The following is a 57,215-nucleotide window of genomic DNA, read 5'->3' as shown; positions in this document are numbered from 1 at the left end:
AAACCTGTGAAATGGCTGGCGGTGGAAAACAACCAAGGGCATGCCTATCTTGGTGCGAGTTATTGGTGGGATGTTGGCGTGCGTCACCTTTACTCAAGTGCGTTGGCAAACAAACAGTTTGATGATGCCTTCCCAAGTATCAAAGCCGAATGGGGACGTCGAGTGGGTGAGGAATTGACACAATCCGCCCGCAATGTCGCCGATAAGTTCACCACCTTTGAAAACAAGTTGGCGGTGGATGTCGGTGGTGGCGAGAAGTTCATCCTGATGGATTTCGGGCCAGGTCATACACCTGCATCAACCAGCGTCTATATCCCAAGTCGCAAACTGTTGTTTACCGGTGACTTAGGCTTTAACGAGCGTATGCCGGTGATGTTCAACTACACCAATAGCTTTGAGTGGACGAAGTCGTTTGAGAACATGATGAAGCAAATTCCACATGATGTGACGGTAGTTCCTGGGCACGGTACGCCAGCGGATATGGCGACGATCAAACGTCAAACCTATGACTACTTCCGTTATGTGCAAAAACAGGTGCAGAAAGTCGTCGATAACGGCGGTAATCAGCAAGATGCTGAAGCTATCGACCAGTCTATGTATAAAGACCGTCCGGTATTCGACCAAGCGGCGAAAAACAATGCCAGACGCATCTATCAGGAAATCACTGGTGGTGATTTCTAAAAGTGATTTCTAGGCGTGATTTCTAGTCGGTTTTTCCGGGCATTAAAAAGGGCGCTATTTGCGCCCTTTTTTGTTTGTAGCTTTATGTTGGTTACCCCAACCTGGCAGATTTTATTACACAGCGGAAATCAATGCCTGCATCATTGCCGATAGGCTGTCTTCCATCATGGCGATGCCAACGCGCTTTTGGTTGCCGACCTGCACATGAATGTAAGCAATGGCCTTGGCTTCTTTGCCTTGGTGCATAGCGTGTTCCGCATAATCCAAGACATCGATTTCATTTTGGGTTTTGTTCTGCCAAGCATTACAAAGCGCGCTTAAAGTCCCGTTGCCCACGCCTTGCCAGGTTTCGCCATTCACTTCTAGGCTAAGGTGTTCCTTGCCGTCTTGTTTGTCCAATTTATAGTGGTTGAGCTGACTATGACTGTCATTCAGACGATAATGCTCAACAAATGCATCAAACAACACTTTATGGCTGACAACGCCATCGGTTGACTCTGCACAGTTTTGAGCGACAGGGGCAAAATCCTGTTGAACCCACTTCGGTAAGTTCAAACCATATTCCTGTTCCAGTACGAATGCCGCACCTGCTTTACCGGACTGACTGTTGACGCGGATAATCGCTTCGTAATCGCGCTGAATGTCTTTCGGGTCTATCGGCAAATAAGCAACATCCCAAGGTTTGTCATCATTTTGTACCGCCAAACATTTACGGATAGCATCCTGATGGCTGCCCGAGTAAGCGGTGTAAACCGCTTGTCCTACCCAAGGATGGCGAATGTGGGTTTCGATTTGTGTGACTTCTTCCACCACCTCAATCCAGTCGTCAGGGTTGCTGAAGTTCAACTCAGGGTTAATCCCTTCGCTGTAAAGGTTCATTGCCAAGGTGACGACATCCATGTTTCCGGTGCGTTCGCCGTTGCCCAATAGAGTGCCTTCCACACGATCTGCCCCTGCCAAGATTGCTAACTCCGCAGCGGCCACCGCACAGCCTCTGTCGTTATGAGTGTGTACGGAAATAATCGCGGATTCACGGTTTTGCATGTGAGTGATGAAATATTCGATCTGGTCGGCAAAGCGGTTAGGAGAGGTGCTTTCCACGGTTGAAGGCAAGTTCAAAATGCACTTGTTCTGTGGTGTTGGTTGCCAGACGTCCATCACCGCTTGGCAAACTTCTACCGCAAAGTCAGTTTCGGTTTGCGAGAAGCTTTCCGGTGAGTATTGGAAAATCCAATGGGTTTCAGGATAACGCTTGGCGTATTCCTGAACCCAAGTGGCGCCATCGACAGCAATCTGTTTGATTTCGTCTTTGGTTTTACAGAAAACCTTGTCACGTTGTACGCGCGAGGTAGTGTTGTAAACATGAATCACCGCCTGCTTTACGCCAGCAAGTGCTTCATAAGTACGTTCGATTAAATGTTCGCGCGCCTGTACCAGAACCTGCACCGTCACATCGTCCGGAATACGGTTTTCTTCAATCAAGCGGCGGGTGAAATCGAACTCTAATTGACTGGCTGACGGAAAACCGATTTCAATAGTCTTGAAACCGATAGAAACCAATTTGTCCCAAAGTTTAAGCTTTTGCTCCACGGTCATGGGTTTTGCCAAAGCTTGGTTGCCGTCTCTTAGATCGACACTCACCCAAATCGGCGCCTTGGTAAGACGACGGTTCGGCCACTGACGATTGGGTAAATCGGGAGTCACCGTTGGGCGATACTTATGAAAGTTCATTGTGTTCATTTATTTTCTCGTTTTTCAGTAAGGTTAATTAGAGTTCGCAGAGTGATCTTTACTCTGAAATAAATTCTAGCAACTTGTCTGTCGGATTAAATTGCAAAGATACGATTAAATCGCTTATATTTAGCATTAAATTCTAATTTAAAGTGTTTTTTTGAAATTAAATTGTTTTTAAAAAACTAATGGTTAAATACTATTGTTCGATTTTCGGATGAGAGGCAGGTTTATGTTGCAGTTGGATAAGTTTGATAAAGCCATTTTGTCGGCATTACAGGAAAACGGCAGGTTGAGCAATCAGGAGTTGGCGGACCAGATTGGTTTGTCGCCCTCGGCTTGTTTGCGTCGGTTCAAGGCACTGGAAACCAGTGGGTTGATTGTGGGGTATCGTGCGTTGTTGGATGCCAAGAAACTCGGTTTGGATTTGATGGCGTTGGTGCATATTTCCGTCGACAAGCATACCAAAGAACGGTTTCAGGGGTTTGAAAGTGCCGTGCAGGCAATTCCCAATGTGTTGGAGTGTTTATTGTTGACGGGGCAGTCTGCCGACTATCAGTTGAAAGTGGTGGTGAAAGATATGGATGCTTACCAAGATTTGTTGCTCAATCACCTCACGCAAATCGACGGAGTGAGCGGCGTGCATACCAGTTTTGTGTTGAGAAAAGTGGTGGATAAAACCGCATTGCCGATTGGCTAAAATCTACCAGGTTGGGGTAAATTAAGTACCCAACCTGGCAATTTTTTAATTAACCGAAAGTCTATCCATAAAGTTAGGCTCATCGTCATAGCCGCCCGGAATGCCTTTGGTGACAATCGCCACCGCATCATGCGGATGCAAGCTTTCCAAGTGGTTGACGCGAATCCAGAAGTCCAAGTATTCGGTTTGTTGGCTGAACTTGTTCTGTAAACGGCGTGCCGCATCTTCGCAGAACATCAGGTTACTGGCGTTCAGGCGCGCGAATTCTTGTTCATCTTCACGTTTGACCGTTGATTGCACAGGCGTTTGCACCGCGTCTTCAATCTGGTTGATTAACGCAGAAATCGACAAAGGTGCGTCTTCAGCAATTTTGACCTTAACCTGAGCATAAGAGCGTTGGCTGTGTGGCGTAGCGCAAATACCTTCAGGTGTGCCTAACCAAGCAAGCACTTCTTGGTAATCGACTTGATCACCGGAGAATTTTTGCTCAAATGCTTCTTGAATCAGTTGGCGAGACAAGGCTGCCGAACAGGGACAAGTGGAAGAGTAAGGCACGCTGATGCTGACTTCGCATTCAAAGGTTCCATCTTTCAGTTCGCCGCGCAAAGTGGTTGGATAATGTTTCCAGCCTGAATTGTCGGATTTCAATGAACGACGTCTTTCATAGTAGTCGAAACGGAATTCAACAAAAGCGTGGTTGCTCAGTCCTTCATGAGAGTCGATAAAGGCTTGCAATAAACCTTTGACGTGTTGCGCGGATAAAGGCGCTTCGGCTCCTTTTTGATCCAATAGCACATACAGGCGAGACATGTGAATGCCTTTGCTAAGCGGATCGTCAAGGCTGACATAGGCTTGGACTTGTGAGGAAAGTTGGGTTGGCGTGCGTTGCTCGTTTTCGACCAGAATCGGCAGTTCAATGCCGGACATTCCGACCCAGTTTAGTTTTCCTTGAGGGTTTTCATATGGCTGACAAGCGATATCGGGCATGTTCTTCGTCATGCAATTTCCTTCGGCTTTTATGAGACCTGATTTGAGTGAGGTCTGTGTTTTTTCAAACAGTTTGTTGTGAGTAAGTCAGCACAAAGGCCATGATGGGCTAAGTTTGAATCGTCTTCATCGTTGAAGTTGAACGATTTTGCTGACAGCAAGCGGTGCATTATATCACTAAAAATAAAATAATTCCTGACTAAAACAGTCGGGTATTAGTTTTGTTAATTTCGGGTGAAAAGACACTCTGATAACCCGCTTTCCAGCGCAGCAATATCCCGCTCGGTTAATGCGTGGCTGAAGATAAGTTCTAGCCGACTGTCTTGACGCCAAGCGATGTCGGAGAGCTGGGTTTGCTGGTCAACAGTGTTGAGGTGCTGCCATTCATTCCCAGTTTTGATCAAGCCTTTTGCTCGCAGGAGGTTTTTGTCGGTGTCGATGATTAAGCTGTTCAACCATGCCAGAAAATGGGTGCGGTGAAATTGCAGTTGTGAATCAAACACCCAGCCGATGGTGCTGGTGTTGCCAATGCGCATTTCTGAGCGGGTACATAAAGGCAATGTCGAGGCAAAAGGTTGCGGGGTGCCAGCAGTTTGCTGAGCATGTTCATCCAGTCCGGCGATGAGGTAAAAGGGTTGCTGGATTTGCTTAAAATCTACCAGGTTGGGGGGCGCTAGTAAAACGCTGTTTCGCAAAGAAGTGACAATACAGTTTTCCTTGGGCGGGTAGGTGTTATCCAAAACCGATTGCGCCGCTGCCAATTCCGTTGGTGTTGCCAGGTCGTTTTTATTGACGATTAATGTGTCGGCAAGCGTGACTATGTCTCGCATGATGGCGGACTTTTGCCAGCGCTCCGGCGAAAGTTGTGTAGCGGTGATGACACCGATAATACCGGAAATCGAAACAAGTTCAGTGAACGGCGGTTGTTTCAATAGGTCGATAATTTTGGCGGGGTGTCCCAGCCCGGTCGGTTCGATAATGATGCGATTGACCTTTTGTGCTAACAGAGTCGATAACGCCTGTTGATAACCATGAAATGCAGTGCAGCATAGACAGCCACCTGACACTTCCATTAAAGGGGTGTTTTCCGGGTTTTGGGGATTTGTCAGTGCAGCGGCATCAATGCCGATTTCACCGAAGTCGTTAATGAGTAGTCCCCAAATCTCATTTTGAGGTTTGGACTCAAGCAGGTGTCGGATAAGGGTGGTTTTGCCGCTTCCCAATAGCCCCGTGACAAGATTGACGGGGTATTTGGTATTGGAAGCTGGTTGGTTAGAGGTCTTCACCGTCTAGTAGGTCGTTAATCAACTGTTCGCGTTTCATTGGAACGCCCAATCGCTCACAAATGATTTTAGCGTCGCGGTAAGCATTACCTAAGCAAGTGGTTGCCCCTGGTGATGGCGTCATGTTGAAGATGATGTGGTCGTCTTCAGGCACAATGCTGGCTTCACCCAATTTAAGCTCTCGGGTAGTCTTGTCGATAACTTGAGGGCGTACCCCACCGTAGCCATCGGCATAGTAAATGTCAGAGGCTTTTAAATCCGGTAGGATTTTTTGTGCGTCTTTGACGAATAGACGCTTGTTGAACCAAGGTACTTCAAACAAGAAGTTTTTCAGAACGTAGTTACGGATTGTGCCATCGCGCATCAAGTCCCAGAAGACTTTCAGTACTTTGCCATCGAGCTTCAAGCTGCGCCAGAAATCCAGATAGGTTCCACCCGTGTAACGTTCCAGTTTTGGCAACATCAAAGCGGTTGGTCCTAGACGAGTTTTGTCTGGTGCGGTCAAATCCGGATCACCATGAATGGCGGCAAACGGCAGTTTGTCGTTTTGCATGGTGTAGACTTTGCCGTTTAGAATTTTTGGTGCGAAGTAGAAGCTACCGGCCATCGGCAGGATGGAAAGATCCATGCCGTGTCCTAACTGATTAGCAAGCAATAGGCTGTGGGCACCGGCTGAAACCACCACAAAGCGTGAGTTGAATGTACCCTGTGCCGTTTGGCATTCGTAATGGTCGTGCTCCACTTCGACAATGCGCTCGACTTCCGTGCTCAAGTAAACTTGTACGTCTTTACCGGCTTTGCGAGCGCTGTCGATAAACGAACGAGACAAGTTGCCGTAATTGACAGCAGAGTATTCGTCGGTACAGCCGCTAGCCATGATTTTTTCAGGGCGTGGCTTGCCATCTTTGTAGGCAACCGCTGGCTCGACTTCTGCAATGCGGTCGAAATCCCAAAGTTCCATGTAAGGGAAGGCGTCTTTGAATTCTTCGTGGCGTTTTACAAGGCGTTCACATTCGTCTTCGCCCACCGCTAAAATCATTTTCGGGAATTTGAAAAGAAAGTCGTTTTTTTCAACTTGTTCGGCATAGTGCACCAGCATATTTGCTGTGTGCTTGACTTGCGTGGCTTTCGCTAGGGTGTAATTGGTTTCAATATCGCCGCAATGCAAAGTTTGGCTGTTGCTGGTTGCATTGGAGTTTAGGGCAGCGATAGCGCCATATTTTTCCAGGATACAGATGCTTTTGACGTCAGTGTATTTCGCTAAGACGTAGCTTAACGCTGTACCGGTGACTCCACCGCCAACAATTACAACATCAAAATTTCGGGTGCGCATAGACTTATCCATTTCGTTGAAAAATTCAGAGCCGGGTATTATAAAACGATTTAATGGAATTAATAAATATTTTCTAATTTTCTTTTTTTAATGGGTCTATTCTACGACTGTTTACAGGGTTTTTCATAGATTACACTGCCTTCCCTTTTTCTCATAAGCTTCAAGAGCCAATAGATCTTGCTGGCAGGATTCGACATTGGCAAGTTGTTCTTTAAGTGTTTCCAGATAGGAAGACGGCAGGTACGACGCCTCTAGTTGATAATGCATCCAGGTTCCTTCACGGTGGGATTTCACCCAACCTGCATTTTTCAGGTAAGCCAAATGTCTTGAGATCAAACTTTGACCAGCTTGCATTACCGCCACAAAATCACAAACACAGAGATCTTCTCGATTGAGTAAAAGAAAGAGAATACGTAGGCGCATCGGCTCACTCAAGGCTTTGAAAAACTGGCTGTAATCTTCAATAGACGTCATGTTTGACTCCGTACTTGAACATAAAGTTTTTGTGACTTCGCGAATATTTATTGAATATATCCGTATAAACGGATATTATGCTTTCATCCTATGTTGACTATCTTAACAGAGATTGAAGATGTTTGAACAAATTGCCAGTTTTCTAGTGTATCGAGTTTTTGCTATGTCAGCCCATACGCAAGCGGCAGAAGCACTGCATTTTTTCGTTATGGACTTGCTGAAGATATTTTTCATGCTGGTGGTGATTATTTATGCCATCGGACTGCTCCGCGCATTTATCTCGACAGAGTGGATCCGCGATAAGGTTCAAGGTAAAGCGAAATGGCTGGCGAGAAGCCTGGCGATAACGCTGGGCAGTGTGACGCCGTTTTGCTCGTGTTCCTCGGTGCCTTTATTTGTCGGGTTTGTGGAAGCGCGAATCCCGATGGGGATCACTTTTGCTTTTCTAATCGCCAGCCCAATGATTAATGAAGTTGCGGTGGTGTTACTATGGAGCATACTTGGTTGGCAGGTGACATTGCTTTACGTCGCGGCAGGCTTGATGGTGGCATACATCGGTTCGGTTGTGTTGGAGTGGTTCAAGCCGGAGCGCTGGGTGGAGTCCTATGTCTGGGAATTGAAAAGTCACGGTTCAGCCGGAAGTGCGATGAACCCGAAAATGTCCTGGCAACAGCGTCACCAGTTTGCGCGTGAAGAAGTTAAAACCATTGTCGGTAGAATCTGGAAATGGGTGGTTGTCGGGATTGCATTAGGTGCGTTATTTCATGGTTATGTGCCGCAGGAATGGGTAACGACTTATTTAAGCGGCAAAAACAATTGGTGGTCGGTACCTGCGGCAGTCTTGCTTGGGGTGCCGTTGTATTCGAATGCGACGGGCGTGGTACCGATTGTCGAGGCGATGTTGAACAAAGGCGTGCCGATTGGTACCAGCTTGGCGCTGATGATGAGTATCGCAGCTTTGTCATTGCCTGAATTGTTGATTTTAAGAAAAGTGATTCGCTGGCCTGCATTGGCGGCATTTGTCGGAGTGCTGACCGTAGCATTCATATTGGTCGGTTATCTGCTTAATTTTTTATTTGGTTAATTTTGTATTGGTCTTGAGAGGGTATAGCAATGAAAAACAATTTGATGGTTCGTATGATGACGTCGATGATTTTATTTTCAATTATCATGGCGCATGTTTTCGGGCAAGTGAATTTATTTGAACCTAACTGGTTGTGGTTGGGAATCTTTGCAGCAGGTATGGGATTGCAAGCAACCTTTACTGGACGGTGTCCAAGTAACGTGGTTGGCAAGTTATTGAAAACCGGTGAGTGCTGCCCAGACGGTAGTTGCGGAACAGCCAAAGAGAAAAAAGTGGAATCTTCATGTTGTTCAGGTGCGGAAGAAACGTCTTGCTGTGGTTCGTCTGCGGAGAGCGTAAAAGATGGCATGGAAATCAAAGTTTTGGGAACAGGCTGCGCCAACTGTGATAACACCATCAAGCGTATTGAGATGGTCGCGAAAGAGATGAACGTTGCGGTGAATGTTATTGCTGTTCATGATGTAGCGAAAATTTTGGAATATGGCGTAATGTCTACGCCAGCCGTTGTTATCGCTGAAATGGTTGTGCATTCAGGAAGTGTACCTTCTAAAGAGAAAATCCAGGAATGGTTTGAGCAAGCGCCACAAGGGTAAAATTTCATCAGACTTTCATATTTTCGTCATTTATTGTTGATGGAATGTAAAGGTTTTTTCTTGTTCCGGAGACCGAGATGTTTAATGTTTTATTTATTTGTACCGCAAATTCAGCGAGAAGCATTATTGCTGAAGCTTTATTGAACAACGCTTCAAACGGGCGCTTTCAAGCCTTCAGTGCTGGGAGTGCACCGTTGGGGCATGTTCACCCTAAGACACTGGAGGTGTTAAAGGGGGCGGGATTAAGCACGGAAGGACTACGTTCAAAAAGCTGGGATGAATTTTCCGGTTCTGACGCGCCGCACATGGACTTGATCATCACCGTATGTGATGCCGCCAAGGGCGAAGTTTGTCCTGTATGGCCTGGACATCCGGTCACGGCACATTGGGGTATTGAAGACCCCTTAAGAAATGGAAATGAGGAAATCAGACCTTTTCGTGAAGCTTTGCGTTATTTGGAAAACCGCATTCGCTTGTTTACTGAGCTGCCGATGGAAAAGCTTGAACACCTCAAATTGCAACAACACATGGATGAAGTCGCCGCTTTGCATCACGAAGCTGCGTTGTCAAAGTAATCATCCAGTTATTAGGAACAGGAATACAACATGCAAAAAATACGCGTAGCGATCAACGGTTTTGGCCGCATGGGGCGGTTGGCGTTAAGAGAAGCTTTTGATTGGCCGCAGGTTGAGTTTGTACATATCAATGAGACTGCGACCGATGTGGTCGGCTCAGCGCACTTGTTACATTTCGATTCGGCGCATGGACGTTGGCATCATGACGTGACGGCCAATTCTGAAGACCAAACCATGGCGATTGAAGAGCAGACAATTTCCTATTCAAGCAATAAAGACATTGCGGACACCGATTGGTCGGCATTGAATGTGGATGTGGTGATTGAAGCTACGGGTAAATTCCGCACCAAAGAGGCACTGCAACCTTATCTTGACCAAGGCGTGAAGCAAATCATTGTTGCCGCGCCTATGAAAGAAGGCATCAAGAATATCGTCATGGGCATTAACGATAATGTCTTTGTTGCCGGGCAAGACCCAATCATCACTTCCGCTTCTTGTACCACTAACTGTATCGCGCCTGTGATAAAAGTTATGCATGAAAAGTTGGGCATCAAGCATGGGATGATTACCACCATGCACGACCGCACCAACACGCAGAAAGTGGTTGACCATGGTCATGCGGATTTGCGTCGTGCCAGAGCTTCGTTTGAATCTTTGATTCCAACGACTACGGGTTCGGCAAAAGCAATCGGAACGATTTTCCCGGAACTCAACGGACGTTTGAACGGTATCGCGGTGCGTGTACCTTTGATGAATGCTTCTTTAACCGATTTGGTGTTGGAAATGGAGCGAGAAACTTCTGTTGAGGAAGTAAATGCTTTGTTGAAAGAAGCTTCTGAAACGTATCTGAAAGGCATTCTTGGCTTTGAAGAGCGTCCATTGGTATCGGTTGATTTTGAAGGTGAGCCTTGTTCTTCAGTGATTGATGCACCATCGACTATGGTGGTGAACGGCACGCAAGTGAAACTGCTGGCATGGTACGACAATGAAATCGGTTATGTATTGAGAATGATGGAACTAGCGGTAAAAGTCGGTCAACTTAACCCTTAAGCAAAACCTTACTTACATGGCATAAAATCTGCCAGGTTGGGAGCGCTTAGTCATCCCCCAACCTGGTAGATTTTGCACTGCGGAAGGCACTATGATGAAACTCTCTTCATTACAGCAATACGGCTTGGTGACTGCCAATTATTGGGCATTTACCTTGACCGATGGTGCCATCCGCATGTTGGTGCTGCTCTATTTCAACCAACTTGGTTATTCTCCTTTCGATATTGCGCTGCTGTTCTTGCTGTATGAATTCTTCGGTGTGGTGACAAATCTGATTGGCGGTTGGCTGGGCGCCAGGCTGGGATTGAATGTCACCATGAACCTCGGCTTGGTGTTGCAGGTCATCGCTCTGATTATGTTGACGGTGGATAGCAGTTATTTGACGGTGGCTTATGTGATGGCTGCACAGGCTTTGTCCGGTATTGCTAAAGACCTCAATAAAATGTCGGCCAAAAGTTCCATCAAGAGTCTGGCATCGGACGCAAGTGGGCAACTCTATTCTTGGGTGGCGTTACTCACCGGGTCGAAAAATGCGTTGAAAGGCGTTGGATTCTTTATCGGTGCGGCGTTGCTGGAAGGCGTGGGCTTCACCAATGCGCTTTATGTATTGGTTGCCATTATTGTTTTGCCATTGGTGTTTTCCATTTTCTTGTTGGATGCGTCACTTGGCAAAGCGAAAACCAAATCCAAATTCAGTGAAATTTTTTCCAAATCTCAAGCCATCAACTGGTTGTCTGCAGCACGATTCTTTTTGTTCGGTGCAAGAGATATTTGGTTTGTGGTGGCGTTGCCGGTGTTTTTGGAGTCCGTGTTGGGCTGGTCGTTTATGGCAGTTGGTACCTTTATGGCGGCTTGGGTGATCGGTTATGGGTTTGTGCAGGCGATCACACCTAAACTGACAGGTATCAAAAAAGGTAAAGCTGTTGAAGAGGGCGCGAAACCGACTTCAATGACGGCGATGAAACTGGCGGTGTTGCTGGCGTTGGTCCCAATTGCGATGGCGCCGTTGTTGTCATGGCATCCGCAAACGGTCATCGTGGTGGGGTTGATGATTTTCGGTATCGTATTTGCTCTAAACTCGGCTGTTCATTCCTATCTGATCGTGTCCTTTGCAGATGAAGATGGCGCATCTAAAGATGTCGGTTTTTATTACATGGCGAACGCAGGTGGGCGTTTGATCGGTACGTTATTGTCCGGTTTGACGTATCAGTTTGCAGGAATGGAAGCGAGTCTGGTGGTCTCTTCAGTGTTTGTTATGTTGGCTGCGGCGTTGGTGTTGAAAGCCAAGCCGCAGACTGAGCTTTAGTTGATATTAGTGATGATGTAAGCTCGAAGGATCGACAATGGAAATCACCAGTAGACCCAGAACCAACAAAGCATAGAAAATTCCCGCTGCCCAAGCTACCCAGTTATGGAAGCCGCCGATTTTTGTCATGGCACTCAATTTCTCTTCTTCGGTTTCATAACGGTTTTCGATTTGCTGCTTGAGCATGGCATAACGTTTGATGATGAAAAACGGTGCAATCCCTCCCAGTACAACCATGCCGACAATCGTGCCGAAAGGAATGAAACTGATAGCGAAGGTGACAAGGAATGTCACTAATGCCGCCAAATAAGCTTTGCGGTAAAGCAGGAAAATCCAACCCCCAAAGAATCCCCACCAACTCCAGTGCCATTGTAGATTGGGTGAGCCTGTCACCATCATTTTTTTCAACGCGTTTTGGTAATAAGTCATTTTGGAAGGTTTTTGCACGAAAGCTTCCAACATGGCTTGTTCATATTGGTCGTTTGTCTCGGATGAATGGATAAATTCTGCTGCCGTTTGGCTTTCATTTGAGGTTTCATTCGACTGCGGTTGATTCGATGTTTCCGTCATAGTAAGTATCCTGATATGATTGTTTTTATAGAGGCAGCTTATCACATTGCATCAAGTGTGCAAATGTCGAAAAGCACGAAATGGTTTTGATAATATTCACCCATTCGTACAAAAACTTATCAATAGAGGGAAGCGCGAAAAATGCTGGGAAAAAAACTGGAAAATGCAATCTTGATTACCGGTGCAGGACAACGCATCGGGCGTTACTTGGTACAGCATTTTTTGGATAAGACGGACTACCCAGTAATCTTTACTTATCGCACTGAACGAGCGGCTGTAGATGAGCTTAAAGCAGCGGGCGCATTTGGATTTCAGGTGGATTTTACGCATCCCCACACCTTGCAGGACTTTTGTACGGTACTGGAAGAAGACGTGCAAAGTTTACGTGCGGTGATTCACAATGCATCTTTGTGGGTGAGTGAACAGAAGATTACCGAAAAGCCGCAACTGATGCAGGCGATGTATGATGTACATGTCAATGCACCTTATCGCTTGAATCAGGTTTGCTTGCCTTTACTTCAAGCTTGCCATAGTGAACAAAAGGATATCATTGCCTTGTCGGACTGCAGCACTTCTCAGGGGCAAGGGGATTATGCTGCCTACCTCAGTAGTAAGGCAGCACTGGAATCTTTAATGCTGTCTCATGCGAGCGCTTTTGCGCCAGAGGTAAAGGTGAACACCATTGCTCCGGGGCTGGTGTGTTTCAATGAAGGTGATTCTGAGGCATATCAACAACAGCGCCTGTCAGAAAGTGCGATTCCAAAACCGGCAGGAATGGAATCCATTTGGCACGCCGTGAATTTTTTGATGAGTAGCCCGACGTCGACCGGTTCTCGTATCGAAATCGGGCACTTAAAAAGTTAATTTCCGCTTTGCATCTTTTCAGCATTGGCTTTGACTTTCTGTCTCTCCAGCGCGTCAGCCGATTGATCCATGCCTTGTCTTTCAGGCCAACCGAGGGTTTGGGTCAGTAGAATGTCGGCTAAAGCATCAGTATGGTCATCTCTGGCATTTAGCGCAGGGATATAGCTGAACTTCTCGCCACCGGCTTCTATGAAATACTCACGGTTTTCCTGATCAATCTCTTCAATTGTCTCCAAACAATCCGCCGAGAAGCCCGGACAAATCACCTGAACATGCTTCACGCCTTCGGCAGGCAATGCTTTCATGGTGGCATCGGTATAGGGTTTGATCCACTCTTCTTTGCCGAACAGCGATTGGAAAGTCACTCTGTATTCGTCAGAGCTTAAACCAAGTTCCTCTGCAACCAACCTTGATGTGACGTGGCATTCGCAATGATAAGGGTCACCACCGTCAAAATAACGTTGCGGAATGCCGTGGTAAGACAAGACCAATAGATCTGGTTTGCCGTGCTCGGCTTGGTGGTCGCGAATCGAGTTTGCCAAAGCTTTGATATAGCCGTGATGACGGTGATATTTAGCGACAAAGCGTAATTCAGGAACCCAGCGCCAAGTCTGTATGGCTGCGGAGACGGCGTCAAAGGTAGAGCCGGTTGTCGCAGCCGCATACTGTGGGTAAAGTGGCAGGACGACCAGTTTGGTACAACCTTTTGCCGCAAGCGACTCCAATGCCGAAGCAATGGAAGGGTTACCATAGCGCATCCCAATTGCGAATTCGACTCGACCGCTGAAGTGTGGACGGACTTTATTGGCGATGGCTTCTAACTGTGCATTGCCGATGTCCAGCAATGGAGAGCCTTCACCATAGTGCCCCCAAACTTCTTGGTAAGCTTCCGCGGATTTTGCGGGGCGTGTATTCAAAATAATGCCGTTTAAAATCAGTTTCCATAGCCATCTTGCTGGCGGCGGCTCAACCACTCGAGTATCGAGCAGGAATTCTTTTAGATAAGGCTTTAGAGCTTCCTTGGTTGGCGCGTCAGGTGTTCCTAAGTTGGTGATTAAAATGCCGACGGCCTGGTCGTCACCATGTTGGAATTGAACTGGGTTGTGGTAAAGCATGCTTTATCGGTTCCTGAATTTGATGTTTAGAGACTATCATAAGAAAAACTAGCGGCCATTGAAAGCACTTAACGGAAGCAATATTTGGTAAAAAAGTTGTTTTACGTTGATTCCTCAACGCTTTTTTGTTAAAAAGCTAAGCGGAACAACTGATTTTTCAAAGTCACTTCTGTCAATACGCCTTTTGGTATTTTGTGTCGGGCATGTTTTGACTGACTGGATGTATTTCCTCAGAACACCTTCGATCGATTAGGAATTCCAAGCAATATCATTAGTTAAGTAAAAGGAAGAAGCATGTCAGACGTAGTTTCAGGCACTGTTAAGTGGTTCAATGACGAAAAGGGATTCGGTTTTATCGAGCAACCAGGTGGGAAAGATGTATTCGTACACTTTTCAGCCATCCAGGGTTCTGGTCGTAAGACACTTGTTGAAGGTCAGGCGGTAACGATGCAAGTTGTTGAAGGAGCAAAAGGTCCTCAAGCGGAAAACGTTGTTCCGGCCTAACTCTCCCAGCTGCAATTTGTAGTTTCAAAGCATCCTGCTTTGTTGATGACCCCGGTTCTTCCGGGGTTTGTCTTTTCTGCAGGATAGAAAATGAATCCTTTATGAATTTTGCCCTTAAAACGCTTTGGTGGCGCTAAAAGCGAAGATAATAAATTTGTTATCGCTTAGAATATTATCAAATGCATGATACAGGTTTTTGATGCGCCCTTAAGTAGTATGCGCTTGTATTGAACTGTGAAGGAATGAATTCGGGATTATTCAGGTACTGAGTCTATGGTGAAGCGATTGAAATTGTGGTTTTTTCTGGCTTTGGTAGCCGCTATCGCCATTGGTGGGTATTTTTGGTTCCAGTACCGTGATTTGCATCCATCCACTTCGGATGCTTACTTGTCAGCAAATACCGTCTACTTAAGTCCTCAGGTAGAGGGACAGGTTGCTAAAGTTTTGGTTCAGTCATACCAAAGTGTCCATAAAGGGCAAGTGCTGGTGCACATTGACTCAAGCAATTTTTCATTGGCATTAGCACAGGCGCAAGCGCAATTGACCTTGGCGAAGACGCAGGCAATTTCAGCAACTGCGGACGAAAAAACTGCACGTGCGCAAGCCAGAGACGCTTTGAATGTTAAGAACTTTCAGGAAATAGATTACAAACGTGTTAAATCGCTTAGTAAGAAAGGTTTGGCCTCACAACAACAGTCTGATGACAGTCTTTACAAATTGAAAGAAGCCGCCGCTAAGTATGATGCCGCCGAGTCGGAAATTAATTCGGCTCAAGCACGTTTGCAACAAGCCGCTGCGCAAATTGAAGCAGCTCAGGTTGCGATTAACAAAGCCAAGTTGAACTTGTCTTATACCGAAATCAAAGCGCCTACTGATGGCTTACTGGGTGAAGTAACGGTGCAGCCGGGACAATATGTCTCAGTTGGCGAGAAACTGTTCCCGATGGTTGAAAATAATGCGTTTTGGGTTGCTGCGAACTTCAAAGAAACGGATTTGCTGCGAATTCATCCGAATCAAAAAGCAGTGTTACAATTGGACATGTATCCTGGACACAGTTTTGAAGGTACGGTCGAGTCGATCAGTCCGGCAAGTGGCGTCGCTTTTTCTTTAATTCCCTCACAGAACGCAACCGGAAACTGGGTAAAAGTGACCCAGCGTTTTCCAGTACGTGTGCACCTGCATACCGAGACGCTGAGTGATGAATGGCTTCAAAAACTTCGTATTGGTGCCAGTGTCGATGTAACCATAGACACAACGCAATAATCACGGACACATCCTTATGAGCAATGCACAGGCTCAAGTCATAGTAGGGGGCGTTGCCAAGCCCGGCGTATCGAAAGGTCTGATTTCGATTACGGTTATGTTGACGACCATTATGGTCATCTTGGATATGACCATCGTCAACGTCACTCTGCCCGATATGATGGGGGCGCTGGGCGCCACCTCCGAACAAATCACTTGGGTACTGACGAGCTATATCGTTATTGAAGCCATTATGATTCCTGTCACTGGGTTTTTCGTCAGGATGTTTGGGCGAAAGCGACTGATGCTGATCAGTATTGTTGGATTCCTGGTGACTTCAGCCTTGTGTGGGCAGGCCGACAGCTTGGCGGAAATGGTCGTGTTCCGATTGCTTCAAGGCTTTTTCGGTGCACCTGTTGTGCCCATGTCTCAATCCATTATGGTCGATACTTTTCCCAAGAAAGAGCGCGGTAAAGCGATGGCTCTCTGGGGAGTAGGGATTATGATCGCGCCAGTCCTTGGCCCGACACTCGGTGGCTTTATTACCGAACACCTGAATTGGCGCTGGGTGTTCTATATGAACCTTCCTGTCGGAATCATTAATGTAATCATGGTGTGGGTGCTGCTTGAGTTCGAACCTGCACATAAAGTGACGGCAGATTGGTTTGGGGCGTTTTTCATGGCGTTGGGAATTGGTTCATTCCAGTTGATGTTGGACAGAGGTAACCAGGAAAACTGGTTTGATTCTTCATTTATTCTTTTGCTGTCAGTCATCAGTTTTCTAGCGATAATCGCCTTTATTTTGCGCTCCTGGGGGCGAGAGAATAGTATCGTCAACTTGGCACTTCTCAAAGACCGGAATCTGGCCACATCCTGTTTTATGATGTTTACCTTCGGTTTGGGATTGTTCGGTACCATTGCCCTGCAACCGCTGATGTTAGAGAACTTATTCGGCTACAACGCACAAACCGCAGGGTTGGTAATGGCGCCGAGAGGCATTGCCTCGGCAGTGGGGATGTTTGCTATTTCGCGTTTTATTCACAAAGTAGATTTGCGCTTGATTATTTTGGCGGGTTTTCTATTTGCCTCCAGCGGTACCTATTTGTTCACCACGGTCAGTTTGAATGCGGCGGAAATTGATTTCATTATTCCGAGTATTGTCCAAGGCTTGGGAATGGGGATGATTTTTGTCCCCTTATCGACACTTGCCTATGAAACGCTACCCAAAGCGGAGACCAGTCAGGCAGCGGGCATCTACAATCTCTCAAGAACACTGGGGAGCTCGGTGGGAATTTCGATTGTGATTACGGTTTTGAACCATGCCGACAGAATGAGTCAACAGGGGTTAAGCGCGCATATCGTACCGGAAAATCCAGAGGTAAGTCGTTGGTTAGCGCTGCAAGGTATGAGCTTATCCAACCTGCAACCGGCAGTACAAAAATTGGCGGATGAATTAAATCGTCAAGCGTTGATGGTCGCCTTTATGGATACTTTTTGGGTGGTGATGATGAGCTTTGTGGTATTGATGCCACTCTTGCTTATCATTCGTCGTAGCAAAGAGGGTGTTCAGTCTAATGGTTAATCAACGTTCAGAAGTTTAGGTTTTAACTGTTTAGCAAGGTTAAGGTTTAAAAGTAATTATGATGGTGGCTAGGGATTCATTTCCAATCCTGGACCTGAATCTTTTATAATAGCTTCGCTTTTACTAAGCGCCCATAGCTCAGCTGGATAGAGCGTTCCCCTCCGGAGGGAAAGGCCGGGAGTTCGAATCTTCTTGGGCGCGCCATTTTCCGCCTAGAATGCCTTTCGGCTTTACTATGCTTTTGGCTCCGCTTCAGGCTTGCCTAAAAGATATCCTTGAGAATAGTCAATTCCCAGTTCTTTGACCGCTTGATAAACCTCCTCGGAATGCACGAATTCTGCAATGGTTTTAATACCATTCTTCTTGGCAAAGCTGACGATGCTTTCAACAATGGCATGTGCTTTTTGGTCTTGAGGAAGATTTTTAATCAGACTGCCGTCAATCTTGATGTAGTCCGGATGCAAGTTTAATAGAAATTCAAAGTTCGAATATCCTGTCCCGAAATCGTCAACAGCCACTTGGCACCCATAAGTACGCATAGTGTTGATGAAGCTTTCAACCATATCAAAGCTTTGGATACTTTCCGACTCGACAATCTCTAAAACCAAACGCGATCCAAATTGTGGTTCCATTTCCAGTTTTTCAATTAAAAACTCCAGAATCTCCGGTGTGTGAATGTCTTCCATACTGAGGTTGATGCTGAAATCTCCTTGATATCTCGCCAAGGTAGCAAATACGTGCTGAATCATGATTTGGGTGGTAGCGGTATACAGTCGCGCCCTTTTGGCGATATCTAGGAACATGAATGGCCCAATGAGCTCTCCTTCGGGTGTTTTGAACCGTACCAAAGATTCATGCTTGTCGATTTGTCCCGTTTTGTTATTGACGATGGGTTGGTAGAACGATTTGATTCGGTTATCCAAGATAGCGGTTTTCAGCTTTTTAACCCATTCAATATTGTTTTGCTGTTCTTGCAGTTGTTTGTGATTCTCTTCAAATATCACCATGGTTTTGTTGCGTCTTTTAGCATTCTTGTGTGCTAGTGCAGCTTCAAACAGCAGGTCTTCATGTTTCTGAGCCACACCGATTGTTAGGTCAATAATGATTTTATGGTCATCAACTGAAATCATTTGGTTATTTGTACCGTACTGCATGACTTTGACGCGGTCTATGAAATCATCAAGTGACTGCTCTTTGGAAAAGCTGACCAGTGCGAACTCATCCCCTTGAAGCCTGTAGACGCTACAGGAACTGTTTTTCACTTGATCGAACAGATATTTTGAAAAAGAGGTGAGTATTCTGTCGCCGATTTCATAACCGTAGAAGTCGTTTAATTCTTTAAAAGCCCGGATATCAAAAATCGCCATGAACTTAGGGTCATCTTTTTTGATGTCATCCAGTAACTTAAAACGGTTATCGAGTTGTGTCAGGGTATCGCTTAGAAGAGATTTCCGTAATTGTCGTTGGCTGTTCACCAATTCGGACACGTCATAGCGCAAAGCGATGTATTCACTGATTTCACCATCTTGAGTCAGGATAGGAACGATCGTGGTGTTTGCATAAAATACACTGCCGTCTTTTCTTTTGTTTTTCAGGAGGCCATGCCATATATGACCTGTAGTGATGATTTGCCACATTTGTCGGAATGTACTTTTAGGTGTGGAAGGTTCTCTTAAAATGCTGTGAGGTTGGCCAATGAGTTCTTCGGACGAGTAGCCTGTCGCTTTACAGAGTTCATCATTTACAAAAGTGATGTTTCCTTCGAGATCCCCTTTGGATACGATGCTTCCTGCATAGACTGCCTTCAAGTATTCATCTTGTACCTTTTGGGACTCGCCGACTTTTTTAAACAAATAGAGGATATGTTTTGCAGATTTATTGAACGCTCGGGCAATGCCGCCTAATTCATCTCGCCGCATCAATAGGTTTTCATTAGCAGAGGTGGTAGGAAGGTGTCGTCCGATATTTTTGGAAAAGCTTTTGACGTCTTCTGAAAGTTCCATGATAGGTGCGATAACATTGCGTTTAATCATCCAAGTCAGTGATAGCAGGATGAGCAAATCAATGAGTGCCATAAAAAGAATTTGAATAATCATAGAACGGCGAGTTTCACCAACAATGGCGGTGATGTGCGACATTTTGTCGCCAACCATGAGGCAGCCGATGACATTGTTATCCAAGTTCTTAATCGGAATAGAGGTTAGGAAAAGGTTGTTGCGAATCATCATCCCGGTTTTTCGGATATCAATGGATTGGAATCCTTTTAGTGCCTTGAGAAGTTCTGGTTCAACCGCAGATTCGTCCATGGCGAGATACCGGTCGCCAATTGCTTTTGAGTGGTGGAAGCGTTTGAAGCTTTTACTGTCCGATGGTGCTGCCAAAACAACAAAATCCAAGCCATAGTCTTGCTGTAGTGAGCGACCGATATTTTCATAGCCGGTTGCAAACTCTATCGAACCTAAATATTTTCCATTGCTCAAAACAGGCGAGATTCCCCTTAGTAGAAGACCTGCTCGGCCAATCTCGCTTACGACGAATGGTTGTTGGTTTTGTTTAACATAGATTAAAGAATCCCTAAAACCACTGAGGTCATCGCCATAATCGTTAGGACGCCAACTGCGAATAAAACTTTTTAAGTTAGCAGTGTGGACATGAATACGGATATTTTTAAACGAGGAATAGTCGCCTAGGCTACTGGAAATGTGTTGAAGCAACTTCAGCGCATCATCTCGTTGGCCGGTTTCTAATGCATGAATGATGATTGGGTTTTGAGAGAGGGAGATGGCATTTGTTAGCGCAACGGATGCTTTGCTTTCGTATGCTCGCTTTAAATAATTTTGGTAGGTCTTACGGATTTCCTGGTATTTAATATCGGTAATATTGGTTAGGGTATAGAACGAGTTGATAATAATGACCAACAAACCAATAAAAATCGTTAGCAAAACGGGCATATAAATCTTGTTTGCTAAACGAGATCGTACAATTTTGGGCAGCAATGTCTGTATCCTCTGTCAAAAAGGTTCAAAATCCGTGAACCATCAGCTTAATTAAGTGCAATTATTTAAGCTCTAAGCATTTCCTGTTGCTTTTTTGTATTGGTGAATATTTTCACTCTTATAAGACAATCCTACTACGAGTTCTTTGGGTTTTCTACCCTGTAGGGAGCAGTGCGTGGATGTTATTTTTTTATAATAAGATAAACCCCAGTTAGGGCAATAATGGCTCTAAACCAGTCTTCGTGTAAAAACGAAGGGAGATCTAAGGTAGGGATAAAAGCTGCTGCGCCAACCAACAATAATCCTATCCAGCGGCGGTGCTCTGCTTTGCGCTGTTTTTCCATTTGTTGTTGTACTTTTTCAAGCTTTTCGGCGGTTTGCTGGAAGTCGGCGTGAGCAAGCTTACTTAAGCTGGCATGCAGTAACCCAGGAAGGGTCGGTGCTTGCTCAATCCAGTAAGGAAGATTGGCTTTGGTGTTTTTGATAAGGCTTTTGAGGCCAACGCGCTCTTGCATCCAGTCTTCCAAGAAAGGTTTAGCGGTGTCCCACAAATCCAGTTCATCATCTAATTGACGACCAAGACCTTCGATATTCAATAGTGTCTTTTGTAGCAATACCAACTGTGGCTGAACTTCCATGCCGAAGCGTCGAGCGGTTTGGAATAGACGCATCAAGAACAAACCGAATGAAATTTCTTTCAAAGGTCTGTCCCAAATCGGTTCGCAGACTGAGCGAATGGCGGACTCAAGTTCATTGACACGAGTATCTCTCGGCACCCATTCAGACTCAATGTGCAGTTCGGAAACGCGAAGGTAATCGCGATTGAAAAATGCCAGGAAGTTCTCGGCTAGATAACGCTGGTCTTCGGGGGTGAGTGTGCCCATGATACCGAAGTCGATAGCCGCATAACGGCCGTCCGGTAACACGAAGATGTTCCCAGGATGCATATCCGCATGGAAGAAGTTGTGTTTGAAAACCTGGGTGAAGAAAATGGTGACGCCTTTTGCGGACAAGTCGGTTAAGTCGACACCTGCTTCAATTAATTTGTCGGTATCGGAAATGCGGATACCGTAGATACGTTCCATGGTCATGACATGATCGTTAGTATGTGACCAGTAGATTTCCGGAACATAAAGTAATTCGGAGTTCTCGAAGTTGCGGCGCAATTGTGCAGCATTTGATGCTTCACGCATCATATCGAGTTCATCAAGTAATGTTTTTTCAAACTCGGCAACCACTTCCGTTGGGTGTAGGCGACGCGATTCCTTAATGGCAGCTTCCAGTAGTTGTGCTAAGGAACGCAAAATCGAGACATCCTGTTCGATAACCGGTTTGATATCAGGGCGTACGACCTTAACAACCACTTCAGTACCATCCATTAACGTGGCGGCATGCACTTGAGCAATAGAGGCGGATGCCATCGGCACTGGGTCAAAGCTTGCATAGGCTTCCGAAATAGAGCGTTTTAACCCTTTTTCGATGATTTCAATAGAGTGTTGTTCATCAAAAGGAGGACAGTCATCTTGTAGTTTTCGCAACTCGACGGAAATATCTTCCGGTAACAGATCCTTACGCGTGGAAAGGGCTTGCCCGAATTTGATGAAAATTGGCCCTAATTCTTCCAAGGCGAGGCGAATGCGTTCGCCTCTGGAGACTTTGGAACGTGAGCGCCAGTTCCAAGGAAGGATGCCGTTGATGAGCGTGAACCATTCGTATTTCGTGTTGGCAAACAGTAAATGATCTATACGGTAATAGGTTAAGACGCGATTGATTTTAATCAGTCTTTTGAACTGCTTGAAAGGTGTTTTGATAAAAGAAAGCATACGAAAAGTTTATTTTGGGGTTGAGTGGGTTAGCGCATCGACTCGTGCGGCCAGGGCATCAACTTCATCGGCAAGATCTTCCACTTCTTGATTGAAGTGAGCTACCTGTAGTTTGGTCGGCAGAAGGTTGATTTCAAATTGTAGGTATTCTTTCAGCGTGACGCCGGCTTTCTGCTTTGCCGCTTTGAAGTTTTGCTTGGTGCTGCGTGCGGTTTGGCTGATATTGAAAGCAATGAAGTCTCCGGTGAAATGGGAAAGTTGCTCTTCCCAGTCAATGTCGATTGTATAAAGAGCAGCTAGGAAAGCGGAGCCAAGAGGGCTTTCGGTTTCAGTGTTGCGGCGTAGCCAGTCGGTCAAGGTTGTTTTGATATGCGTATCAGCACTGCCCATCAAATGAGCCTGCACGGTGAAGTGCCCCAACCTGGTAGATTTTTCATTTTTGGCGGCATCCAGCTGGTAAATGATAAAGAAGGTTAACTTCAAGTCGGTAAAAGTTAGTTGGATAACTTTTTCATCCAGCATTTGAAAGCCGATGCCCTGCATTTCATCCATGGCTACCGATTGATTCAAGATGGTTTCAAAAATTTTGGCAAGTGTGGTTGATGTCCATTGCTGCGTGGTATCGATACCTTGAGTATTGTCCTGCAGATTTTCCGTGCTCATGTGTGTGACCTCTTCAATATTTCCAGCCGCGATGGAGTGCGACAATACCTTCACTCATGTTCAAGTATTCAGCTTTATCGAAGCCGGCATCCAGCATCATTTGTTTTAAGGTTTCCTGATCCGGGTGCATGCGAATGGACTCGGCAAGATATTGGTAACTGGCTTCATCCTTGGCGATCCATTTGCCCATTTTTGGCAGAATGTTGAAGGAATAGAAGTCGTAAGCTTTTGCCATCATCGGTTGTGTGACTTTAGAAAACTCCAACACCATCATTTGTCCGCCGGGCTTTAGCACGCGGTAGATCTCAGCGAGAGCTTTATCTTTGTTGGTGACGTTACGTAGGCCAAAAGCCATAGTGACAAGGTCGAATGTGTTGTCTGGAAAAGTCAAGGATTCAGCATTGGTGATGGCATATTCGACATTGCCGATAATGCCTTCGTTGGTTAGGCGATCACGACCGACACGAACCATGTTTTCGTTGATATCTGCCAGGACAACTTTGCCGGTTTTGCCGACACGTTTTGCGAAGGCTTTGGTGAGGTCACCTGTGCCGCCAGCCAAGTCTAAAACGGTTTGGCCTGGGCGGATGCCACTCAGTTCAATTGTATGTTTTTTCCACAGGCGATGGATGCCGAAAGACATGACATCGTTCATCAAATCATAGTTCTCAGCAACAGAGTCGAACACGCCTTTGACGTGTTTGACCTTTTCCTCAAGAGGCACTTTGCTGAAGCCGAAATCAATGGTGCGTTCCGATTGAGAGCTGTTTGTGTTGTTCATAAGTTTTGCCTCTAAGTGTTTTTAAAGCAAGTCCGCAACATGGGTTTCCATGTCAGGATGCTTATGTCCGTCGGCAAGCAGTTTTTGTAAATAAGCCTGCCAATAACTATTGTGGTTTTTGCCCAGGTCGTAAAGGGTTTCCCAACTGTAGATACCAGTGTCGTGCCCATCGTCAAAATGAAGTTTGACGGCATAATTGCCCACAGGCGTAATGGCGTCGATATTGACGTTTTGCTTGCCGACTTGCAAGACTTCTTGCCCTGGACCATGTCCTGTCACTTCCGCCGACTGCGAATAGACTCGTAAGTATTCACATGGAAGTTCAAACGTCTCGCCTGTGTTGAAGGTGATAACCAACTTGTGAGATTTTTGCTGTAGTTTGATTTCTGTCGGCTGATGCATCGGCGCTACTGATTTCTATTGTGTCGTAATATCGGACATTCTATAGGATATATTGCGACAAGTCTTGGTCTTGTGCCAAGTCGCCCAAACGTGCTTCAACAAAATCTCGGTCAACCATAATTTGCTGACCACTGTTGTCTGGTGCATTAAAGGAAACTTCTTCCAACAAATGCTCCATGACGGTGTGTAAACGACGCGCCCCGATGTTTTCCGTGGTTTCATTCACTTGGAAAGCGATTTCCGCCAAACGTTGAATGCCAGATTCGGAAAACTCGACGTTTACGCCTTCGGTTTCCAGTAAAGCGATCGCCTGTTTTGTAAGTGCTGCTTTTGGTTCCGTCAGGATGCGGACAAAGTCTTCAACCTTCAAAGATTTTAATTCAACACGAATAGGCAAGCGCCCTTGTAGTTCAGGAATCAAATCAGATGGCTTTGATAAATGGAATGCACCGGATGCAATGAAAAGAATATGATCTGTTTTCACCATGCCGTATTTTGTAGAAACGGTTGACCCCTCAATCAAAGGTAGCAGGTCTCTTTGAACCCCTTCGCGAGAGACATCACCCCCCGAGCCACTTTCATGGCGCTTGGCAACTTTATCGATTTCGTCGATGAATACGATTCCTTGTTGTTCAACACTTTCGACCGCTTTGGTCTTAATGTCTTCCAAGTCAATCAGGTGAGAAGCGGCTTCTTCGGTAAGGATGCGCATGGCTTGTTTAATTGGGAGTTTGCGCTTTTGCTTCTTACCTCGGTTCATGCCTTCGAGCATGTCCTGAAGTTGACTGGTCATTTCTTCCATACCCGGCGCGCCCATGATTTCTACATGAGGAGAACGCGCTTCCAGGTCGATTTCTATTTCTTTGTCATTCAGCTCGCCTTCGCGCAAACGCTTGCGGAATTTTTGACGGGTTTCCGCCATGTTGTCATAGCTTTCAGATTCGTGTCCGCGAGCAGGCGGCAATAAGGTATCCAGAATTTGGTTCTCGGCAATATCTGCGGCTTGGCTTTGCACGCGAACCATTTCCTGTTCGCGAACCATTTTGACCGCGCTTTCCACCAAGTCTTTGATGATGGAATCCACTTCACGACCAACATAACCGACTTCCGTGTATTTGGTTGCTTCGACCTTGATAAAAGGGGCATTAGCCAGTTTCGCAAGGCGACGCGCGATTTCGGTTTTACCAACACCGGTCGGTCCAATCATCAGGATGTTTTTCGGTGTTACTTCCTGACGAAGTTCTTCCGACAGCTGCGAGCGCCGCCAACGATTACGCAATGCGATTGCGACGGATTTCTTGGCATCATTCTGTCCGATAATGTGGTGATCTAACTCATGGACGATTTCTTTTGGGGTCATCATTTTGCTTGAAGCTTCCTTCATTCATTATCTCGTGGTTGATTTATGCTAGGCCATCGTTGGCAACTGACATTTGTAGACTTGGCGTTATTATAAAGGAAATTAACGGCAAACGGACAGTTGCTGTGATGGTCGAATTTATTCGTGACGTAGCGCATCGATTGGGTTCAGTCTTGCTGCATTTCTTGCCGGAAAATAACCGAAAACCACTCCCACCATTGCGGAAAACGCAAAGGCGATACCCATCATGTCGAAATCGAGTATGTAGGGCACCGACATGACATGACTTAGTCCGGCGGATGCGAGAATGGCGAGGATGATGCCGATAATACCCCCCAGCGAGGAGAGCACTACGGCTTCGACCAAAAACTGCAACAACACCTCTCTTTCCAGTGCGCCGATTGCCATACGAATGCCGATTTCCCGAGTACGTTCCGTCACCGAGACGAGCATGATGTTCATGATGCCGATTCCACCCACAACCAAGCTAACAGCAGCTACTGCACCCAACAGCATGGTCATGACTTTGGTACTGCCGGTCAAGGCCTTGGTGATTTCACGGGTATCGAGTACTGAGAAGTCGTTCTTTTCACGATCACTTAGATGACGCCGATCTCTCAGCAGGAGCGTGATTGCACGATTGACCACATCGGTATCAATATTTGGTTTGACCGAGATGCGAATCATTTTGACATCCTGGTCGCCGACCAAACGTCGTTGCACGGTTTTGATGGGCATGATAATCGTGTCGTCCTGATCGTTCCCCATCATGGATTGACCTTTGGAATCAAGCACGCCGATGATATGGCAGGAAAAGGTTTTTAAACGGATATTCTGACCCACAACCGAGTCGGGTGAACGAAGCTCAGGAAACAATTGTTTGATAATGGTTTGTCCAATAATACAGCTAGTTTTGCCGGCTTTGAGTTCTGCGTTGGAGAAAAAACGACCGTCTGACAGTGTCCAGTTACCGGTGGTGAAGTAGTCGTTGTCACTGCCTACGACCGTTGTCGTCCAGTTATTGTTGCCGAAAACGGCGGTGACACTGGTGGTGGCTGTTGGCGCGACGGCGATAATAGAACTGACGTCTTGTTTGATGGCTTTGACGTCATCCATTGTGAAGGCTTTGGCATTGGAGTTGCCTCGTCCCGGACCAAAGTGTTGTCCGGGTCTGACCATTAATAGGTTGCTTCCCAAGGTAGAAATTTCCTTAGCGATTTTTGCTGTGGCGCCGTTCCCGACCGTCACCATTGTTACTACGGCAGCGACGCCGATAATAATACCGAGCATGGTGAGAATAGAACGCATCAGGTTACGGCGGATTTCGCGTATGGCAAGTAAAAAGGCATTCCAAATCATACAGCACGCTCCGTTTGAGGTGTGTCTGTTTCGACCATGCCGTCCACGAAATGAATCAGTCGAGAAGCGTAGGAAGCCATTTCAGATTCGTGCGTTACCATGATAACGGTGATGCCCAATTCCTGATTTAGTTGAGTGAGAAGCTCCATAATCTCTTTACTGCGTTGGGTGTCTAGATTCCCTGTAGGTTCATCAGCCAATAGAACTTTGGGGTGAGTGACCAACGCACGGGCGATGGCAACACGTTGTTGTTGTCCACCTGATAACTCACTTGGTGCGTGATTTTCCCAGCCATCAAGGCCAACCAATGCCAGTGCTTTACGAGCTTCTTCGTGGCGTTCTGCTGTTTTCATGCCTCGATAAAGTAATGGCAACTCGACATTCTCTATCGCAGAAGTTCTTGCCAGCAGGTTGAAGCCTTGAAATACAAAACCCAGGTAATGGCGGCGTAAAATAGCACGTTGGTCATGCGTTAAGGTTTCAACGGCCACGCCTTGAAAGTAATAGTGACCATCACTGGGTGTGTCCAGACAGCCGAGCGTGTTCATGACAGTGGACTTGCCCGAACCACTGGGTCCCATGATGGCAACAAACTCACCTGCGGAAATCTGGAAATTCACGCCTTTCAATGCTGTGAAGGCGGAAGCTCCTTGTCCGTAGGTTTTGGTGATGTTTTCAAAGACGATTAGAGGGGCTTCTTTGCCGGAAGTCTGCTCTAAAGGTTTGGCTGCGGTCATTTCAAGCGTACCTCTGCTCCGATGATGACTTTGTCGCCGGGTTTTACATCCCCTTCAAGGACTTCAACGCGATTGCCGTTGGACTCGCCAGGTTTGATCAAAATCGGTTCAGGCTGTTTGTTGACCAGTTTCCAAACGCGCGCATAGCCTTTTTTCACTTTCTCGGCTTTGATATTGAGGCTGTGTCTGATGCGACCTGGACCCGGCATTAAAGAGTCCATGATACTGGTTGATTTGGTCTGTGTTGCATCGCCCAATATTTCAGGTGTGAAGCGAGTGGCGGCAACAGGAATCGTCAGGACATCACGTTTTTCCTTCACCAGGATTTCAGCGGTGGCAGTCATGCCAGGGCGTAGTTTTAAGTCTGGATTGTTGACTTCCAATAGCGTGGTGTAGGTAACAACCCCATCAGTAGTTTGTGCACCGTAACGCACTTGTTTGATGACAGCGGGGAACAAACGGTTTGGATAAGCATCAACGGTGAAGGTTGCTTTTTGGCCTGCTTTTACCTGTCCAACATCGGCTTCATCGACATCAACCTGTAGTTCCATATTTGTCAAATCTTGTGCCAACGTAAACAAGACAGGAGCTGACATGGCAGCGGCAACGGTTTGCCCTGGTTCAATGGATCGAACCAATACCACGCCATCAATTGGTGAAATGATTTTCGTCTTGGATAAGTCGGTGAGGTTTTGGTCTAGATTTGCCTGAGCCTGTTCGACTTTTGCGATAGCTGTGTTTTTAGCAGCCATCGCACGTTTTTCAGCAGCTTCGGCGGAAATAAAATCCGCTTGAGAAGGTAGTTTGCCGTTTGTCAGTTTGCGGACATGTTCCAAGCGTTTAAGTTGCGCATCCGATTCTTCGAGCGTTGCTTGTGCTTCGATGACACCGGCTTTAGCAACAGCCAAAGCAGCTTTGGTTTGCAGGACTTGTGCATTGATTTTGTCGGTATTCAATTGTGCCAGTAGTTGACCTTTTTTCACTTGATCGTTGTAGTCGACAAACACCTTGTCGATGGTGCCGGAAAGTTCACTTCCCACATCCACTTCATTGGTCGGTTGCAGGGTTCCAGTTGCTGAGACGGTTGCCAGAATGTCGCCTTTTTTCACTTCATCAGTTTTGAAAGCTGGTGCGTTGACTTGTGCCGGAACCCACCAACGCCAACCCAGAAAGAGGATGCCCGCCAGTAATAAAACAGGAATCAACACCTTGAGGTAACGGTGGTGTTTTTTATCACCTTGTTTGAGGAGTTGTTCAAACTCAGTTTGAGAGGTAGATGAATTGCTGTCTTGGCTCATGACGATGTTCCAGTTGATGAGGTCTGTAGCGACGAGGTGTCTGCATCCTTGACCGTTTTGTTCTGTGTTGTTTGTTGAATTGCCCAATTGCCGGAAATAGCCTTGGACAATGTAATCAGTTTTGCCAACTCAGTCGCTTTGGCTTGGATGCTTTGCTGCTTAAGCGTTAGTTGTGTGCGCTGTGCATTCAAGACATCGGTGAAACTGGTTTGGCCTGCTTGATATTGCATTAAAGCAAGTTTCTCTTCATTTCTTGAAGCATCTAGTGCTCGATTGAGTGCAGCGTAACTTTCGCGACTGTTATAAAGCCCGGCAAGCGCATTTTCTGTTTCCTGTAGGGCGCTCAACACCGTTTTCTTGTAGCTGTACATGGCTTGTTTTTCCTGTTCGGTTTGGATGTCCACTTGCGCATCCAATGCACCGCCGTCAAACAGAGTATGACTGACAGCGGCACTTAGAGTGGTGATCAGAGCGTCAGTATCCAACAGTTTTCCTAAGGTTGCTGAGGTGAGTCCTAGGGAGCCGCCTAAAGTAAAGGATGGCCAGCGGTTAGATTTTGCCGAGTCTGTTTTAGACATGGCTACCAATACATTTTGTTCGGCAGCTCTGACATCAGGACGCTGTCTTAATACTTCTGTTGGAATCGGTAAAAACACCGTTTTCGGAGAGTTGGGCAGATCGGCGATTTTGATCAGGCTCGGCGGTAGATTTTCCGGCGTGCGTCCCAACAAAATTGCCAATTGGTTTTGGGTTTCGAGTATGTTTTGCTTCAGTGTCGGCACGGAGGCAGCTGTTTGTTCGTAGCTGCGTTTTGCTTGCTCGACATCCAGCTCGGTGACCATGCCTGCCTGATGTTGCCATTGTGTCAATTGCAGGGTTTCCAACCAGCTTTTTAGGGAGGCTTGCGTCACATTTAATTGTGCCTGATAGCCACGTAGAGCGACGTAATTGGTCGCGACTTCTGCGCTTAGGCTAACCAAAACGTCTGCATAGCTGGCTTCGGCAGCTTTGACTTTTGCTTCGGCAGCGGCAAGTGCATGCTGTTGTGTGCCGAAAACGTCGGGTTCCCAACTGGCATCGAGTACTGCAGAGTAGGTATCTGTTGTGGCATCGGTACTTTTTAGATAAGTGCTTTTCGCGCTACCGCCGATGGTGACTTTTGGCAATAATCCCGCTTTGGCCTGTACTCGGTAAGCTCTGGACTCACGGATGACGGATTCCGCCGATAGTACATCCGGGTTGGCTTTAATCGCTTCGCTGATTAGCTGGTTAAGATCATCGTCATGCAGTTCTTGCCACCAGGGCGTAGCTTGCTTCTGGCTTTGCATTTTCGCGACTTGCTGAGCCCACTGTTTGGGAAAAGTTTGCTTGGGAAAAGAACGCGTTTCTATCGTAGAACAAGCCGTAAGAGCAGGAATTGCTATGACAAAAACCAGCCAAAAATACCTCATAAGCTCTCCGTTTGATTTTCATTTATATGAATGAAGCAGCAAAAACCTTCGTTTTTTGTTTGACAAAAATAGTTGTTACGCCTGTTCAGGCTAGGGTTTAGAGGTTGTTTGGTTTATCATAAACCAAATCTGCCGAGTGAAGCAGTGTAAAATCTTGGCAATAGTATGAAAAATTTTTAAGAGGGTGATCATGGGCGCTAAGCTCCACTTCAGTAAAATGCATGGACTTGGAAACGACTTTATGGTGATTGATGCCATTGCTCAGGACGTTTTATTGTCTGCTGAACAAATTCGCGGATGGGCGGATAGACACTTTGGTGTGGGGTTCGATCAGTTATTATTGGTTGAAGCAACGGATACCGACGGGGTGGATTTTCGTTATCGAATTTTCAATGCGGATGGTTCCGAAGTGCAGCAGTGCGGTAATGGTGCGCGCTGTTTCGCGAAGTTTGTTTACGACAAAGGGTTGACCGACAAAACCGAAATCACGGTTGAGACGGCTTCTGGCGTTATTGTGCTTTATATCACTGAGAACGGAGAGGTTAGGGTCAATATGGGGGCACCGAACTTTGCACCAAACAGTTTGCCATTTTCTGTGCCGGGTGAGTCTGATGTTTACCAATTGGAAGTGGATGGTGAGTTTTACCAAATCGGCGCAGTCTCTATGGGAAACCCGCATGCGGTTTTGCGTGTCACGGATTTGGGGGCGGCGCCAGTAGCAGAATTGGGTGCGAAAATTGAATCCCATGCACATTTTCCAGAAAGGGTGAATGTCGGTTTTGCTGAGTGTATTGATTCAGGCCATATTAAGTTGCGTGTCTATGAACGTGGAGCAGCTGAAACCCTTGCATGTGGAACAGGGGCTTGCGCTGCGATGGTAAGTTTGCGTAAGCTGGGAGAAGTCGCTGACGAGGTCAAGGTTTCTTTACCTGGCGGTGATTTGACCATTGCTTGGGATGGTGATGCGTCACATCCTGTTTGGATGACGGGGCCAGCGGTGATGGTGTTTGATGCCGAAATAGCGCTCTAATCCGTTTAGGTCACCTTTATTAAACTAAAAAATGAATAATAGATTGTGTACTGGGGAGAGGTATAAGTGTCGAGTTTAATCAATGATATCCATGCAGAAGATGTGGCGAATTATTTGAATCAAAATCGTCAGTTTTTTCATGTGTTTCCGAATTTGCTGGATGAACTCAGCTTACCTCACCCGAAGACCGGACAAGAAATCTCTTTGCTGGAACGTCAAGTTTATCAATTACGTGAACAACGTGATCGTTTGCAAGTAGAGATTGCGACCTTAAAGGACATTGCCGGTGAGAACGGTAAATTGCTACATAATGTCTATACACTTTCCAATGCCTTGTTGTCGGCGCAAACCGAACAGGATGCTGTTGATGTCGTTTACGAGGTGATGCAAGAGACTTTTCAAGTTGAATTTGTTTCTTTGATGTCTTGGGAATTGCCAAACCAAAGTTTGAAAGGGATGAACCAACTGGGCATCAGTCAGCAATGGGCTGAAACGCTTAAATCGACCTTAAGAGTCGGGCGCCCTGCTTGCGGCTTGGTGGAGAACGAGTGGCAAAAAGGTTTATTTGCCACCTCTGAAAAAATGGAATCGGTCTGTGTGATTCCACTTGGAAATCACCGTATTTGGGGTGTGCTGGCGCTGGGGAGTCCGGTCGATCGTTTCAAACCAGATCTCGGGACTTACTTTTTGGAAGTAATGGGGGAGATGGTTACCCAGCGCTTACAGCGTTTGTTTTAACACTAATCAAAGAAGCGAGTGAAGGCATTCACCGCTTCTCGTTCTGTTCGGTAACGGTTGACCGGATGTTCTTTATCTTCATAGCCAAGCGCCATTCCGCCCAGTAATATCAGGTCATTGTCATAACCAAGATGCTGCTTGATGATGGTAGGGTACTCTCCCAGAGCGCCTTGTGGGCAAGTTGCCAATCCCTTTTCAACGGCCAGTAGCATAATGTTCTGCACAAACATGCCATAGTCGAAATAAGACCCGGTTTCCAAGCTGGGATCCATAAAGAAAAACAACGACACTGGCGCATCAAAAGAGCAGTAGTTTGCAGCCCATTGAGCGAGTCTTGCAGCTTTATCTTCTCGTTCTATCTGCAAGGCGTTATAAAGGGCTATTCCCGTTTCCACACGTCTTTGTTTGAAAGGGGCGACCCAATTTTTCGGATAGTATTGATAGTCCATTTGTCCGGTTTCGCCAGCCTCGAATGCTGCCACCATTTTGTTTTGCAATTGGGTTTTGGTTTCTCCGGAAACCACCGCTACTTGCCATGGCTGGGTGTTGACACCTGAAGGGGCGAAACGCGCATCTTCCAAAATGTCATGAATAAGCTTTTCCTCAACAGGGGTTGGTAAAAATGCTCGCACCGAGTGGCGTTGCCTGATGGCATCAGAGACTGAGGTTGAAGCTGAAGTCATAAAATCTCCTGAGTAGTGTTTGAAAATACCGTGGTGTAATTATCACGTTTGTGCGGCAGCAATTACATTAAAATAGTCTTAATGTTTTTCAAGAATGACAGTCTAGATGAGCAAAAACCAATTTAGCGAGTTTGTGGCGGAGTTAACGCGCCTTAATCGTTCACCGGAAACGATAGAGAATTACGAGCGAGACATGGTCGCTTTTTTGCGTTTCTTTCAAGGCGATTTTCTCGCAGAAGAAATCGAAAATTCTTTGCATGATCATCGACCATTTATCGATGCTTTTCAAGACTGGCAGTCGGTGTCGGTAGAAGCCATTCAGGCGTTTGTTGCCAGCAGAATGGAAGCCGGTATTCACCCGCGAACATTGTCACGAAACCTATCGGCTTTGCGCACCTTTTATCAGTTTCTCATTGAGCATAATTGGGCATTTGCTAATCCTGCGAAAAGCGTTAAAGCGCCTAAACAGCCCAAGCCGTTACCCAAAAGTCTCGATATAGACTTGACCCAACAACTGCTGGAACAACCCTTAAACACTTGGCAGGATATTCGCGATCAAGCGATGTTTGAGTGTCTTTATTCTGCGGGATTGCGTGTTTCCGAGTTGGCGGACTTGGATTTGTCCCCCGGACTGGATCAAATGAGTGAAGGCTGGGTGAAAGTTTTGGGGAAAGGTAGCAAAGAAAGAATCTCCCCTCTTGGCAGTAAAGCGATTGCGGCATTGCAGCGCTGGCTGTCAATTCGGGACGAACATGCCAAGGGTGATGAACAAGCGGTTTTTGTGAATAAATTTGGCAATAGATTGAGCGTGAGGAGCATCCAGCAGCGCTTGGATCAACGCACCTTGCAGGCGGGCTTGCCGACCAAAATGTCTCCCCATAGATTGAGACATGCCTGCGCAACGCATGTGTTAGAATCTAGCGGAGATTTAAGAGCCGTTCAGGACTTGCTAGGACACGCTAACTTGTCAACAACGCAAATTTACACCAAGTTGGATTTGCAACATCTGGCAAAAGTTTACGATACGGCTCATCCGCGAGCCAAAAAAAGCGGACAGAACAAATAACTATCGAATGAATATTGTGAGAAAAACATGAGTGAACAAACTTTTCACGGAACCACGATTTTATGTGCTAAACGTGCAGGCAAAATGGTGATCGGCGGTGACGGTCAAGTCACCTTGGGGCATGTTGTGATGAAAGGCAACGCTCGTAAGGTTCGTCGTCTTCACAATGGTAAGATTTTGGCAGGGTTTGCAGGCGCTACGGCGGATGCTTTTACTCTGTTTGAACGTTTTGAAGGCAAACTGCAAAGCCACAATGGACAATTGATGCGCGCCGCCGTTGAGATGGCAAAAGACTGGCGTACTGATCGTGCATTACGCAAGCTTGAAGCGATGATGCTGGTGGCGGATGAAGAAAATATGTTGCTGATTTCCGGTACGGGAGATGTTATTGAGCCTGCACATGATTTTATTGCCATCGGTTCTGGCGGAAACTATGCGCACTCTGCGGCACAAGCTTTGATGGAAAACACTGAATTAAGTGCGCGTGATATCGTTGAGAAATCACTGAATATCGCCGCCGATTTATGCATTTATACTAACCATAACTTAACAATTGAAGAGCTATCTAAATAAGCTCAGCACTAAGGGGATTAGAATGGAACATCAAAAGCAAGACTCAGCGCAGTCAAGTGAAGAGTTGATTTGCGTACCTGCCAACCGTTCAAGAGCGGAAGACTGGTTTGAATCGTTTTTGTGGAATAGCCGGTTCATTGTATTATTCGCGGTTATTGCCAGTTTGCTGATGGCGTTTGGTATTTTTTATGTAACCTCAATTGATGTTTACTATACGTTGTCGCATTTGAGTCATTATGCGCAGATGGATGATATTGCTAGGGCGGATCTGAAAGCGAAGACTGTTGCGCATGTGGTCGGTTCAGTAGATGGCTTCTTGTTGGGAACCATTATGCTGATTTTCTCTTTGGGTCTGTATGAGTTGTTTATCTCAAAAATTGATGCAGCGGAAGGCAATAAAAGCTCCAGCAAGATTTTAATGATTCATTCTTTGGATGATCTGAAAGATAAACTGGCGAAAGTGATTCTAATGATTTTGGTGGTTATGTTCTTTGAACAAGCATTGTTCTTGAAACCAACGGCACCACTTGAGTTGCTTTACTATGCCTTGGCAATCATGCTGGTTGCACTGGCGCTTTACCTTTCTCACAAAGCTTATCAACAGCACTAAGCTTTTCTAAAATCTGCCAGGTTGGGGGCTATAAGTTCAGTGCCCCAACCTGGCATTTTTTTATTTCTCTCAATCTATTTTGACCATCGCACGATCTAGAGGGATCGGGATTGGCTCGGGTTCAATTCGACGTCTGCTGTAAAGGTTGTTTGCAATCAGTGCCAGCACGACCAGCAGTGCGCCAATCAATTCATCTTGAGTAAACAAATGACCTTGTAGAACACCGATTACAAAAGCGGTGACTGGAACGAGGTTGATGAACAATACGCCGTTAAGCGGGCCGATAATTCTGATGCCTGCATTCCAACTCAGCACGGCAACCACCGCGCCCAAAATGACCAAATAGAAAAACTCCCAACCAAAGCTGGCGATCACTGAAAAGGTTGGAAGATGAATATTGCCATTCAGTGCCAATCCGGCAGTAATGACAAAAATAGATACCGTCCCTAAAATACTGCTCATAGCGGTATAGCGCAATGCCGACCAAGATGGGAAATCTGCCGCACCCAGTGTGTAGATTACCCAACACAATGCTGCAATCAGCAGTAGCAAGTCGCCCGACACCTCACCTTTTTCAAAGGCTAATTCAGGGCTGCCGTTCGTCACCACAAGGAAGACACCTAAAAAGGCGATGCCAACGGTTGTTAATGTAAAAGTCGCAGGACGTTGACCTTTGCGTAGCCAGGTAACCAAAACGGTAATCATCGGCATTAGGGCAAGAATGATGGCGGCATGCTCAGGACTTGAATCATTCAATCCTATGTAGGCAAGCATGTTGAAACCGGCAAATCCAAGTGTGCCATAGAAGAACAAACGCCAGCTTCTGCCTTCAAAATTGACTTTTGATCTGCCTTCAAGCATTAGCAATATCAAAATGAAAATAGGCGCGCCCACACCATAACGAATTGCCGTGATGGTGAAAGGATCAACGGTAGGCATGACTAGATTGGCAACTGAAAACATCCCTCCCCAAATTAAGGGAGCTGTTAACAGTAACCCTAAGCCGATAAGGTATGTTCTGTTCATTAAAGTTTCTCCTTGTTGTTTGAAGCTATTGTAAATGTTTCTTATTTTTTTATAATCTAGCTAAATTGAATAATATTGTTTCCATATGTTTAGTAATAAAGATAAAACCTTACCTTCATTGATTGCCATGGTGGCCTTTGCACGTGTTGTCGAGGCGGGGAGTTTTACAGCGGCTGCACGAGATTTGGGTCTGTCCACCCCGGTGGTCAGCAAGCGTGTTGCTGCGCTTGAAGACGAACTCGGCACTCGCTTATTGCATAGAACCACTCGTAAGCTCAGTTTGACGGAGGCGGGTTCGGCGTTGTATCAACATTGTGTAAGACTGATTGAAGAAGCCAAAATGGCAGAAGTGGCTGTTGCCCGTTTAAACGAGGCGCCTCGAGGATTATTGAGGATTACGGCACCCTTCAGTTTTGGTTCAAACCAAATCGCGCCCGCCATTCCTGAGTTTTTGGAACGTTACCCGGAGGTCAGTGTTGAAATGGTACTCAGCGATCGCATCATCGACTTGGCTGAAGATGGATTCGATTTGGCGGTTCGCCAAACCGATGAACCTCAGCCTAACTTGGTTGCTAGACGTTTGACCACCACTCGTAAACTGGTATGTGCGTCTCCTGAATATTGGCGCAAGCATGGTAAACCTCTTAAGCCCGCAGACTTGGCAAACCACAATTGTATTGTTTATGGATCACTGCCCAATAACACGGAGTGGCTTTTCAATAGCAATGAAGCTGAAGAACGCGTCAGAGTAAAAGGAAATTTCGTGGTCAATGGTCCTGAAGCACTTCGCGAAGCTGCAGTCGGTGGGTTGGGCGTGATTCGTTTGACATCCATTTCCATCTTGCAGGAAGTGAAGGCGGCGAGGTTGGAAACGGCTTTAGATGAATATGCTGCCGCTGATACCGATATCTACATGGTGTATTTGCCGAACCGATATTTATCGAAAAAAACTCGGGTTTTTATCGACTTCTACATGGAGTGGTACGCAAAACGCAATCCAAAAACCCCTTGTCTGTAGCAGATACAACAAACCCAAACTGGCAGATTTTCAGCTAATCGTTTTGGTGTGCGGCAGGGAACCAAGCAGACGTTTTCCCTGTGATGTAATAGACGGTTAAGCCAATCCACTCGCGCCAGGCCGGTTCCAAAGTTTTAAGGTGGTCAAAGAAGTCAAAGTCCCAAGATCGAATTTCGTCACTGTTAGAACGGAAGTCTACCGGATAAGGAATGACATGAACACCAAACTTTTTGGCAACACCAACCGCTCGCGGCATGTGGTATGCGGACGTCACTAATAAGTAAGTTCCATCCTGTTTTGGCAGTAATTGCATGGTGTATTTGAAGTTTTCATAGGTGTTTCTGGAGTTGGATTCGATAATCAGTCTTTCAGGAGAAACCCCCATGATGGTCAGGAGCTGCTTGGCAAGAGATGCTTCAGTTCCCATATGCTGTAGTTTAATTTGACCACTGCCGCCGGTGAAAATGACTGGGGCATTTGGATAGTGTTCGGCTAGAAGCTTCGCGCCGAAATAACGGTCTGCACCATTGCCGACTTCAGGATGATGCCAGCTCAGGGTGCGCGGTAAGTCTTCCCCGCCGCCTAGAATAATGATGCCGTCAACATCTTTTGGCAACTCTGCAATGGTCGGAACAGGAAAACGTTTTTCCAAAGGTTGAATAAGATAATCGCCAACCGGGTAGCCTAATACAATAAAAGCCACAATGGCATCAATGACTAATAGGCGTTTTGCCAAAGGGCGGAATCCGATCACCAGCAGCAAAGTACCAAGAATAAAACCGAAAAGGATAAGATTTCCTGGGCTTAAGAACGCCCACGCCAGTTTTGAAAGTACGAAGAAGACTTGATCCAAAAGTCAGCCCCTATAGAAGTGGAAGTTAGCTTTTCTCAGCAAAAACGCTTTGATTTCGTCCTTGCTCTTTTGCAAGGTAAGCAGCGGTATCCGCGTTTTTAATCAAAACGTCAAAATCCGCTTCCAAGCATGGAAAACAGGAGATGCCCATACTGAATGTCATTGGCGTGACGCCGATATTTTCCCATTGCGCGCCCTGAAAGCTTTCGTGTAGTTTTGCTGAGATTTGTCTTGCCTGTTCAATCGTGGTGTTTGGGAAGATAATGACGAATTCTTCGCCTCCCCAACGGTAAATCAAATCAGTTGATCGCAATGTTTTTTGAAAAAGGTCAGACACAAAAACAAGTACATCATCTCCCTTTTGGTGTCCGAACAGGTCGTTGATGCTTTTGAAGTGATCTAGATCGATAATGGCCAAACAAAGAGGCTGTTCATTACGTTTGCTTAGGGCGACCTGTAGTCTTGCCTGTTTTTCACCTTCTCGACGATTTGGCAGGTTGGTGAGGACGTCATTTGCTGCCAACGCTTCCAATTGAAATTGCATGAATTTTTGGTCGGTAATGTTTTGTACCATTCCAACAGCATGAGTTGGATTGCCTTGGTCATCACGTCTATAAACTTTGCCGCGGTCATGCACCCAGACGTAGTGCCCATTTCGGTTTTTCAGTCGGTATTCGGCATCGTATTTTGCGCGCAAGCCATGAATGTGTTCGTTGAGGATTTTAATGACATGGGCTCTATCATCTGGGTGGACGTTTTCAGACCAAGTGGTGATGTGTGGATCCATTTCATCGGGACCATAGCCGAGCATGGTTTTTAGTTGCGGGCTGAAAAAGACTTTGCCATTGCTGATTTCCCACTCCCAGATACCATCACTGGCTTCATTCAAAGCAAACCAGATGCTTTGATGGTGAGAGATGATTTCTTGCTCAAGGGCGACACGTTTGTTTACATTTCTGGCGACCGAAAGGAAGAAGTCGTCATCGTTAAATTCAAAGTGAGTGGTGACAACCTCTACGGAGATTTCACCGCCGGACTTATGGACATGCCTACCAACAAAAGTATAAGGGGAGTGGTTACGAATGACTTCGGCGATTTCCTGCCATTGAGGCATGCCGACCACATCTTTTTGCAGACTGAGTACCGAGTGATTGAGTACTTCATGACGCTCGAAACCAAGGTCTTGGTGTGCCGCTTTATTACACCAGACAATGTTTGATGTTTCAGGGTCAATTAAATATACGCCATCAGCGACATATTCAAACAGCACGTCCAATTGAGGCAATTTATCTGCCGTAATTTCTTTCATGCTTTCCTCGGTTAGAAGCGGTTTCGAGCGCCAAACAAAATTAGAAAATAAAGTGCTATTACGTATAAATTTGTTCATCATTATAAACTTAACAATATAGTCGTGTGCACAAAAGTCGGCATAATTTATTGATTTGATTCAAAGAAATAAACATTTGATATTACAGCAAGAAATATTTTTTCTTCGGAAGACTTTAAAACCCAAAAAACACCCATATTAGTTGAAGTATCAAACCATAGTTTTTGTAGGAGTTTTTCATGATTGATAAATTTACGTCGCAGTTTCAGTCGATTTTGTCTCAGGCGCAATCACTTGCGGTGAGAGGTGGACAACAATTTATCGAACCGATGCATATTTTGGCGGCTTTGCTTCAAGAACCAAGCCATTTGTTGCAGTTGGCAGGCGTGAATGTTGCTCAATTGAAAACGGCAGTGGAACAAAAGTTAAGCAGTTTGCCAAAAGTGTCTGGTGCCGGTGGTGATGCGCAATTATCGCAAAACGCAGGCCGTGTGTTGAACCTAATGGATCAACAGGCGCAGAAAAAGGGCGATGCCTATATTGCCAGCGAGCTATTCTATCTGGCGGCATTACAGTCAAACGATGCGGTAAAAGACGTTTTAAAACAAGCGGGTGCAAGTGAACAAAACATTGATGCGGCTATTCAGCAGGTAAGAGGAGGCGAGAGCGTGCAAGATCAAAATGCGGAAGAAAACAGACAGGCGTTGGATAAATATACCTTGGATTTAACTGCACGTGCGGAAGCCGGTAAGTTAGACCCTGTTATCGGACGTGACGATGAAATCCGTCGTGCCATTCAGGTGTTGCAACGCCGTACCAAAAACAACCCGGTATTGATTGGTGAACCGGGTGTGGGTAAGACCGCGATTGTCGAAGGCTTGGCGCAACGTATTGTTAATGGTGAAGTGCCGGAAGGGCTTAAAAACAAACGGCTGCTGTCTCTAGACTTGGCAGGTCTGTTGGCGGGTGCGAAATACCGCGGTGAGTTTGAAGAACGTTTGAAAGCCCTGTTGAAAGACTTGGAAAAACAGGAAGGCTCAGTCATCTTGTTCATCGATGAAATTCACACCATGGTCGGTGCTGGTAAAACCGAAGGTTCAATGGATGCCGGTAACATGTTGAAGCCTGCGTTGGCACGTGGTGAACTTCACTGTATCGGTGCGACCACTTTGGATGAATATCGTGAAAATATCGAAAAAGATGCGGCGTTGGAACGTCGTTTCCAAAAAGTTTTGGTCGATGAGCCGACTGAAGAAGACACCATTGCCATCTTGCGTGGTTTGAAAGAACGTTATGAAGTGCATCACGGGGTAGCGATTTCCGACCCGGCAATTATCGCTGCAGCGCACTTGTCTCAGCGTTACATCACGGATCGTCAGTTGCCGGATAAGGCAATCGATTTGATCGATGAAGCGGCGTCACGCATTCGTATGGAAATCGATTCCAAGCCGGAAGAGATGGATAAATTGGATCGTCGTTTGATTCAATTGAAAATCGAACGCGAAGCCTTGAAGAAAGAGAAAGATGAAGCCACCAAAAAACGTTTGGTTGAGCTGAACGAGCGTATTTCAGAAATGGAAAAGGAGTACGCGGATTTAGAAGAAATCTGGAAAAAAGACAAGGCAGCGTTGCAAGGTGCGAAACAGTTCAAAGAAGAGTTGGACAGAGCGCGTATCGACATGGAAGCGGCACGCCGAGAAGGAAACTTGGCGAAAATGTCCGAGTTGCAATATGGCGTGATTCCTGACTTGGAAGCCAAAATTCAAGCGGCGGAAGCGGCGGAAAATGAAAATGCCGATGGTGAAATGCATCTGTTGCGTAATAAGGTAACGGAAGAAGAAATCGCCGAGGTGGTTGCCCGTTGGACGGGGATCCCTATTTCCCGCATGTTGGAAGGTGAACGCGACAAGTTGTTGCGCATGGAAGAAGCGATTGGTGCCAAAGTGATTGGTCAGCAAGAAGCGGTCAAAGCGGTCTCGGATGCCATTCGTCGTTCGCGTGCCGGGTTGTCTGATCCGAATCGTCCGAACGGTTCATTCCTGTTCCTTGGGCCAACAGGGGTTGGTAAAACCGAATTGACCAAAGCCTTGGCGGATTTCCTATTTGATACGCAGGATGCCATTGTGCGCTTGGATATGTCCGAGTTCATGGAGAAACATTCGGTTGCGCGTTTGATTGGTGCACCTCCAGGATATGTCGGCTATGAGCAAGGTGGTTATTTGACCGAAGCGGTTCGCCGTAAACCTTACTCCGTGATTTTGTTGGATGAGGTGGAAAAAGCGCATCCTGATGTCTTCAATATCTTGTTGCAGGTATTGGATGATGGGCGTTTGACTGATGGCCAAGGTCGTACCGTGGACTTCAAGAACACGGTGATTGTCATGACCTCGAACTTGGGTTCACATATCATTCAGGAAAAAGCGGCGACAGCCACTTACGAAGAAATGAAGCAGGATGTAATGGAAGTGGTAGGTGGTCATTTCCGTCCTGAGTTCATCAACCGTATCGATGATATTGTGGTGTTCCATCCGTTGAATCAGGCTCAGATTCGTTCGATTGCCAATATTCAGCTGAACCATCTGCGTCGCCGTTTGGCAGACAACGATTTGCAGCTTGAAGTGGCGGAAAATGTATTGGATTTGATTGGCGAAGCCGGATTTGATCCTGTATATGGGGCAAGACCTTTGAAACGTGCCGTGCAACAAATGGTGGAAAACCCATTGGCACAACGCTTGTTGAAAGGTGAGTTTGCACCGGGTGACACAATCCACATTGGATTAACCGGCGGAGAAATCGATTTCCATTAAAAAACGGTTAAAACCCGCCAGTGCGTTGTTGGGAGAGCTTGGTAATAGTGAGTCTATGGCCTGCGCTCTTCCGCCTAGCTCTGGCGAGTTTTTCCCCGTTTTTATCTCCGGTTAATCCGCCAGCTCGTCGTTAGGAGAACTTGGTAATAGTCAATTTATGACCAGTGTTCGCCTGCCTAGAGCCGGCGGATTTTTCCTCGTTTTCGTCTAAGTTTGTTATTTAATGCATTTAACCCGCAAGCCAGATTGGCTTAGCGGGTTTTTTTATGCCCAAAATACTTGTTCTATGACAGGATTAAATATTCTCGCTTTATGTTTGAGCGGTTTTTGATTAGACTTCGCCAAAGTTTTCCTATTCCAAGAAAAACAATATTTAAAAGAGGAGCGGGTGAGATTTGAGTCCTCACCTAAAACGAGTAAAGGAGTTTGTGAAATGAATAAAAATAGATGGCTGATGGCGTTAGCCGCCGTGGGCGTTCATATCTGTATCGGTTCGGTGTATGCATGGAGCGTATATGTTAACCCGATTAAGGACACCATGCATTGGACACTAACCGATGTCACTATTGCGTTTAGTATCGCGATTTTCTTCTTGGGTTTGTCTGCTGCGTTGATGGGCAAATTCGTTGAAAAAAATGGACCAAAAGTTTCTGCAATTATCGCCGCCGTGTTGTTCGGTTTGGGAACAGCAGGTTCCGGCTTGGCAATCTTGATGGAATCCAAGCTATTGCTGTACTTTTTCTACGGCGTCTTAGGTGGTTGTGGTTTAGGGATAGGCTATATCTCACCAGTTTCCACGCTAGTTAAATGGTTTCCCGATAAGCGTGGTTTAGCGACTGGTTTGGCAATTATGGGCTTTGGTTTTGCCTCGGCGATTTGGGGGCCAACGATTAAAGTATTGATTTCCGAAGTGGGGGTCGCATCGACTTTCATCATTTTGGGTGCGGTCTATTTTGTGGTGATGTTTGCATCGGCGATGTATTTGGAAAAACCGGAAGAAGGCTATTTGCCTGAAGGCTTTAAGAAGAAAGTGGAAGCAGGTCATAAAACACTGAAAACCGATCTAGCTATTTTAGGCTTACATGAAGCGGTGAAAACGCCAAGATTCTATGGTTTATGGTTGATGTTATTCATCAACGTCACCTGTGGTATCGCTATTATCGGTGTGGCATCGCCATTGTTGCAGGAAGTGCTTGGCGTTTCTGCATTGGTTGCGGCAGCAGCCGTTGGTTTGATGGGGATATTCAATGGTGCGGGGAGAATTTTCTGGGCATCTTTGTCGGATTATCTGACCAGACCCGTGGTTTACATCATTTTCTTCGCAACGCAAGCAGTGGCTTTCTATGTATTGCCTTCGATTACTGAGATTTTGATTTTCCAAGTGATTCTGTATTTCATCATGTCTTGCTACGGTGGTGGGTTTGCTTCTATTCCGGCATATATCGGCGATATTTTCGGCACCAAGGAACTGGGCGCGATTCACGGTTATATCTTGACTGCATGGGCCGCAGCCGGATTAGTCGGGCCGTTGATTATTTCCCGTGTAAAAGATCTAACCGGTTCTTATGCAGAAACCCTATATGTTTTTTCCGGCTTCTTCGTGGTGGCACTGGTGATTTCAATCGCTATGTTGGCCAACATCAAAGCGCATGAGAAAAAACAGGTGATTGCCGAATAAAGCCTGATAAGGTTTTATAAAAAAGAACCCGCCAGCAGGTGACGGCTGAGCGGGTTTTTTTATGCTAATATCCCTGTTATTGATTTAAATCTTTTTTTACAGGATGGGCTTATTTTGACTGCCATAATTGAAGTGAAGGCCTTGCGAAAGGAATACCCTAAACTCATCGCAGTAGATGGGATTGATTTCGCCATAGAGAAAGGATGTTGTTTCGGATTGCTGGGGCCTAATGGTGCAGGCAAATCAACGACTATTGAAATGATTGAGGGCTTGAAAAAGCCGACTTCAGGTGAGATTTTATACGATGGCAGACCGATGAATTCTGGCTTTAAAAAAGTCGCCGGTATTCAGTTTCAAAGCACGGCGTTGCAGGATTTTCTCAGTGTGGCCGACAACTTGAAGTTATTCCGTAGCTTTTATGATCGTCATGCTGACTTGCAGGATTTGATTGCAGACTGTGATTTGTCTAGCTTTTTAGAACAAGATGCCTCCAAGCTTTCGGGCGGTCAGCGCCAAAGACTATTATTGGCTTTGGCATTGGTTCATGACCCAGAAGTGATTTTTTTGGATGAGCCGACAACTGGGCTTGATCCGAATGCCCGTCGCCAGTTCTGGGCACTGATCCAGAAAATCAAAGCACGCAATAAGACCATTATTCTAACCACGCATTATATGGAAGAGGCTTATCTGCTTTGTGATGAGATTGCAATCATGGCAAAGGGTAAGTTGATTGCTCGCGGCACGCCGGACAGTCTGTTAGCGCAGCACTTCGGTGACAATATTCTTGAATTACCGACCGCGGCACTTGGAGCTTATCAGCCACAGGAGACGCACTTCCATAAAGGCGAAAAAACCGAAATCTACACCAAGGATATGAACCAAACTTTGCGAGGTTTGATGGATAGCGGTATTGATTTGACGCATTTGAAAATCCGATCACGAACCTTGGATGACTTGTTCCTTGAGTTGACTGCCAAAGACACAGAGGAGATGGCTCATGTTTAGTCGGATTATGACTTTGATTCATGCCCGTAATTTGGAGTTCTTCCGAGATAGGGCATCCTTGGGTTGGAGCGTGGCGATGCCATTCTTTTTGGTGTTTGCTTTGGCGCTGGCTTTCTATGGCGACAACAAACCCTTATTTAAGGTAGCGGTGTATCAACCTTCGGCAGAGATGACGGCAAAGCTGAACCCGATTTTCGGTTTGGAGCATGTGCATTTCTATACCACGGACAATTTGCAAAGAGCGATAGATAAGGTGGCGCGTCACCAAACGGATTTATTGATTAACCTTAATCCGTCAACGGCTAATGCCGAGCAGGGCTATTGGGTGAATATTGATTCGCCGAATGGTTATTTTATGGAAAAGTTGTTGAAGCAAGTTGATCCCAACCTCAAACGACATGACACTGAAAATCATCCGATCCGTTATATCGACTGGGTGATTCCAGGTGTGATTGGCATGAACATCATGTTTGGTGCTTTGTTTGGTGTGGGATTTGTCATTGTACGCTACCGGAAAAGTGGCTACTTAAAACGACTCAATGCAACGCCTTTGAGACCTGTCGAGTTTATTTTGGCGCAACTGATTTCGAGATTGTTCATCGTGGTCTTTTTGGCGGTGGTAATTTTCATGATTTCCAAATGGATTTTAGGCTTTGCCATGAACGGCAGTTATTGGCTGTTGCTATTAGTGACAACACTCGGTAGTTTGTCAATGATTGCCATGAGTTTGATGGTGACAGCAAGGGTGAGTTCGGAAGAACTTGCTGGCGGACTGCTTAATTTGGTGAGTTGGCCAATGATGCTATTGTCTGGCGTGTGGTTTTCACTGGAGGGCGCTTATCCGCCATTGAAATACCTCGCGCAGCTCTTTCCTCTAACCCATATGTTAGATGCTGTTCGTGCTATAACCATTGATGGTGCAGGGTTGGCAGATATAATGCAGTCACTATGGGTACTAAGTTTGATGACGTTGGTATTCATTATCATTGGTGCCTATGCTTTTAAATGGTCTGACGACTGATAGGCGAGTTACGCTATCCCCCAACCTGGCAGATTTTATCTGCGAGGGGAAGATGTTTTTAAGCTTTTTTTGCCGATGATTTTATGGACAATCAGCATGAAAGGAACCATCAGTCCGACAATCACGTGGATCAGACTGCTGGTTTTTGACCAACCCGGATCACCGAAGTAGTAGATGCCTAAAGCACTGATAATCAACACCGACCAAATTCCGATAAACATGAGTCCATTGGCTCGATTTTCATGACGACGCCAATGGGAGCGAACGTGAATCGTCCAGAGAGCGCCGATAAACCATACCATTGTCCAACCAACAACAGCGTGCAGCATGGTTAGTGTGTGTCTTAAGCTGCCACTGGCGATGCTTAAGTTCATCAGCCAGTCTTGTTCCTGCTCCATGCGGAAAATCAGGAAGGCGGGGATTAAGAGTAGGCCGGTAATCATGACCAACAGACTGGTCGTAATTAGCGAGGGTAAAAAGCCCTTGGGGTATCCATTCATACGGGTTGGTAATCGTTCGTTAATTCAAAGCGGTTATTCTATCGCGTTTGGCGCAGAGATTCATGATTGGGTGCTCAATTCAAAGGGAAGGTGATAATAGGAAACGTCAAATACTTGGGCGAAGTTTTCGCGTTCTTCTTCATTGGCAAGCCCAAAAACTTTGGTCAGCCCATCGGCTAACCAAGCCTCTTTAGCCACGACACTGACTAATGCTGGTGTAGGTTTTCGGTTATCCGTTGCAAGAATATGACCGGGAAAGGTCTCATCAATGGGCTGGCCAACATGAGAGGAGGCGATGGATTGGTTTTGTAGTTCACAAACTGGCATTTCACTAATGTCCACAGTCTGTTGTTGGCGTAAAGCTACCGGAAGTTTCAGATTGCCGAAAACTCGAATGTCGCCTCCCGCATTTATCCAGCCATGCTCCACCCCTAATGACCGAAGTTTTGCAACTGCCTGATCAACCGCATAGCCTTTGGCAATGCCGTCCAGCGTGACGAGAAAAGGAGCATTCAGGCGAATGTTTTGACCGTCGATTTCAATATCTTTTTCACTGCCTTTTAGTTCAAAAGGTCTGGTGAAATGATTTGGCAGGACTCTGCGTTCGATTAACTCACCACCCACGGTAGGGTTAAATAGTCCCTGAGAACGTTCTGAAAGTTGTTTTGCCAAGCGGAATACCTGAACGGTTTGTCTGGAAACCTGAACCCAATCATAGGGGTGTTTATTGATTTTCGACAACTCACTTTTCGGGTTGTGAAAACTCATTAGAGATTGAATCTGCTCGATTTTAAAAAAGGCAGCATCAAACGCTGAATGCATTTGTGAGTCTACTGCAAGTCCTATTTCAATAAAAGTGCCGAGCATCGGCCTCATTCTTTTTTCTATTTGCATGGTGATTATTGCGTTTGGTTTTTTAGCATTACGTCATAAAGCGCCAGCAAGCGTTTCACGCCATTAGTCACATTGCGGCAGGAGAGCGTTGCACCGCTGATATTCGGAATATCTTTATTGAGTTTCAGTCTGGAGTGTTTGTCAGCGCCAACAAAGTGAGCGCGCCAGTCATCATGACGGATTTGATCGCCATAGGTTTCGCGATAGTCCATGACCTCAATGCCAAGCACTTTGCCTTCTGGAGAGATAGCAGTGGCGTAGGTGATGAATTCATGTTTACCGATGACTTTGTCGATAATGAACCAGCCTTTGAACTGCCCATCTTCATAGGCTTTCCAGGCTTTTTGAGTTTTCCATCGTTGACGAACATCACTGATGTCTTCTATGGCATCTCTTTGGTCGTCATTCATTTCAACATAGCTGGGAGTCAGTTTGGCTTTGTCACCAAACAGCGCGATTTGCGCTTGCTCAGTAGTGAAATATTCGACCGCATAAACAGGGTAGGCAATGACCGTTAACGGCAGTGTGAATATAGGAATTAAAGGTTTCATCATTGTCTCCGAAAATAAAAAAAACGAAAACGCTTGGACAAGTGTCCAAACGCTTTCGGCTTAGGAGGAAAAAGGTTTTTAGAAGTTGTAGCCAAGTTTTAGTTTTGTTTCATATTTTGTTTTTTCGATCAAATGCAAGCCTTTTTCTTGGCCTGCGTAGCGTTCACCGCCACCAACTACTTGTGGTAAATAAGTCAAGGTAGCCCAGAATTTTTGGTTACCGTAATGTATTGAAGGGCCAGCAAATAAAGACCAGCGTTCTTGACCGACTTCAGTTTCAAATTCTGTTTGATAAACCGCTTCAGCACCGACTGACCAGTTGGAAGTGAAACGATATGAAATACCGGTATTAGCGGTTAGCTCAATTTCCATTTCGGGTGTTGTAGGCCAGACACTTTCATCGTTAATGCCGTTGATTGCTGGGCGTTTTGCATAAGTGGATTCCATGCTAGCGTTGTTTAGCCAGACCAATTGCCCATCAAGAAAATATTTTTGGATTTGCACACCGACATCAGCGGATAAAGTGTCTTTCTTTTGTCCTGAGTGGGGGTCAACTGTGTCATAAGACAGGCCGAAGGTAGTGGATACGCCAATATCATCTAATGCAGGTGTTAAAAATGCATATTTGATTTCACCTTCCATCCCGCTGAAGCTAAAGGATTTGTTTTTCTCTTGAGGAAGGTAACCATCAATCAATAAACCTTTGGTTTCGAGTTGATGACCGATAACAGAAAATGAGCCCGAAAAACGGTTGGTAAATCCATATTCAATTTCTGTTTTTGAATCTAGTGCATTGTATGTACCTTTGCCTTTATCATTTCGACTGGTGAAGATTTGATAAAACTCCATTATTTTTTCATTTTTACACCTGTTGATGTTTTTATTTGTTTATATAAATGATTATGAGAAACGTTATTAATAACTTTGTCGATATGTTACAGGTTGAATTTCTAAGTGTCAATACAAATGATAATAATTATTATTAGATTTATGTTGTTGGTATAATGAATTAGGATAGTAGGAAAGCGAAAGTCGGAGGTTATATGAATACTGAAACTTTGTCTAAAGTCACTACAGGTGAAAATAGGGATGTGGTGATTGGTATATCAGCGGCAAAATTGTTGGAGCTAATGCATTCAGGGCTGTTGTGTGGCGCGGATATACGAGCCATGGACCATCAAACCAAACAGTTGGTTCAGCAAGCATGTTTGCATGCCTGTGCCAACAAAGTGTGTCGTGAATGTGATTTTAGTGATGTTTGCGGAACAGAGGTAAGTGAGACGGACTGCTTGCAGTGTCAGAAAAATGATATCCCTTCAGAGCTGCCAACAGTACATTGGTCAGACCTGCGACATTAAATCCTAGCGAGGATACCTTTTCGTCTGAGTGTAATAATCAGAGCATTTCCCATCAATGCGGATAATGCCCAAAGCCATCCATGTAAACTCCCTGAGCCGATGCCACTGAAAAAGGCGCCGATATTGCAGCCAAATGCAATGACCGCGCCATAACCCATCAACAATCCACCCAGTATTGCCATAAAATGTTCGCTTACCGGCGTTGTAGCGGAGATGGATTTCTGGTTTCGGAATTTATCAAATAAGGTGACCCAAGCTGCACCGAAAATAACGCCCCAGGTTGTCAGGCTTACCGTATCATGCCAGACTGGAGTTTCCAGGCGCTGGGAGTAGGTGATGCTGTAATCCCAGAATGAGAAGTCGAAAGGCAGTCCCATCTGAGTGCCGATTTTAACGCCCCATACAGGGAGCACACTGGCAATAGACCAAGGCTGTCCGCTGGTAATGAGCAGTAGGGTGTTGAACATTGCAAGCGTTAAACCTGCTAGCAGCCAAGGGTGCCAATCGCGCAAGGTTCCGCGCTTTGGAAAAAGCGGCTCAACCGATTGATGGCGACTTCTTTCTCGATGAGACATCAGAAAATAGAGTGTGCCTAGAATACCGAGCTGAATCAACAGGGCATTGAATATGCCAAGGGTGTTGATGATCGATACTGCAGGCAACGCCGGAAGTTCACGCCAGAAACTGATGTTATAAGCTGCTAGCGTGCCGCCTACGATTAAAAAGATCAGTGCCGTAATGGAGAGTGGCTGTAATTGTCCCAGTCTGTTGAAGGTACCCGAGGTGCAACCATTTGAAAGCTGCATGCCGATGCCGAAGATAAATGCACCAAAAACAACGGACAAACTCAGGGGTTCAACCAGACCTGTCAAAGCTCGTGAACCAAAGTGGCCGGCATAGAGTAGTGGGAAAAACAATATTGTAGTGACTGCCAGCATGACGATGATGGCACGAATCCCCAGTGTTTTTCCTTGAACCAGTAATTGTTGCGAGCAGGTACGGAATCCAAATTGAAAATAATTTAATCCGGCACCGAGAAGTGACCCAATCAAGAAATACGTGAGATAATTGTTTTTGAATAGGGTAGCGGCGATTAAAAAAACCACTAAAAAAATCATACTCAATGGGCGCAGTTTAAAAACGGTCATTTTTGTGTCTGTACTAGCTTTAAAAGAGCAAGTATAGCTTGTTGGTTTACATAAGCTAAATTATGATTTTCAATGGAGTTATTGTTTAAAGTTATTTAAAAAAACGCTGATATAAGCATGTTTTAATACCTTGGCGAGTTAGCCTAACTAAACAATAAGATTAAGAGATGGATAGAAAGATGAAAGCAAGCATTGTGGCAAAGGTTCCCTTCCATTTTCGAGGAGAATTGCACGAGCCTTCAGCGGTAATAGATTTGGAGAATTGGGCACGTAGAAATCTAAATAAATCTTCTGACTTGTATGGCTTGGTGGCAGAAGCCAGCGGAATGAATCCTTACGGTTATGAGCTGGAAGTGATGGAAGTTTCGGAAATGGTGTTTGAGTCCCCTACCGGACGTGCGGTTGATTTCTATGATGGTGAAAATCAGTTATTTGATTTTGATGGATTTAGAGAGGATTGGCAGCTGGAGCTATCGTTCCAAGGATTGAGCAGGATTTCCGAACAGTATTTGTCCGAGCCATTGGTTAAAGGCTCGGAAATGCATCAAGCGCTTCAGGCTGCTTACCTACTAGGTCAAAACTCTTAGATGTCGATAAAAATCTGCCAGGTTGGGGCAGGGTAGATTTAGCAAAGTTCTCTAAGAACGGCTTTTTCTGCTTTTTCGATATTATCGATGGTGACGTTCATGTTATGTAAACGACCATCTTTGATGTCGTAGATAAAACCGTGAATAGCCAGTTCCTGGCCTTTTTCCCAAGCATGACGAACAGCAGGGACATGGGCGATATTTCGAACCTGTTCAACTACGTTTATTTCACATAAGCGGTTTACCTTGGCTTTTTCGCCTTGTTCTTCTCCAATGGTTTCCAACTCTTTTCTGTTGTGGTGGTAGTACTTTCGAATGGGACGAATCCAGTGGTCGATTAAATCGGGATTGGATTGTTGTAAGGCAGCCATAACACCACCACAACCATAGTGACCATTGACGATAATGTGTTTGACTTTGAGTACTTCGACGGCATATTGGATAACGGTCAATACGTTCATGTCACTGGAGTTAACAAGGTTGGCAATGTTCCGGTGGACGAAAATGGTGCCGGGATCCATCTTTACAAGTTCGTTTGCAGGTACTCGGCTATCTGAGCAACCTATCCATAGATATTCAGGAGATTGTTGAGCAACAAGGCTTGAAAAAAAGCCGGGACGCTCGGCGTTCATTTCTTTTATCCATTCCTCGTTGTTTTCAAAAAGTTGATCTATCGCCGAGTTACAATCACATTTTTCGCACATTCTCTTCCCCATAATATGTCTTAAAAAGGCATAAAAAATGCCCAAGATTTGGGCATTGAGATTCGTCTATGACTGTAATTATAGCGGATAGATGAAATTAATGGGTTAATTTCATAAACACTTGCGGCAGCTGCTCCGGCAATTTTTCCACTTGATCAATGACGGTATATTGATTGCCGAAGATGGTTTCGACATATTCATCAGCGTTCGGATCAAGCGTAATACAGTAAGAGTAGATACCTTCTGATTTGAGTTCTTCCACCGCCTTATGGGTGTCGTGGATAAGTGTTTGCGGGTCTTTACTGTCAATATCTGCCGGTTCACCGTCAGTTAATATCAGCATCAACTTTTTCTCAGCCTGTTGAGCACTTAGGTAATGCGCAGCATGACGCATGGCGGCGCCCATACGAGTTGAGTAAGACGCTTCCATCGCGGCAATACGTGCTTTGACATCGCTGGTGTATCCTTCCGAATAGCCTTTGATGTGCTGGTAACGCACTTCATGGCGTGTATCTGAGCAGAACCCGGCAATTGCAAACTTGTCACCCAGTTGTTCGACTGTCCAAGAAGTGATAGCTAAAGCTTCCTCGGAAAGCTCCAATAAGGTTTGTCCGGTTTCCTGGTTACGTTCATTCAGTGATTGAGACGTATCTACCAACAACATCACGGCAATATTACGGCTGTCGGTTGTGTGGCTGTAGTTGATGCGCGGATCAGGTGCTTGTCCACTCTTGAAATCAATAACTGAACGCAACGCAATATCCAGATCCAGCTCTTCACCTTCTTCTTGGAAGCGAATACGTTTTTTGTTTTGCGGTTTCAGCATTTCAATCATCTTTTTCAAACGATTGGCCAAGTCACTGTGTTTTTCCATTAAGCGGTCAATTTTGCCTGCGTCTCCGGATGGGTGAAGACGCTCGTAGACGGTTGTCCAATCAGGACGATAGCCTTCGGAAATATAGTCCCACTCATCGTAATGACGTGGTGGCAAGCCACCTTCATTGTCGACAACTTTTTCTTCGTTCTCATATTCATTAGGAAGAATTTCATCCGGCTCATCGTACTCTTCATAGAAAAACCAGATATAACGATTATCGTCACGATAAGAGATTTCAGTATCGTCAAAGAACACACTTGGCATACTATCTGACGATTGCTTGCGGGATTTAACATAGAAATCTATGCCAATCTCAGCCATGTCGGCAGTGGTCGAGTTCTCACCTTTTTCAGCCATGAGTCTGTGAAAACGTTGACGGAACTCTTCTAGTAATGGATTTTCCGGGTCAAAGTTTTCATCCAAAAGCGCGCGAGACATACGAGTTGCACGGTAGCGTAGACAAGACTGTTTAGTGTCATCACAAGCACCTTTTTCCGGATAAGGGTGAAGTGCTAAGAACAGTTTTTTCAGACCAGGGTATTCTTGTATTGCCAGATACTCAACACGACTGTCTTCGAATATTGAGATAAACAACTGCATGTGCGGGGCATAGTTATCCGCCATTAATTTTGTTGACCATTTGTGGTGTGCCATCATGTGTGCGAGGGTTGCGCGATAGCGGTCAATACCGGAAATGCCGTTCTCTTCGTCATACACATCTGGGATGGCAATCAAAGTGTCATCAAGGTAAGGCACAGGTTTTCGCAATTGGTCGAATGCTGTGGCGAATGTTTGGAAAGGCAAATCGCAATCCCACATACATTCTTTCAGCATATCCATGTGGCGTTCAACATCCTTAAAGGTGGTGCCTTTACGCTCACGGGTAATAATGCTTTTGGCGTCATGTGATTCTAGTTTGAAATAGGCTATCTGTTCTTCAGGTGCATTCAGGTAATTTCGCGCACCATAATCGATAAAGTTGCGAATACCGTTCAGGCATAATTTAGAAATCAGCTGTGGCATGGACTCAAGCAATGCGACCATTCCAGGACTTTCATATAGAGAGTGATGTCCGTGGATAACTGTTTGGGTCTTGTCGACATATTCGTCGATGATATCCAGATAATGTTGAAGGTCTTCAACCGTATCAATACGGCGGCAAACAGTGCTTAAGGAATTCAAAAAAGGAATCAGAGCTTTTTTGTTCGGACTACGTGCTAGCAGGTAGCCGTAGTCCGCAATCATTTTGTTGGTGCCCTGACCGAAGTGGGATGCGATATCCGGCATGACTTCCATAAACACCAAAACAGGCTCGACACCCTGACCGATTTTGCACAGGAAATTTGCGCCGTCTAAATAAGCTTGAACACCCTGTGGTGAAAGCTTAGCAGCAGCATTTTCGATCAGGTCGGGAAATAGCTCGACCGCCTTTGGAAATTTACAGGTAAACTTTTCTTGATATTCAGCAAATAATTCTTCATTCATACTTAAACGCTCTCGTTTAGTTGAAAAATATTCTCTCTGTTTTTATTTAGAAAGAATTATCATCAAATTGAGGCAAATCAATTTTGGAAGCTGTGCCAAGCTGGCTGAGGGAGTGAACTAATTGCACTCGACCGAAGCCAATGCGCACAGCGCCAAAAGAACTTGTTCTCAAATGGTGATTAGCCGAAAATCATCTCAATAGTGTTGTCTAGTGTTTGACGAATATCTGCATCATCAGTGATTGGGCGAACCAAAGCCATTTTACAAGCCTCAACAGGCGTAATACCTTGGTTGATCAGCATAGCTGCATAGACCATCAAACGAGTTGAAATCCCTTCATCCAAACCATGACCTTTAAGGTTACGAGCAGCTTCACCGATTTGCACCAATTTTTTAGCGACATCTGCATCGACTTGACCTTCTTTTTGCAAGATATGGGCTTCAACATCAGGCGCTGCATAGTCAAAGTCCAAAGCGCAGAAACGTTGTTTAGTCGATTGCTTTAGATCTTTCATTAAAGATTGGTAGCCAGGGTTGTAGGAAATAACCAATTGGAAGTCAGGGTGTGCTTTGATTAGCTCGCCTTTTTTGTCCAAAGAAAGCTCACGGCGGTGGTCAGTCAACGCATGGATAACAACCATCGTATCTTGACGCGCTTCAACGATTTCATCCAAGTAGCAGATTGCGCCATAGCGAGCAGCAAGGGTTAGAGGGCCATCAACCCAGCGCGTACCGTTGGCATCCAACAAGTAACGACCTACCAAGTCAGAAGCGGTAATGTCTTCGTTACAGGATACTGTGATGATTGGCTTGCCAAGTTTCCATGCCATATGTTCGACAAAACGAGATTTACCACAACCAGTCGGGCCTTTAACCATGACAGGTAGTCTTTGCGCATAAGCGGCTTCATATAGCTCGACTTCGTTGGATTGAGCATCGTAAAAAGGTTCGTTATCAATTTTGTATTGTGAAATGTCCATATTTGTTCCCCGTAACATTTATGGTTGATAAATTCGAACGGCTAGCTATGTTCTTCAAGCCGTACTTGATCGTGGTTTATAAAGTTATTTAGGCTTGTTATCTTCAGAAGATGACAGACCCAAATAACCTTTAAAATCAGTAGGTTTTTGTTTGGAAGGTTAAAAAAACCCCTGCCGAAGCAGAGGTTTTTTGAGTGTTAAATAATTCTTCCCTGCGGAATGGATTATTTATGTACACCCAATTTTTCTCTCCAGCCTGGGAAGATTTTGTCTGCATCACCAGGGAAAGATTCGAATGCGCGAGCGAATTCTGGGTGCTCTTTCGCGTATTCGATTGGGTCTGCACCAGTTTTCCAGCAGTCATAAGCTTGGCCTAGTGAGATACCACCAGCTGCAGGAGAATCGATGTGACCGAATGAACCACCACCACAAGTGTTGATAACGTTACCGTGACCTAGGTTTTCGAAGAAACCTGGAAGACGTAGAGCGTTCATACCACCAGAGATGATTGGAGTAGTAGGTTTCATGCCGTACCACTTCTGATAGAAGTAAGGTCCTTGACACTCATCACGCTCAAGCATGTAAGCTAGTACGCGCTCATCATTGTGACCTTCCATTTTACCGTAACCCATAGTACCAGTGTGGATACCAGAAGCACCCATCAAACGAGCAAGCTTCATGTAGCATAGTGGATCCATACCCATTGGTGACTTATAAGAAGTTACCGCACCATGACCTGCACGGTGGAAGTGAAGGTAAGTATCAGGGAAAGCACGACGTGAAGTTGTTACACCAGCAGGACCAGTTACGAAACCGTCAACTAGGAATGCAACGTGCTTTTCGTTACCGTACTTAGCGAATTCACCAAGAACGTACTCACCACGCTTGATCATTTCTTCGTGGAAGTCAGCAGTTACGTTGGCAGAGAAAAGTTTTGCTTGACCAGTCGCTTGTTGAGCACGATCCATAGCTTCTGCAACTTTAGGAATAACAACTTCCATTGGGCAGAAGTTTTGGTTAGCTTGTGGTTCATCGTTCTTGATGAAGTCACCACCCAACCAGAAGTCATAACATGCTTTCGCGAATGGCTCTGGACGTAGACCTAGTTTTGGCTTGATGATTGTACCAGCGATGTAACCACCGTCAACTTCTGGACGACCTAGAACTTTCCATAGGTCAGAGATGTCAGTTGCTGGGCCGTCGAAACGTTTAACCATTTTCTCAGGAACCAAGAAGTCCAACATACGTAGACCTTCGTGGTCACCCATACCTTGGTTGTTACCAAGAATCAAAGACCACATGTGAGAAACATTGTAGTGACCGTCGATTAGGTTAGGGTCAAATAGGTCAACAGGGTAAGCGATCTTCATCAGACCACCTTTGTCACCAAACGCAGCTTCGTCGATTTCATAAACCAATGCATCAACACCACGAGTGAAGTCATCAGTTGTAGAAACTTCTACGTTAGTACCAGTTGAAGACTCAGCAGCAACGTGAGCAGCAACTTCAAGGAAACCATAACCAGCAGCAGGTTTTAGACGGTATGCAACTAGAAGGTGGTTACCATCAGCAACCAATTTCTCTTCAGTTAGAGTTAAGTCAGCGTAACGATTAGACTGATCCATTTTTCTTACCTCTCATGTTTGGGCGGTGATCACAAAGGTCAACAGGCCCGTTTTTTTTATTGATTCGGTGTTACCTATTTGATTCCAAAGGAGAATTAGGTAAATTTCGAATCAATCCCGAAATTTGAAGTGCCATTATAAGGAACAGAAAGGATAAGTTAAAATCAATAATTTTGATTATTAGTATAGACGTAGACTTATATTAAGAAAACAGGCCAAAAGCCTTGTCGCTCATTTTTTGACCTTCAACTTTGAGAAGTTCGATCATCTTTTCAGCGGCAATAGATAGATCTTTACCTTTCGGGTAAGTTAGGTACCAGTGACGGTTGATGGGGAAACCTTTGACATTGAGAATTGAGATTTCGCCGGTTTCGATTTCTTTCATGAGTGTTGGAATGGAAGCAACAGTAATACCTAGGTTTTGCAATAGCCCTAAACGAATCGCTTCATTTCCGCCTAACACCATTTTCACTTTAGGTTGAAAGTCGAATTGTTTAAAGACGTTGTCGATTTGCGCGCGGATACCT

General features: G+C 45.6%; 54 protein-coding genes and 1 tRNA gene (2 of these 55 running past the window's edge). 24 read left to right on the top strand and 31 right to left on the bottom strand.

What is annotated here, in order from left to right; translation table 11 throughout:
• Positions 1-681 carry the 3' portion of an MBL fold metallo-hydrolase gene (locus HVMH_RS10155; RefSeq protein WP_029912476.1) on the top strand. It extends 420 nt beyond the left edge of the window, so only the last 681 of its 1,101 coding nucleotides appear in the window; the start codon falls outside the window, past its left edge; it ends in the stop codon at positions 679-681.
• A 114-nt stretch (positions 682-795) separates the two neighbouring features.
• Here the strand turns inward: HVMH_RS10155 and HVMH_RS10150 are convergent, their stop codons facing one another.
• Entirely contained in the window at positions 796-2,421 is a 1,626-nt protein-coding gene (locus HVMH_RS10150) for a 2-isopropylmalate synthase (RefSeq protein ID WP_029912478.1), read from the bottom strand.
• Positions 2,422-2,644: 223 nt separating this feature from the next.
• Here HVMH_RS10150 and HVMH_RS10145 point away from each other — a divergent pair, with 223 nt between their 5' ends.
• Positions 2,645-3,112 (top strand): Lrp/AsnC family transcriptional regulator, encoded by a 468-nt coding sequence (locus HVMH_RS10145; RefSeq protein ID WP_152833261.1) that lies wholly within the window; start codon positions 2,645-2,647, stop codon positions 3,110-3,112.
• Positions 3,113-3,157: 45 nt separating this feature from the next.
• On the opposite strand, the gene folE2 is transcribed toward HVMH_RS10145, so the two are convergent.
• From folE2 to HVMH_RS10125, 4 genes are all read right to left on the bottom strand, one after another.
• Positions 3,158-4,111: a GTP cyclohydrolase FolE2 gene (folE2, locus tag HVMH_RS10140; protein ID WP_029912483.1), complete on the bottom strand. Its 954-nt coding sequence runs from the start codon at positions 4,109-4,111 to the stop codon at positions 3,158-3,160.
• A gap of 212 nt (positions 4,112-4,323) precedes the next feature.
• Positions 4,324-5,385: a CobW family GTP-binding protein gene (locus HVMH_RS10135; RefSeq protein WP_029912488.1), complete on the bottom strand. Its 1,062-nt coding sequence runs from the start codon at positions 5,383-5,385 to the stop codon at positions 4,324-4,326.
• On the bottom strand, positions 5,372-6,715 hold the full coding sequence (locus HVMH_RS10130; protein WP_029912491.1) for an FAD-dependent oxidoreductase: 1,344 nt from the start codon (positions 6,713-6,715) through the stop codon (positions 5,372-5,374). Before HVMH_RS10130 ends, HVMH_RS10135 begins: the two co-directional genes overlap by 14 nt.
• 123 nt (positions 6,716-6,838) lie before the next feature.
• Positions 6,839-7,189, bottom strand: a complete 351-nt coding sequence (locus tag HVMH_RS10125; protein ID WP_029912494.1) for an ArsR/SmtB family transcription factor — start codon at positions 7,187-7,189, stop codon at positions 6,839-6,841.
• A gap of 118 nt (positions 7,190-7,307) precedes the next feature.
• Here HVMH_RS10125 and HVMH_RS10120 point away from each other — a divergent pair, with 118 nt between their 5' ends.
• The 5 genes from HVMH_RS10120 to arsJ all read left to right on the top strand — a co-directional run bounded on the left by HVMH_RS10120 (position 7,308) and on the right by arsJ (position 11,797).
• A complete protein-coding gene (locus tag HVMH_RS10120) occupies positions 7,308-8,273 on the top strand; it encodes a permease (RefSeq protein WP_029912496.1) in 966 nt (321 codons plus the stop codon).
• A gap of 29 nt (positions 8,274-8,302) precedes the next feature.
• Positions 8,303-8,866 (top strand): thioredoxin family protein, encoded by a 564-nt coding sequence (locus HVMH_RS10115; protein ID WP_081822764.1) that lies wholly within the window; start codon positions 8,303-8,305, stop codon positions 8,864-8,866.
• A gap of 77 nt (positions 8,867-8,943) precedes the next feature.
• Positions 8,944-9,441, top strand: coding sequence for an arsenate reductase ArsC (locus HVMH_RS10110; protein ID WP_035629061.1), 498 nt, complete (start codon positions 8,944-8,946; stop codon positions 9,439-9,441).
• 30 nt (positions 9,442-9,471) lie between these two features.
• Positions 9,472-10,491: an ArsJ-associated glyceraldehyde-3-phosphate dehydrogenase gene (locus HVMH_RS10105; RefSeq protein ID WP_029912503.1), complete on the top strand. Its 1,020-nt coding sequence runs from the start codon at positions 9,472-9,474 to the stop codon at positions 10,489-10,491.
• Positions 10,492-10,585: 94 nt separating this feature from the next.
• Positions 10,586-11,797, top strand: coding sequence for an organoarsenical effux MFS transporter ArsJ (gene arsJ / locus HVMH_RS10100; protein ID WP_029912505.1), 1,212 nt, complete (start codon positions 10,586-10,588; stop codon positions 11,795-11,797).
• Between the two features lie 6 nt (positions 11,798-11,803).
• Here the strand turns inward: arsJ and HVMH_RS10095 are convergent, their stop codons facing one another.
• A complete protein-coding gene (locus HVMH_RS10095; RefSeq protein ID WP_029912507.1) occupies positions 11,804-12,367 on the bottom strand; it encodes a DUF2628 domain-containing protein in 564 nt (187 codons plus the stop codon).
• Positions 12,368-12,508: 141 nt separating this feature from the next.
• Between HVMH_RS10095 and folM the strand changes: the two genes are divergently transcribed.
• Positions 12,509-13,231, top strand: coding sequence for a dihydromonapterin reductase (gene folM, locus HVMH_RS10090; RefSeq protein ID WP_029912510.1), 723 nt, complete (start codon positions 12,509-12,511; stop codon positions 13,229-13,231).
• Here the strand turns inward: folM and hemH are convergent.
• Positions 13,228-14,346 (bottom strand): ferrochelatase, encoded by a 1,119-nt coding sequence (gene hemH / locus HVMH_RS10085; protein WP_029912512.1) that lies wholly within the window; start codon positions 14,344-14,346, stop codon positions 13,228-13,230. The two genes, folM and hemH, sit on opposite strands and share 4 nt — an antisense overlap.
• 294 nt (positions 14,347-14,640) lie before the next feature.
• Here hemH and HVMH_RS10080 point away from each other — a divergent pair, with 294 nt between their 5' ends.
• From HVMH_RS10080 to HVMH_RS10065, 4 genes are all read left to right on the top strand, one after another.
• Positions 14,641-14,850: a cold-shock protein gene (locus tag HVMH_RS10080; RefSeq protein ID WP_029912515.1), complete on the top strand. Its 210-nt coding sequence runs from the start codon at positions 14,641-14,643 to the stop codon at positions 14,848-14,850.
• A 285-nt stretch (positions 14,851-15,135) separates the two neighbouring features.
• Positions 15,136-16,113, top strand: a complete 978-nt coding sequence (locus HVMH_RS10075) for an HlyD family secretion protein (RefSeq protein ID WP_162174200.1) — start codon at positions 15,136-15,138, stop codon at positions 16,111-16,113.
• 16 nt (positions 16,114-16,129) lie between these two features.
• A complete protein-coding gene (locus HVMH_RS10070) occupies positions 16,130-17,674 on the top strand; it encodes a DHA2 family efflux MFS transporter permease subunit (protein ID WP_051623124.1) in 1,545 nt (514 codons plus the stop codon).
• 127 nt (positions 17,675-17,801) lie between these two features.
• Positions 17,802-17,878 (top strand) — tRNA-Arg (locus tag HVMH_RS10065).
• 29 nt (positions 17,879-17,907) lie between these two features.
• Here the strand turns inward: HVMH_RS10065 and HVMH_RS10060 are convergent.
• The 10 genes from HVMH_RS10060 to HVMH_RS10015 form a co-directional block, all read right to left on the bottom strand.
• Positions 17,908-20,625: an EAL domain-containing protein gene (locus HVMH_RS10060; protein ID WP_051623125.1), complete on the bottom strand. Its 2,718-nt coding sequence runs from the start codon at positions 20,623-20,625 to the stop codon at positions 17,908-17,910.
• Positions 20,626-20,852: 227 nt separating this feature from the next.
• Positions 20,853-22,493 carry a ubiquinone biosynthesis regulatory protein kinase UbiB gene (gene ubiB / locus HVMH_RS10055; protein ID WP_029912528.1) on the bottom strand — a complete coding sequence of 547 codons (1,641 nt, stop codon included), beginning with the start codon at positions 22,491-22,493 and terminating at the stop codon, positions 20,853-20,855.
• A 9-nt stretch (positions 22,494-22,502) separates the two neighbouring features.
• Positions 22,503-23,156, bottom strand: a complete 654-nt coding sequence (locus tag HVMH_RS10050; protein WP_029912531.1) for a ubiquinone biosynthesis accessory factor UbiJ — start codon at positions 23,154-23,156, stop codon at positions 22,503-22,505.
• A 13-nt stretch (positions 23,157-23,169) separates the two neighbouring features.
• Positions 23,170-23,937 carry a bifunctional demethylmenaquinone methyltransferase/2-methoxy-6-polyprenyl-1,4-benzoquinol methylase UbiE gene (gene ubiE / locus HVMH_RS10045; protein WP_029912534.1) on the bottom strand — a complete coding sequence of 256 codons (768 nt, stop codon included), beginning with the start codon at positions 23,935-23,937 and terminating at the stop codon, positions 23,170-23,172.
• Positions 23,938-23,958: 21 nt separating this feature from the next.
• Positions 23,959-24,339, bottom strand: coding sequence for a gamma-butyrobetaine hydroxylase-like domain-containing protein (locus tag HVMH_RS10040; protein WP_029912537.1), 381 nt, complete (start codon positions 24,337-24,339; stop codon positions 23,959-23,961).
• Between the two features lie 40 nt (positions 24,340-24,379).
• Entirely contained in the window at positions 24,380-25,702 is a 1,323-nt protein-coding gene (gene hslU, locus HVMH_RS10035; protein WP_029912540.1) for an ATP-dependent protease ATPase subunit HslU, read from the bottom strand.
• A gap of 135 nt (positions 25,703-25,837) precedes the next feature.
• Positions 25,838-27,058, bottom strand: coding sequence for an ABC transporter permease (locus HVMH_RS10030; RefSeq protein ID WP_029912542.1), 1,221 nt, complete (start codon positions 27,056-27,058; stop codon positions 25,838-25,840).
• Entirely contained in the window at positions 27,055-27,795 is a 741-nt protein-coding gene (locus tag HVMH_RS10025) for an ABC transporter ATP-binding protein (RefSeq protein WP_051623126.1), read from the bottom strand. The genes HVMH_RS10030 and HVMH_RS10025 overlap by 4 nt, the downstream gene beginning before the upstream one ends.
• Entirely contained in the window at positions 27,792-29,093 is a 1,302-nt protein-coding gene (locus tag HVMH_RS10020) for an efflux RND transporter periplasmic adaptor subunit (RefSeq protein ID WP_035629068.1), read from the bottom strand. Before HVMH_RS10020 ends, HVMH_RS10025 begins: the two co-directional genes overlap by 4 nt.
• Entirely contained in the window at positions 29,090-30,544 is a 1,455-nt protein-coding gene (locus HVMH_RS10015; protein WP_051623127.1) for an efflux transporter outer membrane subunit, read from the bottom strand. The genes HVMH_RS10020 and HVMH_RS10015 overlap by 4 nt, the downstream gene beginning before the upstream one ends.
• A gap of 190 nt (positions 30,545-30,734) precedes the next feature.
• Here HVMH_RS10015 and dapF point away from each other — a divergent pair, with 190 nt between their 5' ends.
• A complete protein-coding gene (gene dapF, locus HVMH_RS10010; RefSeq protein WP_029912549.1) occupies positions 30,735-31,574 on the top strand; it encodes a diaminopimelate epimerase in 840 nt (279 codons plus the stop codon).
• 66 nt (positions 31,575-31,640) lie between these two features.
• Entirely contained in the window at positions 31,641-32,312 is a 672-nt protein-coding gene (locus HVMH_RS10005; RefSeq protein ID WP_029912552.1) for a DUF484 family protein, read from the top strand.
• 2 nt (positions 32,313-32,314) lie between these two features.
• Here the strand turns inward: HVMH_RS10005 and HVMH_RS10000 are convergent, their stop codons facing one another.
• Complete coding sequence (locus HVMH_RS10000; RefSeq protein WP_029912554.1) at positions 32,315-32,995, bottom strand: nitroreductase; 681 nt, start codon at positions 32,993-32,995, stop codon at positions 32,315-32,317.
• A gap of 106 nt (positions 32,996-33,101) precedes the next feature.
• On the opposite strand from HVMH_RS10000, the gene HVMH_RS09995 reads away from it, so the two are divergent.
• Genes HVMH_RS09995 through HVMH_RS09985 form a run of 3 tightly spaced genes read left to right on the top strand, consistent with a single transcriptional unit; the run spans position 33,102 to position 35,244 of the window.
• Entirely contained in the window at positions 33,102-34,061 is a 960-nt protein-coding gene (locus HVMH_RS09995; RefSeq protein WP_029912558.1) for a tyrosine recombinase XerC, read from the top strand.
• 27 nt (positions 34,062-34,088) lie between these two features.
• Positions 34,089-34,634, top strand: coding sequence for an ATP-dependent protease subunit HslV (hslV, locus tag HVMH_RS09990; protein WP_029912560.1), 546 nt, complete (start codon positions 34,089-34,091; stop codon positions 34,632-34,634).
• A gap of 22 nt (positions 34,635-34,656) precedes the next feature.
• Positions 34,657-35,244, top strand: a complete 588-nt coding sequence (locus HVMH_RS09985; protein WP_081822765.1) for a YqhA family protein — start codon at positions 34,657-34,659, stop codon at positions 35,242-35,244.
• Between the two features lie 69 nt (positions 35,245-35,313).
• Here HVMH_RS09985 and HVMH_RS09980 read toward each other — a convergent pair whose 3' ends face one another.
• A complete protein-coding gene (locus HVMH_RS09980) occupies positions 35,314-36,270 on the bottom strand; it encodes a DMT family transporter (RefSeq protein WP_029912568.1) in 957 nt (318 codons plus the stop codon).
• 85 nt (positions 36,271-36,355) lie between these two features.
• On the opposite strand from HVMH_RS09980, the gene HVMH_RS09975 reads away from it, so the two are divergent.
• Positions 36,356-37,288, top strand: a complete 933-nt coding sequence (locus tag HVMH_RS09975) for a LysR family transcriptional regulator (RefSeq protein ID WP_051623128.1) — start codon at positions 36,356-36,358, stop codon at positions 37,286-37,288.
• A gap of 34 nt (positions 37,289-37,322) precedes the next feature.
• Here the strand turns inward: HVMH_RS09975 and HVMH_RS09970 are convergent, their stop codons facing one another.
• Both HVMH_RS09970 and HVMH_RS09965 read right to left on the bottom strand, forming a co-directional pair.
• Positions 37,323-38,141 carry a YdcF family protein gene (locus HVMH_RS09970; RefSeq protein WP_029912575.1) on the bottom strand — a complete coding sequence of 273 codons (819 nt, stop codon included), beginning with the start codon at positions 38,139-38,141 and terminating at the stop codon, positions 37,323-37,325.
• A 25-nt stretch (positions 38,142-38,166) separates the two neighbouring features.
• Positions 38,167-39,450, bottom strand: a complete 1,284-nt coding sequence (locus HVMH_RS09965) for a sensor domain-containing diguanylate cyclase (RefSeq protein WP_051623129.1) — start codon at positions 39,448-39,450, stop codon at positions 38,167-38,169.
• A 257-nt stretch (positions 39,451-39,707) separates the two neighbouring features.
• On the opposite strand from HVMH_RS09965, the gene clpB reads away from it, so the two are divergent.
• The 4 genes from clpB (at position 39,708) to HVMH_RS09945 (ending at position 45,979) form a co-directional block, all read left to right on the top strand.
• Complete coding sequence (clpB, locus tag HVMH_RS09960) at positions 39,708-42,275, top strand: ATP-dependent chaperone ClpB (protein WP_035629071.1); 2,568 nt, start codon at positions 39,708-39,710, stop codon at positions 42,273-42,275.
• A 433-nt stretch (positions 42,276-42,708) separates the two neighbouring features.
• The gene (locus HVMH_RS09955) at positions 42,709-43,953 is read left to right on the top strand and encodes an L-lactate MFS transporter (RefSeq protein WP_029912583.1); all 1,245 of its coding nucleotides are present in this window, start codon (positions 42,709-42,711) and stop codon (positions 43,951-43,953) included.
• A 114-nt stretch (positions 43,954-44,067) separates the two neighbouring features.
• Positions 44,068-44,958, top strand: coding sequence for an ABC transporter ATP-binding protein (locus tag HVMH_RS09950; RefSeq protein WP_029912586.1), 891 nt, complete (start codon positions 44,068-44,070; stop codon positions 44,956-44,958).
• The gene (locus HVMH_RS09945) at positions 44,951-45,979 is read left to right on the top strand and encodes an ABC transporter permease (protein WP_029912587.1); all 1,029 of its coding nucleotides are present in this window, start codon (positions 44,951-44,953) and stop codon (positions 45,977-45,979) included. Before HVMH_RS09950 ends, HVMH_RS09945 begins: the two co-directional genes overlap by 8 nt.
• Before the next feature lie 35 nt (positions 45,980-46,014).
• Here HVMH_RS09945 and HVMH_RS09940 read toward each other — a convergent pair whose 3' ends face one another.
• The 4 genes from HVMH_RS09940 to HVMH_RS09925 form a co-directional block, all read right to left on the bottom strand.
• Entirely contained in the window at positions 46,015-46,479 is a 465-nt protein-coding gene (locus tag HVMH_RS09940) for a hypothetical protein (protein ID WP_029912589.1), read from the bottom strand.
• Positions 46,480-46,539: 60 nt separating this feature from the next.
• Positions 46,540-47,346 carry an FAD:protein FMN transferase gene (locus HVMH_RS09935; RefSeq protein ID WP_051623130.1) on the bottom strand — a complete coding sequence of 269 codons (807 nt, stop codon included), beginning with the start codon at positions 47,344-47,346 and terminating at the stop codon, positions 46,540-46,542.
• 32 nt (positions 47,347-47,378) lie between these two features.
• Entirely contained in the window at positions 47,379-47,927 is a 549-nt protein-coding gene (locus HVMH_RS09930) for an FMN-binding protein (RefSeq protein ID WP_232087764.1), read from the bottom strand.
• A gap of 75 nt (positions 47,928-48,002) precedes the next feature.
• Complete coding sequence (locus HVMH_RS09925) at positions 48,003-48,773, bottom strand: DUF6662 family protein (protein ID WP_174403348.1); 771 nt, start codon at positions 48,771-48,773, stop codon at positions 48,003-48,005.
• Positions 48,774-48,967: 194 nt separating this feature from the next.
• Between HVMH_RS09925 and HVMH_RS09920 the strand changes: the two genes are divergently transcribed.
• Entirely contained in the window at positions 48,968-49,282 is a 315-nt protein-coding gene (locus HVMH_RS09920; protein ID WP_035629074.1) for a hypothetical protein, read from the top strand.
• Here HVMH_RS09920 and HVMH_RS09915 read toward each other — a convergent pair.
• Entirely contained in the window at positions 49,279-50,430 is a 1,152-nt protein-coding gene (locus tag HVMH_RS09915) for a YeeE/YedE family protein (protein WP_035629076.1), read from the bottom strand. The two genes, HVMH_RS09920 and HVMH_RS09915, sit on opposite strands and share 4 nt — an antisense overlap.
• A 179-nt stretch (positions 50,431-50,609) precedes the next feature.
• Between HVMH_RS09915 and HVMH_RS09910 the strand changes: the two genes are divergently transcribed.
• Positions 50,610-51,017, top strand: coding sequence for a hypothetical protein (locus tag HVMH_RS09910; protein ID WP_155837695.1), 408 nt, complete (start codon positions 50,610-50,612; stop codon positions 51,015-51,017).
• 38 nt (positions 51,018-51,055) lie between these two features.
• On the opposite strand, the gene HVMH_RS09905 is transcribed toward HVMH_RS09910, so the two are convergent.
• The 5 genes from HVMH_RS09905 to HVMH_RS09885 form a co-directional block, all read right to left on the bottom strand.
• Entirely contained in the window at positions 51,056-51,721 is a 666-nt protein-coding gene (locus HVMH_RS09905) for a carbonic anhydrase (RefSeq protein WP_029912610.1), read from the bottom strand.
• A 97-nt stretch (positions 51,722-51,818) separates the two neighbouring features.
• Positions 51,819-54,083, bottom strand: a complete 2,265-nt coding sequence (locus HVMH_RS09900; protein WP_029912614.1) for a nitric oxide reductase activation protein NorD — start codon at positions 54,081-54,083, stop codon at positions 51,819-51,821.
• A 179-nt stretch (positions 54,084-54,262) separates the two neighbouring features.
• Positions 54,263-55,063, bottom strand: coding sequence for a CbbQ/NirQ/NorQ/GpvN family protein (locus tag HVMH_RS09895; protein WP_029912622.1), 801 nt, complete (start codon positions 55,061-55,063; stop codon positions 54,263-54,265).
• Positions 55,064-55,287: 224 nt separating this feature from the next.
• Positions 55,288-56,688 (bottom strand): ribulose-bisphosphate carboxylase, encoded by a 1,401-nt coding sequence (locus tag HVMH_RS09890; protein ID WP_029912625.1) that lies wholly within the window; start codon positions 56,686-56,688, stop codon positions 55,288-55,290.
• A 202-nt stretch (positions 56,689-56,890) separates the two neighbouring features.
• On the bottom strand, positions 56,891-57,215 hold the final stretch of the coding sequence (locus tag HVMH_RS09885) for a LysR family transcriptional regulator (protein WP_029912628.1). The gene runs 620 nt beyond the window's last position; 325 of the gene's 945 nt are visible here — the last part of the coding sequence; its start codon lies beyond the right edge, outside the window; the stop codon is at positions 56,891-56,893.

Source organism: Hydrogenovibrio marinus (assembly GCF_013340845.1).
Lineage (GTDB): Bacteria > Pseudomonadota > Gammaproteobacteria > Thiomicrospirales > Thiomicrospiraceae > Hydrogenovibrio > Hydrogenovibrio marinus.
This window is presented reverse-complemented; position numbering and strand designations above follow the sequence as displayed.

What these genes read in the sequence shown, in the direction of transcription:
- HVMH_RS10150 (WP_029912478.1), bottom strand. Translation starts at nt 2,421, where the DNA reads ATGAACACAATGAACTTTCATAAGTATCGCCCAACGGTGACTCCCGAT.
- HVMH_RS10145 (WP_152833261.1), top strand. Translation starts at nt 2,645, where the DNA reads ATGTTGCAGTTGGATAAGTTTGATAAAGCCATTTTGTCGGCATTACAG.
- folE2 (WP_029912483.1), bottom strand. Translation starts at nt 4,111, where the DNA reads ATGACGAAGAACATGCCCGATATCGCTTGTCAGCCATATGAAAACCCT.
- HVMH_RS10130 (WP_029912491.1), bottom strand. Translation starts at nt 6,715, where the DNA reads ATGCGCACCCGAAATTTTGATGTTGTAATTGTTGGCGGTGGAGTCACC.
- HVMH_RS10125 (WP_029912494.1), bottom strand. Translation starts at nt 7,189, where the DNA reads ATGACGTCTATTGAAGATTACAGCCAGTTTTTCAAAGCCTTGAGTGAG.
- HVMH_RS10120 (WP_029912496.1), top strand. Translation starts at nt 7,308, where the DNA reads ATGTTTGAACAAATTGCCAGTTTTCTAGTGTATCGAGTTTTTGCTATG.
- HVMH_RS10115 (WP_081822764.1), top strand. Translation starts at nt 8,303, where the DNA reads ATGAAAAACAATTTGATGGTTCGTATGATGACGTCGATGATTTTATTT.
- HVMH_RS10110 (WP_035629061.1), top strand. Translation starts at nt 8,944, where the DNA reads ATGTTTAATGTTTTATTTATTTGTACCGCAAATTCAGCGAGAAGCATT.
- HVMH_RS10105 (WP_029912503.1), top strand. Translation starts at nt 9,472, where the DNA reads ATGCAAAAAATACGCGTAGCGATCAACGGTTTTGGCCGCATGGGGCGG.
- arsJ (WP_029912505.1), top strand. Translation starts at nt 10,586, where the DNA reads ATGAAACTCTCTTCATTACAGCAATACGGCTTGGTGACTGCCAATTAT.
- HVMH_RS10095 (WP_029912507.1), bottom strand. Translation starts at nt 12,367, where the DNA reads ATGACGGAAACATCGAATCAACCGCAGTCGAATGAAACCTCAAATGAA.
- folM (WP_029912510.1), top strand. Translation starts at nt 12,509, where the DNA reads ATGCTGGGAAAAAAACTGGAAAATGCAATCTTGATTACCGGTGCAGGA.
- hemH (WP_029912512.1), bottom strand. Translation starts at nt 14,346, where the DNA reads ATGCTTTACCACAACCCAGTTCAATTCCAACATGGTGACGACCAGGCC.
- HVMH_RS10080 (WP_029912515.1), top strand. Translation starts at nt 14,641, where the DNA reads ATGTCAGACGTAGTTTCAGGCACTGTTAAGTGGTTCAATGACGAAAAG.
- HVMH_RS10070 (WP_051623124.1), top strand. Translation starts at nt 16,130, where the DNA reads ATGAGCAATGCACAGGCTCAAGTCATAGTAGGGGGCGTTGCCAAGCCC.
- HVMH_RS10060 (WP_051623125.1), bottom strand. Translation starts at nt 20,625, where the DNA reads ATGCCCGTTTTGCTAACGATTTTTATTGGTTTGTTGGTCATTATTATC.
- ubiB (WP_029912528.1), bottom strand. Translation starts at nt 22,493, where the DNA reads ATGCTTTCTTTTATCAAAACACCTTTCAAGCAGTTCAAAAGACTGATT.
- HVMH_RS10050 (WP_029912531.1), bottom strand. Translation starts at nt 23,156, where the DNA reads ATGAGCACGGAAAATCTGCAGGACAATACTCAAGGTATCGATACCACG.
- ubiE (WP_029912534.1), bottom strand. Translation starts at nt 23,937, where the DNA reads ATGAACAACACAAACAGCTCTCAATCGGAACGCACCATTGATTTCGGC.
- HVMH_RS10040 (WP_029912537.1), bottom strand. Translation starts at nt 24,339, where the DNA reads ATGCATCAGCCGACAGAAATCAAACTACAGCAAAAATCTCACAAGTTG.
- hslU (WP_029912540.1), bottom strand. Translation starts at nt 25,702, where the DNA reads ATGATGACCCCAAAAGAAATCGTCCATGAGTTAGATCACCACATTATC.
- HVMH_RS10030 (WP_029912542.1), bottom strand. Translation starts at nt 27,058, where the DNA reads ATGATTTGGAATGCCTTTTTACTTGCCATACGCGAAATCCGCCGTAAC.
- HVMH_RS10025 (WP_051623126.1), bottom strand. Translation starts at nt 27,795, where the DNA reads ATGACCGCAGCCAAACCTTTAGAGCAGACTTCCGGCAAAGAAGCCCCT.
- HVMH_RS10020 (WP_035629068.1), bottom strand. Translation starts at nt 29,093, where the DNA reads ATGAGCCAAGACAGCAATTCATCTACCTCTCAAACTGAGTTTGAACAA.
- HVMH_RS10015 (WP_051623127.1), bottom strand. Translation starts at nt 30,544, where the DNA reads ATGAGGTATTTTTGGCTGGTTTTTGTCATAGCAATTCCTGCTCTTACG.
- dapF (WP_029912549.1), top strand. Translation starts at nt 30,735, where the DNA reads ATGGGCGCTAAGCTCCACTTCAGTAAAATGCATGGACTTGGAAACGAC.
- HVMH_RS10000 (WP_029912554.1), bottom strand. Translation starts at nt 32,995, where the DNA reads ATGACTTCAGCTTCAACCTCAGTCTCTGATGCCATCAGGCAACGCCAC.
- HVMH_RS09995 (WP_029912558.1), top strand. Translation starts at nt 33,102, where the DNA reads ATGAGCAAAAACCAATTTAGCGAGTTTGTGGCGGAGTTAACGCGCCTT.
- hslV (WP_029912560.1), top strand. Translation starts at nt 34,089, where the DNA reads ATGAGTGAACAAACTTTTCACGGAACCACGATTTTATGTGCTAAACGT.
- HVMH_RS09985 (WP_081822765.1), top strand. Translation starts at nt 34,657, where the DNA reads ATGGAACATCAAAAGCAAGACTCAGCGCAGTCAAGTGAAGAGTTGATT.
- HVMH_RS09980 (WP_029912568.1), bottom strand. Translation starts at nt 36,270, where the DNA reads ATGAACAGAACATACCTTATCGGCTTAGGGTTACTGTTAACAGCTCCC.
- HVMH_RS09975 (WP_051623128.1), top strand. Translation starts at nt 36,356, where the DNA reads ATGTTTAGTAATAAAGATAAAACCTTACCTTCATTGATTGCCATGGTG.
- HVMH_RS09965 (WP_051623129.1), bottom strand. Translation starts at nt 39,450, where the DNA reads ATGAAAGAAATTACGGCAGATAAATTGCCTCAATTGGACGTGCTGTTT.
- clpB (WP_035629071.1), top strand. Translation starts at nt 39,708, where the DNA reads ATGATTGATAAATTTACGTCGCAGTTTCAGTCGATTTTGTCTCAGGCG.
- HVMH_RS09955 (WP_029912583.1), top strand. Translation starts at nt 42,709, where the DNA reads ATGAATAAAAATAGATGGCTGATGGCGTTAGCCGCCGTGGGCGTTCAT.
- HVMH_RS09945 (WP_029912587.1), top strand. Translation starts at nt 44,951, where the DNA reads ATGTTTAGTCGGATTATGACTTTGATTCATGCCCGTAATTTGGAGTTC.
- HVMH_RS09940 (WP_029912589.1), bottom strand. Translation starts at nt 46,479, where the DNA reads ATGAATGGATACCCCAAGGGCTTTTTACCCTCGCTAATTACGACCAGT.
- HVMH_RS09935 (WP_051623130.1), bottom strand. Translation starts at nt 47,346, where the DNA reads ATGCTCGGCACTTTTATTGAAATAGGACTTGCAGTAGACTCACAAATG.
- HVMH_RS09930 (WP_232087764.1), bottom strand. Translation starts at nt 47,927, where the DNA reads ATGATGAAACCTTTAATTCCTATATTCACACTGCCGTTAACGGTCATT.
- HVMH_RS09925 (WP_174403348.1), bottom strand. Translation starts at nt 48,773, where the DNA reads ATGGAGTTTTATCAAATCTTCACCAGTCGAAATGATAAAGGCAAAGGT.
- HVMH_RS09920 (WP_035629074.1), top strand. Translation starts at nt 48,968, where the DNA reads ATGAATACTGAAACTTTGTCTAAAGTCACTACAGGTGAAAATAGGGAT.
- HVMH_RS09915 (WP_035629076.1), bottom strand. Translation starts at nt 50,430, where the DNA reads ATGACCGTTTTTAAACTGCGCCCATTGAGTATGATTTTTTTAGTGGTT.
- HVMH_RS09910 (WP_155837695.1), top strand. Translation starts at nt 50,610, where the DNA reads ATGAAAGCAAGCATTGTGGCAAAGGTTCCCTTCCATTTTCGAGGAGAA.
- HVMH_RS09905 (WP_029912610.1), bottom strand. Translation starts at nt 51,721, where the DNA reads ATGTGCGAAAAATGTGATTGTAACTCGGCGATAGATCAACTTTTTGAA.
- HVMH_RS09900 (WP_029912614.1), bottom strand. Translation starts at nt 54,083, where the DNA reads ATGAATGAAGAATTATTTGCTGAATATCAAGAAAAGTTTACCTGTAAA.
- HVMH_RS09895 (WP_029912622.1), bottom strand. Translation starts at nt 55,063, where the DNA reads ATGGACATTTCACAATACAAAATTGATAACGAACCTTTTTACGATGCT.
- HVMH_RS09890 (WP_029912625.1), bottom strand. Translation starts at nt 56,688, where the DNA reads ATGGATCAGTCTAATCGTTACGCTGACTTAACTCTAACTGAAGAGAAA.